This is a genomic window from Rhodoblastus sp. (assembly GCF_052145335.1).
In the GTDB taxonomy this organism is placed as follows: domain Bacteria; phylum Pseudomonadota; class Alphaproteobacteria; order Rhizobiales; family Beijerinckiaceae; genus Rhodoblastus.
This window is the reverse complement of the sequence record NZ_JBKQOU010000094.1, coordinates 1-45,754: the sequence shown is the minus strand read 5'-3', so window position 1 is coordinate 45,754 and position 45,754 is coordinate 1. Positions and strand designations below refer to the sequence as shown.

At 63.8% G+C, this 45,754-nt stretch carries 38 protein-coding genes, 1 tRNA gene and 1 pseudogene; 14 read left to right on the top strand and 26 right to left on the bottom strand.

All coding sequences use genetic code 11. From position 1 onward, the window contains the following. The 11 genes from ACLP2E_RS07215 to ACLP2E_RS07165 all read right to left on the bottom strand — a co-directional run. Positions 1–1,276, bottom strand: a 1,276-nt coding sequence (locus tag ACLP2E_RS07215; protein WP_442465520.1) for a 4Fe-4S binding protein, incomplete at its 3' end; no start/stop codon positions are given. Continuing rightward, the gene (locus tag ACLP2E_RS07210) at positions 1,240–2,073 is read right to left on the bottom strand and encodes an FTR1 family iron permease (RefSeq protein WP_442464377.1); all 834 of its coding nucleotides are present in this window, start codon (positions 2,071–2,073) and stop codon (positions 1,240–1,242) included. The genes ACLP2E_RS07215 and ACLP2E_RS07210, both read right to left, overlap by 37 nt. 9 nt (positions 2,074–2,082) lie before the next feature. Next, entirely contained in the window at positions 2,083–2,421 is a 339-nt protein-coding gene (locus ACLP2E_RS07205) for a cupredoxin domain-containing protein (RefSeq protein ID WP_442464376.1), read from the bottom strand. Between the two features lies 1 nt (position 2,422). After that, positions 2,423–2,986 (bottom strand): iron transporter, encoded by a 564-nt coding sequence (locus ACLP2E_RS07200; RefSeq protein WP_442464375.1) that lies wholly within the window; start codon positions 2,984–2,986, stop codon positions 2,423–2,425. A gap of 78 nt (positions 2,987–3,064) precedes the next feature. Further along, positions 3,065–6,532 (bottom strand): double-strand break repair helicase AddA, encoded by a 3,468-nt coding sequence (gene addA, locus ACLP2E_RS07195; protein ID WP_442465519.1) that lies wholly within the window; start codon positions 6,530–6,532, stop codon positions 3,065–3,067. Beyond that, a complete protein-coding gene (gene addB, locus ACLP2E_RS07190) occupies positions 6,529–9,624 on the bottom strand; it encodes a double-strand break repair protein AddB (RefSeq protein ID WP_442465518.1) in 3,096 nt (1,031 codons plus the stop codon). The genes addA and addB overlap by 4 nt, the downstream gene beginning before the upstream one ends. A 103-nt stretch (positions 9,625–9,727) precedes the next feature. Continuing rightward, on the bottom strand, positions 9,728–10,453 hold the full coding sequence (locus ACLP2E_RS07185) for a nucleotidyltransferase family protein (RefSeq protein WP_442465517.1): 726 nt from the start codon (positions 10,451–10,453) through the stop codon (positions 9,728–9,730). Beyond that, the gene (gene tsaE / locus ACLP2E_RS07180) at positions 10,450–12,000 is read right to left on the bottom strand and encodes a tRNA (adenosine(37)-N6)-threonylcarbamoyltransferase complex ATPase subunit type 1 TsaE (RefSeq protein ID WP_442464371.1); all 1,551 of its coding nucleotides are present in this window, start codon (positions 11,998–12,000) and stop codon (positions 10,450–10,452) included. Before tsaE ends, ACLP2E_RS07185 begins: the two co-directional genes overlap by 4 nt. After that, positions 11,997–14,528: an ATP-binding protein gene (locus tag ACLP2E_RS07175; protein ID WP_442465516.1), complete on the bottom strand. Its 2,532-nt coding sequence runs from the start codon at positions 14,526–14,528 to the stop codon at positions 11,997–11,999. Before ACLP2E_RS07175 ends, tsaE begins: the two co-directional genes overlap by 4 nt. Positions 14,529–14,706: 178 nt before the next feature. Then, entirely contained in the window at positions 14,707–16,119 is a 1,413-nt protein-coding gene (ahcY, locus tag ACLP2E_RS07170) for an adenosylhomocysteinase (RefSeq protein ID WP_442465515.1), read from the bottom strand. 88 nt (positions 16,120–16,207) lie between these two features. Further along, positions 16,208–16,651, bottom strand: coding sequence for a group III truncated hemoglobin (locus tag ACLP2E_RS07165; protein ID WP_442465514.1), 444 nt, complete (start codon positions 16,649–16,651; stop codon positions 16,208–16,210). A gap of 276 nt (positions 16,652–16,927) precedes the next feature. On the opposite strand from ACLP2E_RS07165, the gene ACLP2E_RS07160 reads away from it, so the two are divergent. The 5 genes from ACLP2E_RS07160 to ACLP2E_RS07140 all read left to right on the top strand — a co-directional run bounded on the left by ACLP2E_RS07160 (position 16,928) and on the right by ACLP2E_RS07140 (position 20,342). Next, positions 16,928–17,173: an acyl carrier protein gene (locus ACLP2E_RS07160; RefSeq protein WP_294535058.1), complete on the top strand. Its 246-nt coding sequence runs from the start codon at positions 16,928–16,930 to the stop codon at positions 17,171–17,173. Beyond that, positions 17,170–18,390, top strand: coding sequence for a beta-ketoacyl-[acyl-carrier-protein] synthase family protein (locus ACLP2E_RS07155; RefSeq protein WP_442462976.1), 1,221 nt, complete (start codon positions 17,170–17,172; stop codon positions 18,388–18,390). The genes ACLP2E_RS07160 and ACLP2E_RS07155 overlap by 4 nt, the downstream gene beginning before the upstream one ends. Before the next feature lie 49 nt (positions 18,391–18,439). Then, a complete protein-coding gene (locus tag ACLP2E_RS07150) occupies positions 18,440–18,814 on the top strand; it encodes a hypothetical protein (RefSeq protein WP_442462977.1) in 375 nt (124 codons plus the stop codon). After that, positions 18,811–19,233: a MaoC family dehydratase gene (locus ACLP2E_RS07145; protein WP_442465513.1), complete on the top strand. Its 423-nt coding sequence runs from the start codon at positions 18,811–18,813 to the stop codon at positions 19,231–19,233. Before ACLP2E_RS07150 ends, ACLP2E_RS07145 begins: the two co-directional genes overlap by 4 nt. A gap of 101 nt (positions 19,234–19,334) precedes the next feature. Beyond that, positions 19,335–20,342, top strand: a complete 1,008-nt coding sequence (locus ACLP2E_RS07140) for a complex I NDUFA9 subunit family protein (protein WP_442461318.1) — start codon at positions 19,335–19,337, stop codon at positions 20,340–20,342. Between the two features lie 30 nt (positions 20,343–20,372). On the opposite strand, the gene ACLP2E_RS07135 is transcribed toward ACLP2E_RS07140, so the two are convergent. The 9 genes and pseudogenes from ACLP2E_RS07135 to arfB form a co-directional block, all read right to left on the bottom strand. Then, a complete protein-coding gene (locus tag ACLP2E_RS07135; RefSeq protein WP_442461319.1) occupies positions 20,373–21,074 on the bottom strand; it encodes a sulfate transporter family protein in 702 nt (233 codons plus the stop codon). Positions 21,075–21,096: 22 nt separating this feature from the next. Further along, entirely contained in the window at positions 21,097–21,564 is a 468-nt protein-coding gene (gene ptsN, locus ACLP2E_RS07130; protein ID WP_442461320.1) for a PTS IIA-like nitrogen regulatory protein PtsN, read from the bottom strand. Positions 21,565–21,711: 147 nt separating this feature from the next. Next, positions 21,712–22,308: a ribosome hibernation-promoting factor, HPF/YfiA family gene (gene hpf / locus ACLP2E_RS07125; RefSeq protein ID WP_442461321.1), complete on the bottom strand. Its 597-nt coding sequence runs from the start codon at positions 22,306–22,308 to the stop codon at positions 21,712–21,714. 232 nt (positions 22,309–22,540) lie between these two features. Further along, positions 22,541–24,109, bottom strand: a complete 1,569-nt coding sequence (gene rpoN / locus ACLP2E_RS07120; protein ID WP_442461322.1) for an RNA polymerase factor sigma-54 — start codon at positions 24,107–24,109, stop codon at positions 22,541–22,543. A gap of 265 nt (positions 24,110–24,374) precedes the next feature. Beyond that, positions 24,375–25,082 (bottom strand): annotated as a pseudogene (lptB, locus tag ACLP2E_RS07115) (LPS export ABC transporter ATP-binding protein); the annotation flags it as partial. A gap of 26 nt (positions 25,083–25,108) precedes the next feature. Further along, positions 25,109–25,930 (bottom strand): LptA/OstA family protein, encoded by an 822-nt coding sequence (locus tag ACLP2E_RS07110; RefSeq protein ID WP_442461323.1) that lies wholly within the window; start codon positions 25,928–25,930, stop codon positions 25,109–25,111. Between the two features lie 13 nt (positions 25,931–25,943). After that, positions 25,944–26,684 (bottom strand): LPS export ABC transporter periplasmic protein LptC, encoded by a 741-nt coding sequence (gene lptC / locus ACLP2E_RS07105; RefSeq protein ID WP_442465512.1) that lies wholly within the window; start codon positions 26,682–26,684, stop codon positions 25,944–25,946. 111 nt (positions 26,685–26,795) lie between these two features. Next, positions 26,796–27,410 (bottom strand): ribonuclease D, encoded by a 615-nt coding sequence (locus ACLP2E_RS07100; RefSeq protein ID WP_442461325.1) that lies wholly within the window; start codon positions 27,408–27,410, stop codon positions 26,796–26,798. A 217-nt stretch (positions 27,411–27,627) separates the two neighbouring features. Then, complete coding sequence (arfB, locus tag ACLP2E_RS07095) at positions 27,628–28,050, bottom strand: alternative ribosome rescue aminoacyl-tRNA hydrolase ArfB (protein ID WP_442465521.1); 423 nt, start codon at positions 28,048–28,050, stop codon at positions 27,628–27,630. Positions 28,051–28,201: 151 nt separating this feature from the next. Here arfB and ACLP2E_RS07090 point away from each other — a divergent pair, with 151 nt between their 5' ends. The 3 genes from ACLP2E_RS07090 (at position 28,202) to ACLP2E_RS07080 (ending at position 30,407) form a co-directional block, all read left to right on the top strand. After that, positions 28,202–29,398, top strand: coding sequence for a hypothetical protein (locus ACLP2E_RS07090; protein ID WP_442461326.1), 1,197 nt, complete (start codon positions 28,202–28,204; stop codon positions 29,396–29,398). Between the two features lie 138 nt (positions 29,399–29,536). Next, entirely contained in the window at positions 29,537–29,998 is a 462-nt protein-coding gene (locus ACLP2E_RS07085) for a Spy/CpxP family protein refolding chaperone (protein WP_442464535.1), read from the top strand. A gap of 157 nt (positions 29,999–30,155) precedes the next feature. Then, complete coding sequence (locus tag ACLP2E_RS07080) at positions 30,156–30,407, top strand: hypothetical protein (RefSeq protein WP_442464534.1); 252 nt, start codon at positions 30,156–30,158, stop codon at positions 30,405–30,407. 25 nt (positions 30,408–30,432) lie between these two features. Here ACLP2E_RS07080 and arsC read toward each other — a convergent pair whose 3' ends face one another. The 3 genes from arsC to ACLP2E_RS07065 all read right to left on the bottom strand — a co-directional run bounded on the left by arsC (position 30,433) and on the right by ACLP2E_RS07065 (position 34,556). Next, positions 30,433–30,870 (bottom strand): arsenate reductase (glutaredoxin), encoded by a 438-nt coding sequence (gene arsC / locus ACLP2E_RS07075; protein ID WP_442464533.1) that lies wholly within the window; start codon positions 30,868–30,870, stop codon positions 30,433–30,435. A gap of 171 nt (positions 30,871–31,041) precedes the next feature. Then, positions 31,042–32,658, bottom strand: a complete 1,617-nt coding sequence (locus tag ACLP2E_RS07070) for a long-chain fatty acid--CoA ligase (RefSeq protein WP_442464532.1) — start codon at positions 32,656–32,658, stop codon at positions 31,042–31,044. An 89-nt stretch (positions 32,659–32,747) separates the two neighbouring features. Next, positions 32,748–34,556 (bottom strand): ABC-F family ATP-binding cassette domain-containing protein, encoded by a 1,809-nt coding sequence (locus ACLP2E_RS07065; protein ID WP_442465511.1) that lies wholly within the window; start codon positions 34,554–34,556, stop codon positions 32,748–32,750. Positions 34,557–34,682: 126 nt separating this feature from the next. Here ACLP2E_RS07065 and pgi point away from each other — a divergent pair, with 126 nt between their 5' ends. Then, entirely contained in the window at positions 34,683–36,329 is a 1,647-nt protein-coding gene (gene pgi / locus ACLP2E_RS07060) for a glucose-6-phosphate isomerase (protein WP_442465510.1), read from the top strand. Between the two features lie 68 nt (positions 36,330–36,397). Here pgi and ACLP2E_RS07055 read toward each other — a convergent pair whose 3' ends face one another. Continuing rightward, positions 36,398–39,853 (bottom strand): helicase-related protein, encoded by a 3,456-nt coding sequence (locus ACLP2E_RS07055; RefSeq protein WP_442465509.1) that lies wholly within the window; start codon positions 39,851–39,853, stop codon positions 36,398–36,400. Positions 39,854–40,302: 449 nt separating this feature from the next. Further along, positions 40,303–41,124, bottom strand: a complete 822-nt coding sequence (locus ACLP2E_RS07050; protein WP_442462822.1) for a DUF3108 domain-containing protein — start codon at positions 41,122–41,124, stop codon at positions 40,303–40,305. A 224-nt stretch (positions 41,125–41,348) separates the two neighbouring features. Between ACLP2E_RS07050 and ACLP2E_RS07045 the strand changes: the two genes are divergently transcribed. The 3 genes from ACLP2E_RS07045 to rpmB all read left to right on the top strand — a co-directional run bounded on the left by ACLP2E_RS07045 (position 41,349) and on the right by rpmB (position 43,102). After that, positions 41,349–41,425: transfer RNA gene (locus ACLP2E_RS07045), tRNA-Pro, on the top strand. A 232-nt stretch (positions 41,426–41,657) separates the two neighbouring features. Further along, positions 41,658–42,344, top strand: a complete 687-nt coding sequence (locus ACLP2E_RS07040) for a class I SAM-dependent methyltransferase (protein ID WP_442462821.1) — start codon at positions 41,658–41,660, stop codon at positions 42,342–42,344. 452 nt (positions 42,345–42,796) lie between these two features. Beyond that, complete coding sequence (rpmB, locus tag ACLP2E_RS07035; protein WP_442462820.1) at positions 42,797–43,102, top strand: 50S ribosomal protein L28; 306 nt, start codon at positions 42,797–42,799, stop codon at positions 43,100–43,102. Positions 43,103–43,212: 110 nt separating this feature from the next. Here the strand turns inward: rpmB and ACLP2E_RS07030 are convergent, their stop codons facing one another. Further along, positions 43,213–44,670: a lipopolysaccharide biosynthesis protein gene (locus ACLP2E_RS07030; protein WP_442462819.1), complete on the bottom strand. Its 1,458-nt coding sequence runs from the start codon at positions 44,668–44,670 to the stop codon at positions 43,213–43,215. 267 nt (positions 44,671–44,937) lie between these two features. On the opposite strand from ACLP2E_RS07030, the gene groES reads away from it, so the two are divergent. Both groES and ACLP2E_RS07020 read left to right on the top strand, forming a co-directional pair. Continuing rightward, positions 44,938–45,225, top strand: coding sequence for a co-chaperone GroES (gene groES, locus ACLP2E_RS07025; protein ID WP_442462818.1), 288 nt, complete (start codon positions 44,938–44,940; stop codon positions 45,223–45,225). Between the two features lie 38 nt (positions 45,226–45,263). Further along, the coding region (locus ACLP2E_RS07020) for a TCP-1/cpn60 chaperonin family protein (RefSeq protein ID WP_442465508.1) at positions 45,264–45,754 on the top strand (491 nt) is incomplete at its 3' end.

Here is a 45,754-nt window from a genome sequence, read left to right as displayed (position 1 = left end):
TCGCGCGTAAAACTCCGACGAAGGGGAGGACGATTCCTTCCGCCTTGAGCATGGTGACGGTGAGCGAGGACAGGCCGAGAAAAACGCCGCAGCCCGCGACTGGAATCAAAGCCTGTGCGAGATGATGGAAACGCGGCCAGGACCATTTTCCGCAAACCCGCGCCGCGGCGGCGACGCAGAGGCCGGCCGAAAGCCCGATCAAAGCTGCTACGCCCAGCACGTAAAGCACCAGCACAAAACCGTCGAGCGGCGTCATCGTGTCGTTGAGATCGGGATAATTGGTCAGCATGTACCAAGGCAGCGCCGGCTCCAGCGGCCAGATCAGGCCCCAATCGACCAGTCGGTCCGCCAGGCCCTGACGAATGGCGACATAGAGCGCGGAGCCCGACCAGTGGAAGGCGCCCGCCGCCACGCCGAGCAGGCCGAACAGGATCAGCGCGCTTTGCCATTTGTTCGGCATGTCGCCGGCGACATGAACGATCTCGAAATTGGGAGAGCGCCGCGCCAAAGTCACCGCGCCGCGAAAATCCGCGCAGCGTCCGCACATATGGCAGGCGCCCGCGCCGCGCATGGTGCGCACCGCCACCAGCGGGGCGCAATTAAACGTCTCCAGATGGGTTCCGTGCGGCTTTTTCCACGAAGACCATTGCGGCGGATCGACGCGGAAATGCAAAGGCGACAATTTGGCGAGCAGGTTGAACACGCCCGTCACTGGGCAGAGAAAACGGCACCACACGCGCTTGTTGCGGCCCCACAGATAGCCGACCGCCATGGCCGCGACGGTCGAGCCGCCGAGCACCACCAGAGCGGGGCCGGGATATTGATAGACGCTGGTCAGCTGCCCGTAGATGGTGGTGAGGACGAAGGCGAGGAAAGGCCAGCCCTTCCATTGCAGCCAATGCGGAATGGCGCCGCCGCGCCCGTGCTCGGACATGCGCTCGCTCAAGGCGCCCTCCGGGCAGAGCAGCCCGCACCACAGCCGCCCGACGAGCACCATCGACAGCAGGACGAAAGGCCACCACAGGCCCCAGAACACGAATTGCGCGAACAGGGTGAGATTGGTCCAGATATGCGCCGCGCGCGGCGGCAAGGGCAGCACGGCGGGAAGGACCAGCAGCGCGACATAGGCGACGACCACGCCCCATTGCACGCGGCGGATCGCGCCCTGGTGATCGCGGAGCCAGAGGCCGACGCGCGCCAGGACAGCGTCGATTTTCGGCGCCGCGCCCGGCGCGCGGGTCAGCGCGTATGGGTCGTGGGTCGAAACAACAGCCATGCCATCGCTCCCCAATAGGCAAGAAACACGAAAATCTCGGTGAGGTCCGGCCGCGCCCGCCAGCCGGTCAGCGAAGACAACAGCCCACCCAGCGCGCCGCCGTCCGAGAGCAGGCCGGAGGCGTCCCACAACCGCCCGGAAAGGCGCGGCAGCAGCCCCAGCGCCACCAGATTGTCAGCGGCCGTCAAAAGCAGCGCGCCGGCGAGCAGCAGCAGCAGGATCTCGGTGACGCGGAAGAACAGCCGCCAGGACAGGATCTTGCTCCCCACCTGCAACAGACCGTAAGTGGCGACGGCGAGGCCGAAACCGGCGGCGGCTGCGAGACTGGTCGCGGCAAGGGCGCCGTTGCGCGCGGCGGAAAGCGTGCCGGCGAGGAAGACCACGGTTTCGCAGCCTTCGCGCGCCACGGCGACGGCGGCGAGTGTGAACACGCCCCACCAATTGGCATTGTCGGCGGCGCGTTGCAGCGCGGTTTCGAGATCGCGCTTCAAAGTGCGGCCGTGGCGGCGCATCCACAGCACCATCTGCACGATCAGGCCGGCGGCCAGAACCATCAGAAGGGTCTGGAACATCTGCTGCCTGTCGTCGTCGAGCTGGTCGCCGAAAAAAATCATCGCCGCGCCGAGCAAGGCGGCGGCGACGAGGCCCGTCGCCACGCCCGCCCAGAGATAAACGCGGCCGCGCGAAGCAGCATCGCTTCCCTGCTGGCCGAGCCAGGCCTGCAAGATGCCGATGACCAGCAAAGCCTCGATGCTTTCGCGCCAGACGATGAAGACGACATTGCCATATTGTCCCAAGACCGCCTCCTATTTCGCGACCAGAACGGCCGGCTTGGCGTCGGGATGAAAATCGTCGAAAAAGTCGTATTCGCCCGGATCGAGCGCGCGGATCACCAGGACGGAGGTCGCGCCCGGCGCCAGAACCTTTTCCTTGCGCAATTCGCGGCTTTCGAATTCGGCCGGGCTCTGGCCCTTGTTGACCAGTTCCAGTTCCAGCCGGCGATGGGCCGGCACTTCCAGCCTTTGCGGCGTCACCTGCCCATCGTTGAACTCGATGCGAAAGGCCGCCTCGTCTTCCGCGCCAACGGAACAGGCGAAGAACGCCGCGAAGGTCGCGGCGGCGAGGCGGAATTTTGCGCGCGACATCTCAATAAGCGCCCTTTTTGCCTGTCCCGGCGTAAGTGAATTCGAATTCCGCGTCGAAAGGTTTGAACCATGGCCCGACACCGGTTTCCTTGTCGACATGGCGGCCAAAATGGCTGTGCGGATCGGAGCCCGGCGGCGAAATATGCAGTTTCAGCTTGTAGCGGCCGGGGCCCATCATCTTGACGTTGTCGCCGTAATGCGGCCCGTCATTGGCCACCATGGGCATGAAATCGCCCGAGCGCGTCTCGGCGCCGCCCTCCTTGGTCAAGGCATAGGTGACGACGAGATAGGGAACCCAATCTCCCCTCGCAAAGCCGTTGGGATTGTCCTTGTCGGCTTTGATGTCGGCTTCGAGATGGACATCCGAGTCCTTGGCGTCGCGCATCATGCCGGGCGGCTCCATCTCGATCGGCTGGAGATAGACCGCGCCGATTTCCATGCCGTCGATCGCCAAAGGCTTGCCGACCGGCGTTTCCTTGGCGAAAGCGGGCGCGGTTGCCAAAGCCAGCGCGGCGCCAAACCCGAAAGCGACAAAACAACCCAGTTTTTGCGACGAAAACTTCATTCCATAAGGCTCCTGTTGTCGCCAAAGTCATGCAGGCGGAGCCATGTCGCAAACAAATCCGCGTTGTTTAGATATTTTCTAAATCTGTGGCGCGGGGGCTTTTCGCAACGCCACGGCCAAAGCCGCGTCGAGGCTCAATGCGTCGATTTCCTCAACCACCGGACCCGAGGTGTAAATCAGGAAACAGCGGATGTTCCTGCCGGGATAGAGCAGGGCGACGGCGGCGCGATAAAGCGCCATTTGCGTGACATGAGCTGGCGCCCCGGCTTTCGCCGCGCCGGTCTTGAAATCCGCGATCCAGATCGCGTCGCCCTGTTCGGCCAGTCGGTCGATGGCGCCGGCGATCTCGACAAAGCCGCCGCCCGGCTTTGCAAGCCTCGCCGCGATTCGCGCCTCGGCGATGGAGCTCCCGCCAAACAAGGGCGCCAGACGCGGATCGTCGAGCACGCGCAAAACCTTTCCGGCCAAAGCTTCGGCGCGGACCGGTTCGATTTGCCGCGCGGCTAATTCACGAAAAACCGCCTCGCGGCGGAGAGCCGGCGCAACCTCGGGCAGGAACTCAAACAGCCGATGCATCAGCCGTCCCTCTTCCAGCGCCTGCAAACGGCTCGCGGCGACAGAAGCAGCGGCGGAAGCATCCTCGGCGCCGTCCAACGCGCCGGAGGGACGCAGGGGCGGCGGCGCGGAAAATTCCGCTGGCGCGGGAGCGAAAAGCCAGGCGGGCGGCGTGGCGGGCGCGCTTGAAGCTGCGGGCGCGTCGGCGGCCACGGGCGGCGCCTTGGAGGCCTCCGGGCCAAAGCGCAACACCTTGTCCTCGCCGCCCCAGGGCGCTGGGGTCACATAGCTTTCGGGCGCCAGCGCGTTGGCGATCATCGCGCGCCAGCTGTCCGGCGAAAGCTCTTTCTTGCCGCGATGGCCGGCGATATAGAGCCGCTCCTCGGCGCGGGTCATGGCGACATAGAGCAGGCGGCGATATTCCTGCGCCGCCGCATCGCGCCGCGTCTCCCGCGCCCGCGCTACAATCGCGCAATCGCGGCCCTTGTTCGGCGACCACACCGGAAAAATCCGGCCGTCCGGCGCTTCAACCGGAAACAGCTTGCCGTCATGATTGCCGCCTGGCGCGCCGGAGACGTCGGGGAGGAAAACGATCTTGCCTTCGAGGCCCTTGGCGGCATGGGCGGTCATCACCCGCACGTAGGATTCCGACATGTCCATGTCGCGCTTGATCGACACGTCGAGCGCCGCGACTTCGGCGAGAAAGGCGCCGAGCGACGGCGCGCGGCAGCGCTCGTGCGCCTGGGCGAGATTGAGGAATTCATCGAGCGCGTCGCCAGCCTCCGGCCCCAACCGGGCAAGAAACGCCCGCCTGCCGCCGCGCGGGCCAAGCAGACGGGCGTAAAAGGCGAAGGGCGGCAAAGTGCGGCCCATCTTGCCCAACAGGTCGAGCAAAGCGCAGGCGGCCTGGACCTTGGCGCCCTGCGAAGCCAGCATCGCGTCGTGCAGCGAGCCTTTGCGCTTCGGCGCGAGGGCGATGAGATCGTCGTCGTCAAAGCCGAACAGGGGCGTCTTCAGCGCCGTGGCGAGGGTCAGGTCGTCCTGGGGCAGCAGGCTGGCGCGGCCGATCGCTACGAGATCCATCACCGCTATATGTTCGGCCAGTTGCAGCCGGTCGGCTCCCGCGACGGGCACGTTTTTTTCTTTCAGCGCGCGGATCATCGCCTCGAAAAAGGCGTCGCGCCGGCGCACCAGAATCATGATGTCGCCGGGGCGGATAGGGCGGCATTTTCCGTCTGCGACAACAGCCTCGCTAGAGCCGGGCTCCAGCCAGCGGCGAATGCATTCGGCGATCCTTCGCGCGCTGGCGACCGGCGGATCGGCCTGGTCGGAAAAGTCGAGCGGCAGGCGCCAGTCGCGCCTTTCCGCCTGCTCGGCTTTTGCGATCACGTCCCAGATTTCGACGCGCGAAGGCGCCTCGCGCTTGAGCGCCTGATGCACCGTGAGCTTATTGTCCGCCTGCGCCGAAAGGCCGCGATAATTTTCAGGGATCGAAAAGACCTTGTCCACGGCTTCGAGGACGCCGGGCGCCGAGCGGAAGGACAGGGTCAGTTCAACCGGCTCGAAACGCTTTCGCGCACTCTCGGCGCGGCGCTGGAAATCCAGCTTCTTGCGGGCGAAAAGCTCCGGCGCTGCGCCTTGAAAGGAGAAGATCGACTGCTTTTCGTCACCGACCGCAAAAAAGGTGCGCTCGCGTTGATTCTGTCCAACGCCGGCGAAAAAATCCTCCGAAATGCGGCTGAGGATTTTCCATTGCGCATCGCTGGTGTCCTGCGCTTCGTCGACGAGAATGTGATCGATGCCGGCGTCGAGTTTCTGCAGCACCCAGCGCGCCGAAGAACGCTCGAAAAGTTGGCGCGTGCGGGCGATGAGATCGTCGAAATCGAGGAATTGCCGTTCCGCCTTGAGTTCCTCGTAACGGTCGAGAATGGCGTTGACGATCAGACTCAGCGCCAGCGTGCGCTGCGCCGCTTCCGCCGCCTTCATTTTTTCGCGCAAGGCGACCAGCCGAGCCTGTTCCCCCACCAGTTCGCGCAGGACTTCGGGATGGGCGTCGGCCAGTTTATTGGTCAGAAGTTTCTTGGCAGGCTCGCCTTCCTTGGTGAAATAAATCGCGAAGATTTTTTCCAGCGCATCGTCGAGACGTTTGGCCAGCCAGTGCCCGTAGGCTTCCGAAAACTGCACGCCCTTCTTTGCGTCATTGGCCGTTCCGCCAACCAGACAGGCCGCGAAATCCAGCCAGCGCGCCGGCGCCATGCCGCCCTCCAGCATGTCGCGCAAAACGCTTTCGGGCGTATCGTCCGGACCGAGCCCCAGCGTCAGCCGCAGGGCCCTGTCAGCCCCCAGCGAGGCGGCGGCGCGGAAGTAGGTCCTTTGGCGCAGGGCCTCGTCGAGAAGCTTGGCGAAGACCAGCCCGGCGTCTTCCGCGACCTGTTCCAGCGCCGCCGCCAGTTTCCCGTCGTGCCGCGCCCGCGCGAAAACTTCCTGCTTGGCGCGGGCGATCAATTGCGCTTGCCCGACCTCCTCGATGATCGAAAAACCCGCCGCGACATTGGCCTCGAAAGGCGCCGCGTGCAGCACCCTCTCGCAAAAGGCGTGCAGGGTCTGGATTTTCAATCCTCCCGGCGTTTCCACAGCGCGGGCGAAAAGTTTTCGCGCGAAATCGAGCCGATGTTTTTCGCGTGGCCTTTCTTCGCCGGTGGCCTCGATGGCGTCGGCCAAAGCCTCGTCATCCAGCGTCGACCAGCCGGCCAATTGCCTGAAAACCCGCTCGGCCATATTCGCCGCCGCCGCCTTGGTGAAAGTAAGGCAGAGGATGCGTCCCGGCGCAAAACCCGCCAGCAGCAGGCGGATCACCCTTTGCGCCAGCACATGGGTCTTGCCGGATCCCGCATTTGCCGACACCCAGGCGGAAGCGGCCGGGTCGGAGGCGCGCGCCTGAAGCGCCCGCGTCGATTCCGGAATTGTGCGCGGATTCTTTGGCGTGCTCATCCCTCGTCTCCGCCGGTCGAATCCGCGCCCGAAGCCGACCATTCGCGGGTGCGCGCCAGATGATCGTAGTCGTTGTAGCGCGCGGCGAATTGCGGGAATGGCCGCGCCGGATAGCCGTGCGCGGGATTGCGGAAATGGTTCAACAGGCCGACGAGTTCGTCGAAATGCTCGGCGACCAGATCGGAGAAGGGACCCTTTTTCGGATCGTCGAGATTTTGCGGCTTGGTCTTGTCGCCGCCGAGCGGCAGATAAAACGCCGTCTCGACCTTGCGCGCCGCGACGCCGCGAAAAGCGCCGCGCTCCATTATCGCCGCTTCTAAAGTCAGCTGCGGCGCGAAGCCCGCGCGCACCTCCTTGTTGCTCGGCGGCTTGCCGGTCTTGTAATCGACGATGACCGCGCCGCCGTCTTTCATCAACTCGATGCGGTCGGCCTCGGCGGTGAGCGAGAATTGCGAGCCGTCGTCGAGCGTCAAGGGCAGCTTGCCGCCGGTCTCGACGACAATCGTTTCGATATCCGGGCGCCGCTTCGCCTCGAAGGCGAGATAGGCCTCCAGTCCCCGCACCAGACGCGGCCAGCGAAAACTCTGGAATTCGGCGTCGTCGGCGAAGTTCTTGAGCTTCTCCCTCGCTTGAGCGATGAGTATCTCGCGCGCCTTTTCCGGCAGAGGCCCGCTGGGATGGAGCTGCACGAATTCTTCGAGAACTTCATGCATGGCGTTGCCGATTTCGCGCGGCCCGGGATCATATTCGAGCCCTGGCAGGGGCAGAAGCTCTAAAATGAATTCGGCATAGATCGCGTAGGGATCGCGGCGCAGCATTTCGATGCGTGTCACCGAAAGCCTGTCCGGACGCAATTCCAGCGGCGGACAGGGCGTCGGCCGCGCCAGCGGTTTTTCCGACGGCGCCTCGTCGACCTTTCGCGCGAGGTCGAGCCAAAGGCGGCCGCGCTCTCGCAAGGATGCGAACATGTTGGCGCCGGCCAAAGCCTCCATGCGTTGCAGGAAACGAGATGGCGTGGTCGGCGCGCCGCCGCGTTTTTTCGCGCGCGTGAGGATCACTTCGGCAGCGCCGAAAGCCTGGACGAAATCATGCGCCGTCTGGCCGATGCGCCGGTCGGGCGAAGACAGGCCCAAAGTCGCGCGGAATTGGCGGTTGAGAAAGGAATCCGTTTCTCCGCGCGGCGGCCACACCGTCTCGTCCAGCCCCGCCAGCACCAAACGGTCCGCGCCGATCAGACGGGCCTCCAACAGGCCGAGAATTTTTACGCGGGGATGCGCGCGTGACGGGCCGCGCAAAATCCGCTCGTTGATCAGCGCGTCGAAAAAGGCGGCGTAGCTCTCAGGCCGAAAGGTGAAGACCTCATTGGCGCTGAGGAAAAGTTCATCGAACATTTCCGCCAGCGCCTCGCCATCCTCGCCGCCGGGAAACAGCGTTTCGTCGCCTCCGACGATCAGTGCAATCGCCTTTTTATGGGCGTCCAGCCAAGGTCTCAAACCCGTCTCGCGGCCTTGCGCCAAAGCGCGCAAAGGCGTGAAAGCCGCATCGATTTTTTTCGCGAGAACTTCCAGCGCCGCCCAATCGGAGTCTGAAATCTCCTTTTGTCGCGGATGTGCGTGGCGGTCGCGCGAAGCCGCGCGGGCCGGCGCGACGCAATCGGCGAACGCCGCCGCCTGAAAGCCCGAACGCAGCACGCCGATTTCGAACAGGGCGCAAAGCCGTTCCGCCCCGGTTTCCAGCCCGAGCGAGAAATCGGGATGGGCGATGAGCGCCGCCCAATCGTCGGCGCCGCCGCAGAGCGCGGCGAGGATCAGCCGCGCCAGCACGCCGGCGCGCGAGGCGCCAAGTTGCGAGCCGCCGGAATCGTCGATCTCGACATTCCAGCGCAACAGTTCCGCACGCACGCGCTCGGCCAGTCCGCGATCCGGCGTCACCAGAGCCGCGGTGCGTCCGGGCCGCTCCAAAGCCTCGCGCAGATTGACAGCGATGGCCAGCGCCTCCTCGCGCTCGTCGGCCGCCTCGATCAGGGCGACGCTGGCCAAGGCCACCGCCACTTCGCGCGCATCATGTCGCGTCCGCCAGAGCGGCCAGAGGTCGGTGCTGTCGGCGGGCCGAAAAGCCTCCGAGACGAATTTTTCGCGCGCCGCCATCCGGGGCGGCGCCTCGCCGATGGCCACGACATTTTCGCGGGTCACGCCGATCGTTTCGATCAGCCGCGCGAGAAAAGCCTGAGGATGGGTGGCGCAGGGCTCATCGCCACCCCGGATGGCGGCAAAGGATTTTTCATCGAGATTCTGGTCGAGGCCCGGCAGCACCACGGCGCCGTTTTCAGCATGGGCGATGGCCGCCAGCAATCGTGCGGTGACGACATTCGAGCCGGTCGAGCCGATGGCGATCACCGGAGCGGGGTCGCCCGCGACTTTCTCGATGGCGCGCGCGATCAGCGCCTGCTGGCGTGCGGCCAGATCGACAAGGCCTCGCTCGAGAAGGATTTGCGGCCATGCCTTGATCGCTATGTCGAGGAATTTGAGGGTGATGCGCCAGTAATCGTCGAATTCGCCGCCGAGCGATTCGAGTCCGCGCCATTCGACATTTTCGATGATCATCTCGTCGATCAGCGTCGCAAGTTCGCCGGAAAGGCGCCAGGCGTCGGCGGGATGGGTCGCTACCAGCAGAGTCTCGGAAGCGTGACGCACGGCTCCGTCGGCGTCGACCGAGACAATGGCGCGTTTGAGACTGCGCGCCCAAGTGAGAATGAGTTCGCCGAGAATCATCCGGCGTTCTATTTCTCCCACGGCGCGCGGAATAAGCGGATCGAGCGGGTTGTCGAAACCGGCCTCCCCGTTTTCTCCGTCGAGCGCGCCGAGGGCCAGGATTTTCGGCAGCAGCATGGCGGGCGTTTGCGAGCGCCGGGCCAGTTCCGCCGCCAGGGCCCGGCCGGCGCGCCGCGTCGGCACATAGATTTTCGCCTTGGCGAGAGCGAGGGGGCCGGAGTCCCTGCCGAGGCCTGGGATGATTTTGCCGTCGAGAAAACTTTCCGCGAAAGTCGCCAGGAAAGGCGCGCCCGGAGCAATGGTGAATACGCGCGGCGGCACAGGCTATCCCTCGTCGAGTCAAGAACGCCGAACGATGGCGTTCGCGCCCACTCTCCCCGGGAGGACGGGGAAAGGGGGCGCCACCTACGCCCGAAACCTCGCCTTACACCGTCGCGGCGCTGGCGTATATCTTTTCAGCCTGCTCGATCATTTCCGGCTCGCCGACGTGCAGCCATCGGCCCTCCAGGGTCAGGCCGAACAGGCGTCCCCGTTCCGCCGCCGCGAAGAAAAACGGCGCGAGACGAAAGGGCTCCAGCGGGCGATCGGCAAACAGCGAGCTTTTGATGATCCCGACGCCGGAATAAACGAAAGGCGCCGTCTCGCCCGGTCCCGGCCGCCGCAGCCGCCCCTGCGCGTCGCGACAGAAATCGCCGCGCCAGTCGACGCCGATGCTGGTGCGGGTCTCCGCCAGAAGCAGCAGCACGTCCATTCTTGCGCCGTCCCAGGCGCGCGCCAGCCGCGCGACCTGCGGCTCGCTCTCGCCGACCCACAAGGCGTCGGTATTGCAGATGAAAAACGGCTTGCCGTGGAATTCGTCCAGCACCTTGACGATGCCGCCGCCCTGGTCGAGCAACTCGTCGCGCTCGTCGGAAATTTTGATCCTCGGCGCCGTGCGGTCGCGCAAATGATCCTCGACCTGGTCGGCCAGCCAATGGACATTGACGATGGCCTCCTCGACCCCCGCCTCGTCGAGCCGGTCGAGCATGTGATCGAGCATGGTCCTGCCGCCGACGCGCACCAGCGGCTTCGGCACGGTCAAAGTGATCGGCCGCATCCGCGTGCCGAGCCCGGCTGCGAAGACCAGCGCCTTTTGCGGCCTCGCGCTCATGAGGAGGCTCCTTGGGTCTCATTGGCGAAAATCTGCGGCATGGCGGCGTCGAACCAGTTTTTCAGATCGGCCAAAGCCGGGTGGCCCAGATTTTTCCGCAGGTAATTCTTCACCCGGGGGATATGGGCGAGATAGTGCGGCTTGCCGTCGCGCTTGTCGAGCCGGGCGAAAATCCCCAAAATCTTGCTCGAACGCTGCGCGCCCATCAGGGCATAGGCGGCGGCGAAGGAGGCCATGTCGAATTCCGGCTGCGCTTGTTTGCGCGCCCGCGCGTAATGGCCCAAAAGCTTCAGCTCCAGATCGTCCGGCACGTCCACCCGCGCGTCCTGCAGCAGCGAAACCACGTCATAGGCCGCCGGTCCCAGCACGCAATCCTGGAAATCCAGCAAGCCAACCCGCCGCACGCCCTCGCGTTCCGCCAGCCAGAGCACGTTGGGCGAATGAAAATCGCGCAGGGTCCAGCTTGTCCGCTCGGCAAGCAGCGGCGTCAGCAGGCTGCGCCAGATGTTTTCATATTGCGCCCGCGCGCCGGAGGCGATGAGCCGGCCGCCAAGATGCGGCGCATACCATTCGGGCAGAAGATCGGCCTCGATCATCATGGCGTCGAGATCGTAAGGCGGGATCTTGTAGGTTCCGCCGTCGATCGGCAGCTCTCCCGGCAGCTCCCGGGCGTGCAATTGCGCCAGCAACGCCACCGCTTGCGCGTAGCGCTCGGCGATCGGCCCGTCGGGTCCGACCACGCCTTCCGTTCCGAAATATTCCAGCACCGCGAAGCCGGTTTCGAGATCGGCGGCGTAGATTTCCGGCGCAGACAGGTTTTCCGCGCGCAAGGCCGCGTCCACGGCGACGAAGGGACGGATATTCTCGGCAAGATGGGCGATGGCGCTGTAAGGCCGCCCGCCGCGCACCGGCGGCCCGTCGGGACGCGGCGGCGAAATCATCAATATGGCCTTTTCGCCGCTCGGCTTGGTCAGCAGCTCGTAGACGCGCGAAGAAGCGTCGCCCTGCATGTGCTGGCGCTCGGCCTCCGTCCAGCCCGAGCGCTCCAGCACCGAATGCGCGCCGCGCTTGGAAAGCAGCCTTTGCGCCATGGCGCCGTGACCGGTGATTTCGGCGCGGCGATAGTCCGGACCGCGCCTTGTATCGGTGAAAAGCCTTACGTCGAGCCGGTCGCCGGTAAGGGCCGAGCCGGCGCGCTCCGCCCATTCGACCAGCACCAGCGCGCCCTCGGCCGCCTCGTCCCAGCCAAGCTCCGCCAGTTCGGACGGATCTTTCACCCGGTAGAGATCGGCGTGAACGATCGGAAAGGCCGTGCTGTCGTAAATCTGCATCAGGGTGAAGGTAGGGCTCGGCGCCTCCAGCTCGGGATCGCCAGTCAGGAAGCGGATCAGAGCCCGCGCGAAAGTGGTTTTCCCGGCGCCCAGTTCCCCGGACAGTGTCACCAGATCGTCGGCGCCGACCAGAGCCGCCACCTCGCGCGCCAATCCTTGAGTCGCCGCCTCATTGGGCAATTCGGCGCGCCACACCGGCGCGATGACGGAATTCATGCCTCGTCCCTCGCATCGTCGCTCTCTAGCGGGCGCCGGTACAAGCCGGCGGCAGTCAAAGGAAACTGGCCGGCTTTAACCAATGGGAACAGGCATGTCACCACCGTTCCTTCGCCCGGCGCCGAATCGATCAGCACCTTGCCGCCGTGCCGTTCGACAAAGGCGCGCACGATCGACAGACCGAGGCCGACGCCGCGATGGCGCGACTGCAGCGTATGGCTCTCGAAACGGTCAAACACCTTGTCGAGCAGTTCCGGCGGAATGCCCCGCCCCTGATCGGAGACCTTGAATACGATTTCGCTATCGCGGCGCAAGGCGGCGAGGGTCACCGTCTGGCCCGGCTCGGAAAAGCCGATGGCGTTGGACAGGAGATTGAACAGGATCTGGCGGACGCGCTTGCCATCGGCCTGGAAGGCGCCGATGCCGTCGGTGGTGACAACCGACAATTCGACATGGGACTCGGCCAGCCGGTCCTGCACGCCCGCCGCCGCCTCCTCGATGGTGCGCTCGATATCGACTTCGCCGAGCTGCAACTCCATGGCGTCGCGGTCGATGGTGGCGAGATCGAGAATGTCGTTGATGATCGCCAGCAGCGCCGCCGAGGATTTCATCACATAGCCGGCGTATTCCCGCTGCTTCTCGTTGAGCGGGCCGACGCCTTGGTCGCCGAGCAGCTGGATGAAGCCGATGATATTGGTCAGCGGCGAGCGCAGCTCATATGAGACATGGTGGACGAAATCATTGCGCAATTGCTCGGCGGCGAGCAGGGCCTGGTTGCGTTCGGTCAGCGCGCGCTCGACGTTCACGCCGTCGGTGACGTCGATAAAGGTGAGCAAAGTGCCCCCATCCGGCAGCGGCGCGGCGGCGCAATCGACGATCGAGCCGTCGCTGCGCGCCATCCGCCGCTGAAACCCCATCCGCGCGTCATGCAGGCCCGCCACCACCGAGCGCAAATCGGCCCAGGCGCCTTCGTCCGGCAGAAGCGGCTTGCAGGCCGCCGTCACGGCGTCGATATGCGGCTTGGCGGCGAGTTGCGCCACCGGCAGGCGCCAGATGCGGCCGAACGCCGGATTGAAGAATTTCAGGCGCCCGTCGGCGCCGAAAACGGCAACGCCTTCCTGCAGGGCGTCGAGCGTCTCGCTCTGCACCCGCGCCAGGGCGTTGTATTGCGATTCCAGATTGAAACGCTCGGTGACGTCGTCGAACAGATAGGTGACGCCGCCTTGCGGGTTCGGATCGAAGCCGACGCGAAGCGTCCGCCCGTCCGGAAGGTGCCAGACCTGTGGCGCAGGGTCGAGATTGTGATAGACCTCGAGAAGCGAGCTTTTCCAGGCGCGAAAATCGGCCTGTTCCGGCAGGCGGCGGTCGGCGCGCAACTGGTCGAGAATTTCCGAATCGCTCGGACGCTGGTCGAGAAAGACCTGATCGAGCGACCACAGCTGGCGATAGGCGGCGTTGGCGAACACCAGCTTTTTCGAGTGGTCGAAAATCGCAACCGCTGTGGCGAGCTGGTCGAGCGTCCGGATATGCGACTCCATCTGCCGCGCATGATCGGCGCGTAAATTTTCAAGCTCCGAGAGATCGTCGGCCATGCCGGCGGCGCCAGTCGACAGCGGCGCGTCATAGACGTCCATCAGCCGCCTTTCGCCGGCCACCACGACCGGCAGGCGCTGGCGGAAGATTTCGCCGGATTCGCGGGCGCGCAGGGCCGTCTCGCGGGCGCCCCGGTCGAGCAGTTCGAGATCGCGGTCGATGGCGTCGCGCGGGGTTTTCGCGTCGACGGCGCGGGCGTAAGCCTGATTGACCCAGTTCAGCCGCTGGTCGGCGCCGCGCATCCATGCCGGATGCGGCGACAGGTCGAGCAGCCCGCGAAAAATTTCGAGCTGGGCTTTCTGCTCGGCCTGGTCCTCGCGCAGCCGCACGAGTTCGAGCCGTTCGCCGGAAACGTCGCGCACCCGCATGACGACGCGGCTGCCGATGGCGCGGCCCTCCGCCTCGAGGTAGCGCCCGTTGAGTCCGACCAGATCCTGACAGAAACCCTGGCCGCGTTCGCGCAGCCGTACGACGTTGGCCTCCAGCGCCTGAGCCTCATCAGGCGGCAGCCAGGCGCCGAAGCCAAGCGCCTGGCGCGGCGATGGCGTGTCGATAACCAGGGTCACGTCGCCCTCGATGTCCGGTTCACCGCTTTCGCCGCCCCAGACCACGACGAATTGCGTCTCTGCGGCGAGAAAGGCGCGCGCCCGCTCGGCCGCCTGCCGCGAACGCTCGGCCTCGGCCAGAAGCTCCGCCTCGCGCCGGCTCCAGTTTTTACGACCTGCGAGCAGCAGCAGGGAGGCGCCGGCGGCGAAAACCACCAGGCCGGCGCCGAGCGACAGGCCGATCAGCCCATTGGCGCCGTCGAGATGCGCCAGCGAGGAAAAGGTCTGGGCGCGGGTCCCGGCGGAAAACGCCGCCGGCGAGATGGCGAAAGCCGCCGCGAGACGCAGGCGCGCCCATCGGTGCGCAATCTGGCTGCCTCGCTTTTGCATGGACCAAGGTTTCTCCTGCCTTCGCCGGGCGGTCCCGCGCGAATCACCCTCAATTTAGCCTCTCGATTCATGGTTAAGAAAGGGGAACGAAAGGTAAAACGCCTCCGTGACGAGTCACGGAGGCGCGGCAATTTTTTGGCAGCCATCGGTCAAACGGCGAAACCTGAGCGAAAACCGCTCAGTAGCGGTAGGTTTCGGGCTTGAACGGCCCCTCGACCGGCACCGACAGATAAGCGGACTGGGCCGGGGTCAGCGCGGTCAGCTTCACGCCGATCTTGGCGAGATGCAGCTTGGCGACCTTTTCGTCGAGATGCTTGGGCAAGGTGGTGACGCTTTTGCCGTACTGGCCCTGCTTCGTCCAAAGCTCGATCTGCGCCAGGGTCTGGTTGGTGAAGGAGGCCGACATGACGAAGGACGGATGGCCAGTGGCGTTGCCGAGATTGACCAGGCGGCCTTCCGACAGGAGGATGATGCGCTTGCCGTCGGGGAATTCGACCTCGTCGACCTGTGGCTTCACATTGTGCCATTTGAAGTTCTTGAGGCCCGCGACCTGAATTTCCGAGTCGAAATGGCCGATGTTGCAGACGATGGCGCGATCTTTCATCGCGCGCATGTGGTCGACGGTGATGACGTCGATATTGCCGGTGGTGGTGACGAAAATATCCGCGCGAGAAGCCGCATCCTCCATGGTGGTGACTTCATAGCCTTCCATCGCCGCCTGCAGCGCGCAGATCGGATCGACTTCCGAGACCATGACGCGGCAGCCGGCGTTGCGCAGCGAAGCCGCCGAGCCCTTGCCGACATCGCCGAAGCCCGCGACCATGCCGACCTTGCCGGCCATCATCACGTCGGTGCCGCGGCGGATGCCGTCCACCAGCGACTCACGGCAGCCATAGAGATTGTCGAATTTCGACTTGGTCACTGAATCATTGACGTTGATGGCCGGCCACAGCAGCTTGCCTTCCTTCTCCATGATGTAGAGACGGTGGACGCCAGTGGTGGTCTCCTCGGTCACGCCCTTGATGGCGGCGGCGTTGCGGCCATAGAAACCGGGGTTGCCCTTCAACCGCTTCTTGATCGCGGCGTAGAGCACTTCCTCTTCCTCGTTCGAGGCGGTTTCGAGGAAGGCGATGTCGCCCTGTTCGGCGCGCAGGCCGAGATGGATCAGCAGGGTGGCGTCGCCGCCGTCGTCGAGGATCATGTTCGGCTGGCCGCCGTCGCTCCATTCGAAAATGCGGTGGGTATAGTCCCAGTATTCCTCGAGGCTCTCGCCCTTGATGGCGAAAACCGGCGTGCCGGCGGCGGCGATGGCCGCGGCGGCGTGGTCCTGGGTCGAATAAATGTTGCACGAGGCCCAGCGCACGTCGGCGCCCAGAGCCTTCAGCGTCTCGATCAGCACCGCGGTCTGGATGGTCATGTGCAGCGAACCGGCGACGCGGGCGCCTTTCAGCGGCTGGCTAGGGCCATATTCGGCGCGGGTCGCCATCAGGCCCGGCATTTCCGTTTCGGCGATGGCGATTTCCTTGCGGCCCCAATCGGCCAGGCCGATGTCGGCGATGACAAAATCGTGCGGAATATGGCTGGTGGACATGGCTTACCGATCCTCATGAATTTCGCGTTCTATAGCAGGCAGGCGCGGGACAGGCAATAAAGATATAAGCAACTCTTTATATGACTTCCTAATCCTCGCGACGCCCCTGCAACGCGCGAAAATCCAGCGCCTTGTCGCCGATATTGAGGCCGAGCTGGAAACTTTCGGCGATGCGATGGGCGCGGGCGACGAAAAAAGCCGCTCCAGCGGGCGGCAGCACGTCGCGCGCCGTCGCCTCGAACAGGGCGAGCCAGGCTCCAAAATGCCGGGGTTCGAGACCGAGCGCCATATGGGCGGGCAGGGGCCGGCCGCTGTAGCGGCCTGTGCGCAGGCCGATCTGCGACCAGAAGTCGGTCAGCTTGGCGATATGCTCTTCCCAATGTCCGGCGAGTTTTTCTTCGAAAATCGGGCCAAGCAGCGGGTCTTTGCGGCCGCGGCTATAAAATTCGCGCACCAGATTTTCAATCATCGCCTCGGTCAGGCCGGAGGGCGGTTCGTCGTTCAGGGCGCGGGCGGCAAGCGGATGGGCCATGTTTCCTCCACCGAAGCGGGCCGCGCCTTGCTCGCTCGGCGGCTTGATTTTGCAGCTTATAATCGCCCGGAAAACGAGAAGCAAAAAATTGTCTTGGTCCAGCGACGCCTAACTTGCTACATGGGGGAGCGTCGGCCCGCCTTTCCGCGAGCCTTGCCGACGCTCCCGGCGACCTGGGCGGGCGCGCGCTTGGCGCGACGCTCCGAACGGCGGAGGGAAATCAATACCGCAATCAGGGGTGCGCCAGTGAATTCGGCTACGAACGAAACGCAATCCATGACCAGCGAAATCATCGACGTGATCGCCACCGAGGGCATGATTCCGCGCGAAAAACTCGAAGACGACGCTACGATCGAAAGCCTGGGCTTGAAATCGATCGATATCGTGATGATCCTCACGGCGATCGAGGAAAAATTCGACGTCTACATCCCCATGGACGGCTCCTTCCAGGAAGCGAAGGATCTCAAAGGGCTGGTCGACGCGATCAGCGCCCATATCCTGCGTGAAAAAGCCGCCAAATGAATCATAGACGCGTTGTGGTCACCGGCATGGGCGCGGTGTCGGCCGCCGGCAACGGGGCCGAATTGTTGTGGCGCGCCGCCCGTGACGGCAAGTCCTGCACTGGCCCGGTCGCGGTGCGCCAGCCCTATGGCGGCCGCATCAAGATCAGCGCCCAGGTGCGCGATTTCGACATCGAGGCGCTGCTCGGACCCAAGATCGCGCCCTTCTCCGATCAGTTCACCGCCTATGCCTTGGTCGCCGCCGACGAAGCCGTCGCCCAGGCCGGGCTGGACCCCGAAGCGCGCCAGGGTTCGCGCTGCGCCGCCCTGCTCGGCACCGGGATTGGCGGCATGAACACCGTGGACGACGGCATTTTCAACGTCTATTTCGCCAACAAGCGACCCGAGGCGCTGACCGTCCCCCGCCTCATTCCGAGCGCGGGACCGTCGCAACTCTCCATGCGTTTCGGCGCCACCGGCCCCTGTTTCGCCGTGGCCAGCGCCTGTTCCTCCGGCAGCCAGGCGGTCGGCCTCGCCTTCCAGATGATCCGCGCCGGCATGATCGACCGCGCCATCGTCGGCGGCTCCGAAGCCTGCGTCACCAATGGTTCCATGCGCGCCTGGGAATCCTTGCGCGTCTTGACCCCGGACTTCTGCCGGCCCTTCGCCAAGAATCGCAACGGCATGGTGCTGGGCGAGGGCGCGGCGATGTTCGTGATCGAGGCCGAAGAGATAGCGATGGCGCGAGGCGCCACGCCTCTGGCCGTGCTGGCCGGTTACGGCACCAACAGCGACGCCCTCGATCCGGTGCGTCCCGACGCCGCCAGCGCCAGCGCCTGCATTGACATGGCGCTCGAAGACGCCGGCCTCAGGCCGCAAGACATCGACTATGTCAACGCCCACGGCACCGCCACGGTGATGAACGATGTCACCGAAGCCGACGCGCTGAACCGCACTTTCGGCGCCCATGTCGAAAAGCTGCTGGTCTCCTCGACCAAGCCAGTCCACGGCCATGCGCTCGGCGCCGGTGGGGCGCTGGAGCTTTTGATTTCGATCATGGCTTTGCGCGAAAATATCGCGCCGCCGAACCTGAATGTCGAAATCCAGGATCCGCAATGCGCGATCCGTCTCGTCGGGCCGAAGGCGGTCGAGACGCCGATGCGCGCGGTTTTGTCCAATTCCTTCGCTTTCGGCGGGATCAACGCTTCGCTGATCGTGACGCCCGCCGCCTCGGCCTGATCCGATGGAGAGCGGCGCGCCATTCGTCCAGCGAACCGGACCTTTGCGCGTGACTCCTTCGGCCGATGCGGTGCGGCAGTTTCGCCGCCAGACCGGCTGGGGCGAGGCCGAGGGGCCGCCGCCCGCCAGCTTTCCCGTGGTGTGGATGCGTCTGCCCGAAATCGGCGAACCCATCCGCGCCGCCGCGCAAGAAATCGGCTTGCCTGTGCATGAGGCGCAGCTTTTCGATTATGTCCGGCCGCTGGTGACCGGAGAATATTACGATCTGATGCTCGAATTGCGGCGCGAAGCCGATCCGGCAAGGCTGATCGCCACCGCCGACCTTTTCGATCTTGACGGCGTCTTCGTCGGCCGCTCCATCTCCACGCTGCGGCTGATCGATCCCGAATCCCTTCCCGCGCCCTTACGGATGGCCATGCCATGAGCCTGGATTTGTCCGCGCCGCATCCCGGCGAAAAGCTGCCGCCGCTGGTCGTCGGTCCTTTTCACGCCGCCGATCTTGCCGCTTATGCCGACGCCTCCGGCGACAGCAATCCGCTGCATCTCGACCTGCCTTTCGCGCAAAGCTTCGGCTTCACCTCGCGCCCGGCGCATGGCATGCGGCTGCTGGCGGCTTTCGAGCCGCTTTTGCGCGACTGGCGGCCCGATCTGCTCCTGATTGGCCTGCGCGGCCAGTTTCTGACCCCGGTGCTTGAGGGAGAGACGGCGATTCTGACCGCCCGCGTCGCCAAGATCGATCTTTCGGGCGAGAATTTCGTCGCCATTCTGCGGCTGATGGTCCAGACCCAAAGCGGCGCCCCGGCGCTGGTGGGCGAGGCGCGGATGACGCCGCGCGCAAATTGACCTGTCGTGTGCGCTTGGCGAAGAGTCGGATGGACGCGCGGCTGCGTTTTGACTAATCAGACAAGGCGTGCGCGCGCGGCTCGAATCGAAAGCCCTTATCGATGACCGAAGTTCTGGACCCCACCGATCGCATCATCACCCTTTTCGGCGGCTCCGGCTTTATCGGGCGCCATCTCGTGCGGGCCCTGGCGCGCGACGGCTGGCGCGTCCGCGTCGCCACGCGACGTCCCGATCTCGCCTTCCATCTCCAGCCGCTCGGCCGCGTCGGCCAGATCCATGCGGTCCAGGCCAATGTCCGCTATCCCGACTCGCTCTCGCAAGCGTTGCGCGGCGCAGATGCGGCGGTCAATCTGGTCGGGATTCTCGCCCCCTGGGGTAAGCAGACCTTCGATTCCGTGCAGGCCGAAGGCTCGTCCGCGGTCGCCCGGGCCGCGCAGGCGGCGGGAATCAGCAATTTCCTGCATTTTTCGGCCATCGGCGCCGACGCCGAATCCGCTTCAGCCTATGCGCGCACCAAAGCCGAGGGTGAAAAGGCGGTTCTCGCCGCCATGCCCTCGGCCAGGATCCTGCGTCCCTCGGTCGTCTTCGGCCCGGAAGACCAGTTCTTCAACCGTTTTGCCGCCATGGCGCAAAAAATGCCGGTGCTGCCGCTGATCGGCGGCGGAGAGACCCGGCTGCAGCCGGTTTATGTCGGCGATGTCGCCGAAGCCGGCGCGCGGCTGTTGCGCGGCGCGGGCGCGGCTGGCTCGACCTATGAGCTTGGCGGCCCATCGATCAAGACGATGCGGGAAATCTTCGAATTCGTGCTGGCGACGATCCATCGCCAGCGCCCACTGGCCTCCTTGCCCTTCGGCGTGGCGGGAACCATCGGCGCCATTACCGAAACCCTGAACAAATTGCTGCTCGGTCTGATTCCGGCGGAATTTTCCATCACCCGCGACCAGGTGGAGCTATTGCGCCACGACAATGTGGTTTCGCAGAAAGCCATCGCCGAGGGCCGCACTTTGGCCGGCCTCGGCCTGACCCCGGAATCGGTCGAAGCGGTGGTCCCGGCCTATCTCTACCGCTATCGTGATCGCGGCCAATTCGCCGATGAGCGGGTGGTCTGAGAGGAACCCCGCCTCGGCAATGGCCCGACGTCAGAACGCCTGTCTGACGACGGCCTCTTGAGGCGCCGGAATTAGCGGCGGCGCCAGTCTTTTGTGTAGACGCGCCATCAAGGCGATGCCGAACAAGGGCGTCAGCAGGTTCAAAACCGGCGTGACAACGAACAAAGCGATGATCAGTCCGGCGGCGAACAAAGTCAGCCTGTGACGGCGACGCAATTCGACCACCTCGTCAAGCGGCCGGAATCGCAAAGCCGCCAGCTGAAAATATTCGCGGCTGAACAGATAGGCGTTGGCGACGAAAAACACCACGGCGTTGACCCCAGGCAATAGCCACAGGCAAAAAGCGCAGAAATTCACCGCCAGGGCGACCACCGCGAATTTCGCCGCCAGCCACAGCGAGGTCATTACCGGCGCAGGTGACCCGCGCAAACCGGGCGGATAAATATCGGCTTCGACATGTTCGGCCAGTTCATCGAGGAAATAGCCGGCGACCAGCATGGACACCGCGGGGATGAGAAAGATCAGGCCGATAAAAAGGCCAAGCGCCGCAGTGATCTCGATCAAGGCCTGCAGCCAGGGCGGTCCGCCCGCCGAGACCCAGATGGCGACGCGCTCGAGCATCAGCCCCAGTCCCGCCAGCAAAGCCAAGGTCAGCGCCAGCGATTTGAACAGCACGGCGCGGAAGGGCTTTGAAAAAATCTCGCGAAGGCTTGCAATCGCGTCATCGATCATGGCGCCCTCGCCCAAAAAAGCGTCAGGCCGCGTCGGATGACGACGAAGCTTGCGTCAGCAGGGCGTAAAGCGCCGGCGCCTCGCGAGTAGAGCGAATTTTCGCCACCGTAGCCGGATTGCGCAGTAGCCTAGCGATGATCGCCAAGGCTTTCAGATGATCGGCCCCCGCCGATTCCGGCGCGATCAGGGCGAACAGCAGGTCGACCGGCTGGCCGTCCAGCGCCTCGAAATCGATCGGCCGCTCCAGCCGCGCAAAAATGCCGAAAATGCGTGGCGCGTTGACCAGCTTGCCATGCGGGATGGCGATGCCCTCGCCAAGCCCGGTCGAATTGAGCTTTTCGCGCTGCATCCAGGCGTCGAAAATCTCCCGGGCGGGTAGCCCGGAGACCTCGGCGGCCTTTTCGCTCAATTCCTGTAGAGCCTGTTTTTTGCCGTTCACCCGGAGGGAAGGCAAAATAGCCTCGGGGACGAGAAGATTTTCAAGCGGCATGAGGACCGTTTTCCGTCAAGACGCAACTTGCGGCGCCAGCAATCGCAAAACGCGCGCCGGCGAGCTCGGCGCCCAAAAGCACATCGAACTCTGCGCGTTTCCCCGCAGAGGGCGCGCGCGTCAGTAGAAGCAAAAAACGAGCCGCGCTCACGCGGATCCTTTTTCGCCGCCGGTCGGATCGATCCAGCCGATATTTCCGTCAAGCCGACGATAAATCACATTAACGCGGCCAGAGGAAGCGTGACGGAAGGTGAGAACCGGCGCACCCGTGAGATCCAGCTCCAGAACCGCGGCCGAGACCGAAAGTTGCTGCAGCAGCTTGTCGGATTCGGCGATCACCGCCGGCTTGAATTCATGTTCCGAGGGAGCGTCCTCGACCTCGTCGAGCGCGCCAAGCACGGTATAGCGGATCGGTTCGCCGGGGATGGCGCCATTTTCGCGTTGCGCCGCGCTGCGATCCTTGAGCTTGCGCTTGTAGCGGCGCAGGCGGCTTTCGATGCGCGCCGCCGTCTGGTCGAAACTGGCGTAGACTTCCTGCGCGCGGCCTTCCGCTTGCAGGGTGACGCCGGAGGCGAGATGCAGGGTGCAATCGGTGCGATAGCCGGAGCCTTCCGGCTCGATGGTCACATGGCCGGCGACGGAGCCGTCAAAATATTTGCCGGTCGCCGCATTCAGCCGTTCGGAAACATGGGTGCGCAAAGCCTCGCCGATATTGATGTTCTTGCCTGAGATACGCAGAGCCATATTGGTGTTCCAGAGTTGTAAAGGGTCTTCCAGAGATTGCAGTAAGGTCGCGGACGCGGATGCTCCCTCAGCCGCGGCGGGGTTTTTCCTCCGCTCCTGCGGCCGCCGCGCGGGCGGGCGTTCAAGTTGCGCCTTGAAGCCAACTCAACGGTTAGAAGCCTCCGCGCTTGAAGTCAATGGCGTCCGCGAAGCACGCCCGCCTGACGCACGGAAAGCACCCCAGCGGGGGGCCTTAAGCCAGTCGCGCGGAAGGCGCCTGCTTTTCGCGCCGCCGTTCGACGGATGAAGGAATTTTCAGGCTTTCGCGATATTTCGCCACGGTTCTGCGCGCAATATCGATGTCCTGCGCCTTCAACCTTTCGACAATGGCGTCGTCCGAAAGAATGGCGTCGGGCGCCTCTGCGTCGATCATTTGCTTGATCTTGAAGCGCACCGCCTCCGCCGAATGAGCGTCGCCGCCGCCATGCGCTGCGATCGAAGCGGTGAAGAAATATTTCAGCTCGAACAGGCCGCGCGGCGTCGCCATATATTTGTTGGATGTCACGCGCGAAACCGTCGATTCATGCAGACCGACCGCATCGGCGATGTTCTTGAGATTGAGCGGGCGCAGATGTTCGACGCCTTGGGCGAGAAAAGCGTCCTGACGCCGCACGATTTCGGTGGAAACCTTCAAAATGGTGCGGGCGCGCTGCTCCAGGCTCTTGGTCAGCCAGTTGGCGGTCTGCAGGCATTGCGACATGAAAGTCTTGTCCTCGTCGGCGACGCCCTTGCGCGAAACGGTGGCGGCGTAGGTCTGGTTGACCAGCACGCGAGGGAGAGCCTCGGAATTCAGCTCGATCAGCCAGGAGCCGTCCCGCGCCGCGCGGACAATCACATCGGGGGCGACCGGCTGCACGATGGACCCGCCAAACGCGCGGCCCGGCTTGGGATCGAGTCGGCGGATTTCGGCGAGCATGTCGGACAGGTCCTCGTCATCGACGCCGCAGATTTTGCGCAGGGCCGCGAAATCGCGCCGGGCGACCAAAGGCAGATTGGCGATCATAGCCTGCATGGCCGGATCGTAGCGATCCTGCTCGAGCAATTGCAGCGCCAGGCACTCGGCCAGGTCGCGCGCGCCAATGCCGGTCGGCTCGAACGTCTGCACCAGGGCAATGACTTTCTCCACCCGTTCCGCCGTCGCACCGAGCCGTTCGGCGATATTCTCGGCGCTTTCGCGCAGATAGCCGGCCTCGTCGATGGCGTCGATGATGGCAAGGCCGATCATGCGATCGATCGCATCATTGGTCGCCACCGACAGTTGCGTGGCGAGATGATCGGCGAGCGTCGCCTGTTCGGCGATATAGGCTTCGATATTAGCCGCTTCGCCGGAAGCCTCGCCCCCGCCGGAGCCGGACCAGGCCGTGTCGGACAGCCCAAGCGCCTCCAGCTTGTTCTGCTCGGCGGCGGGATTGAGGTCGCGCTCGCCATCAAAAGCGTTTTCCACTTCCGTGCCGAGGCTTTCGGCCAGCCCCTCCGATGACACCGCCAGTTGCGGCTCGCTCCAGTCGCCCTCGCCGGGATCGCCCGAACCGGGCGGGGAAGCCTCGGCGTTGGCGGCCTCGCTGAGCGCGTCGATGCCGGTCGCCTTGGGGTCCGGGCCCTCCTCGGCGCGCTCCAGCAAGGGGTTGCGCTCCAATTCCTCCTCGACGAAAGCCGCCAGTTCGACGCTGGAATATTGCAGCAGCTTGATCGCCTGCAGCAACTGCGGCGTCATCACCAGGGACTGTCCCTGTCGAAGCAGCATTTTGGCGGACAAGGCCATCAAGAACTCGCTTCAATCTATGGCCCAAGAATACCGACCGGTCGGAAATCCATCGGCCCCCCCGGCGGCGCCCGGTTCGGCCGCCAGCGTTCAAAAGGGAGGACCGCTGGCGTTGCCTTGCAGATCGCCGGCCGACCAAAGTCGGCCTGTTTCTTGCATAACCTTTTTCGAGCTTGCAGCCAAGGAAAAATATTTCCTTCGCGTCTTGCCGGGGAGAAGCGAAACCGGCCGGCAAGCGCTTGTTCGGATTAATCCGTGCGAAAAATTACATGCGGAAATCTTCGCCGAGATAGAAGCGACGAACCTCGGGATTGGCGACGATGGCTTCGGGATCGCCCTCGGTCAGGACATGGCCGGAATGGATGATATAGGCCCGGTCGATCAGCCCCAAAGTCTCGCGGACATTGTGGTCGGTGATCAGCACGCCGATGCCGCGGCTCTTGAGATGGGTGACGAGATTCTGGATGTCGCCGACGGCGATCGGGTCGATGCCGGCGAAGGGCTCGTCGAGCAGCATGAACGAAGGATTGCTTGCCAGAGAACGGGCGATTTCGCAGCGTCGCCTCTCGCCGCCGGACAGGGCGATGGAAGGCGATTTTCGCAAGCGCTTGATGTCAAACTCCTCAAGCAGGGATTCGAGATGCTGGCTTCGGCGGTCGAGGTCCGGCTCGTTGATTTCCAGCACGGCGCGAATGTTGTCTTCGACGCTCAATCCGCGAAAGATCGAGGCTTCCTGAGGCAGATAGCCGATTCCCAGACGGGCGCGGCGATACATCGGCAGGCCGGTCACGTCATGGCCGTCGAGTTCGATCATGCCCTTGTCGGGTTTGACCAGGCCGGTGATCATGTAGAACACGGTGGTCTTCCCCGCGCCATTGGGACCGAGCAGGCCGACGGCCTCGCCGCGCCGCACGTTGAGGCTGACGTCCTCCACCACCCGGCGAGCCTTGTATGATTTTCCCAGATGGTGAACGTTGAGCATGTCTTCGCCTGATCCCGTCAATGGCTGGTTTTATTCGGCGACGCAGCTTGCGGCGCCGGTTGGGCAGCTGTTGGGGTAGCCGGTTGGGGATCTCCCGGCTTGGCGTTCTGGTCGCCAGGTATGATCAGGCTGCGCACCCGCCCGCTCGAGGAAACCACGGCCTGGCCGGTGGTCAGGTCATAAACAAGCTTGTCGCCGCGTGTGACATTCTCGCCCTGCGACAAGGCGACATGGCCGATGAGATAGAATTTGTTTTCGGGCTTGTCGTAGACCAGCGCATCGCCGGTTCCGACCTGGTCCTTGCTGGTGACGGCGACAGGCCCCTGGCCTTCCATGCGTCGCACCTGCGAACCGCCCGAGGCGCCGGCGGGCCCGGAGGGCGCGGGAGCCGGGGCTGCGCCGGAACCCGTAGGCTTCTTGTCCAGAAATATGGTCAAAACCGTGGCGTTGATGCGGGAATCGCCCTGCACCGCTACGACATTGCCGGTGTAGATGAGCTTCTGCTCCTTGTCGAAATAATCGAGCTTGTCAGCGGCGATATTGATCGGCTGATGGTTGTCAGCGCCCGGCAGCAGCGTCGAACTAGCAGCGGCGGCAGGCGCGGCCGTCGCGGCGGGCGCGGTCGCCGGCGCCGGCTTCGAGGGGGCGGCGGCCGTCGGCTTGGGCTTCGGCGCGCTTTTGGCGGGTTTTGGGGCGCTTTTGGCTGGCTGCTGCGGCGCCCCTGTGCCGGGCTGCTGCGCCATGGAGGCGTTGGGGGGCGACGCCAGCAGGGCCAGAGCCGTGCCCAAGAGCGCCAATTGGGGCGCCAATTTGGGCGTCCATTTCGTCAAAGGGGACAAGACGCGCTCCATCTCAATTGTTTTTCCGGTCCGACGGCGCCGGGCCCTGTTCCGGTGTGGAATTGAACATCGAATGGACATTACCGATGAAAATGATCTGCTCGCCATTCGGCGTCATGGTCATGCGGTCCGAACTCACCCAGCCGCCGTCGAAATCCAGCCGCACCGGGTCGTTGGAGCTGAGTGCGTTGGTCTTGAAATTCATGGCGCCGGTTTGCATGGCGAGATCGTAGGTAGCGCCCTTGATATGGACATGGCCGGAAAGATCCAGTGTTTGCGCGGCGGAATCATAGAGGCCGTGTTCACCCAGCACCCGCGTCTCGCCATCGTCGGACAGACGCAGGCGAGCGTCGAGATTGGTCAGGTCAGTGCGGTTGGGATCGCCCGGATGTTGGACGCCGGTGTCTGCCGTCACTTCATAGGGCCGCCCGTCGCGCCTCACACCGGTCATCCGTGGGCGCTCCATCGTCACCTTGTCGCTGCTGATGCCGAAGCTTTCGAGCGAGATATGGGTTTCCGCGACGTCGCGGGTGCGGAACCAAGAATACCAGACCACGCCAATGCTGGTCACGGCCGCGCCCGCGAAGATCAGCCGGCGCAGCCATTTGACCCGCGCGCTATGGCGGGCGGCGGACCTGAAGGCGCGTGTGCGTCCGGAGACGGCGCGCGAGCTCTTGCCGGAAGGACCCGTTCGATCAGCCTGCATGTTGCCGCCTTGCGCCAGGGCTCGGCCCATTCCCGTCATAGCGTCCATTTGCCAAGCTCAAGGCGCTTCCTCATAAGATGTCCCGCATGAATGCCAACTGAACGTCGTCGCCTTGGAAAGTTGAAGAATTTCGCGCGCCCTTCGGAGGGCGCTTCGCCGTCACATATGGGCGAAAATATCGGTTTCGGGCCAGCCCAGCAAATCCAGTTCCGCGCGCGCAGGCAGGAAGTCGAAACATTCCCGCGCAATCTTGTCTCTGTTTTCCCGCGCCAGCATGACATCGAGCTTTTCGCGCAAGGCATGGAGATGCAAAACGTCGGAGGCGGCGTAGGCGAGCTGCGCCTCGGTCAGGTTGTCGGCGCCCCAATCCGAGGATTGCTGCTGTTTGGAGATTTCCACGCCAAGCAGGTCGCGCAGCAGGTCCTTGAGGCCGTGGCGATCGGTATAGGTGCGGGTCATTCTCGAGGCGATCTTGGTGCAGTAGACCGGTCTGGCGCGGAAGCCAAATGTTTTTTGCAAAATGGCAAGGTCGAAGCGGGCGAAATGGAAGATTTTAGTGACCTTCTCGTCCACGAGCAGGCGCGTCAGATTGGGGGCCCGGGTCTGGCCCTTGGCGATCTGCACCAGATGGGCGGAACCGTCGCCGGTCGAAAGCTGAACCAGGCAAAGCCGGTCGCGGTGCGGATTGAGGCCAAGCGTCTCGGTGTCGATAGCGACGCTGTCGCCGGGCCGGAAATCATTGGGCAGGTCGCCCCGGTGCAAAAAGTTGGTCATGATCGATCCTGTGGGTCGCCTTCAGCGATCCAGAGGACCGCCTGAGAGCGCCGGATTCCCTGTTTTTCCGGAGCTTTCGCAGCAAAAGGCGCGCGCCTTTTCGCGCCGCTGCAGCGCGGCAGGCGTACCATTGGCGCGGCGCGGCGGCAAGTTGGCCCTATCTTTCCTCTTGCGAAAGCCTCACATCGAGCGAATGACGTCCGTCGCGGATGGAGCGTCAGTCCTCGCCGGGCTTGCCTCGCATGGATTTGACCGAGCCGCGCTGTTTCTTGCCGTCGAGACGGCGCAATTTCGAAGCGTAGGTGGGACGGGTGGCGCGGCGGGGCGGCTGTGGAGGCCGCGCCGCCTCGCGGATCAGTTCGATCAGCTTTTCCAGGGCGTCGGCGCGATTGCGCTCCTGGGTACGAAAGCGCCGCGCCGCGATTACCAGATCGCCGCTGCCAGCCAGGCGCTTGCCCGCCAGTACGATCAGCCTTTGCCGAACCGGCTCGGGCAGGCTGGGCGACTCCAGGACGTTGAAGCGCAGTTGCACCGCCGATTCGACCTTGTTGACATTCTGGCCGCCGGGACCGGAGGCGCGGATGAATTCCTCGCGCAATTCGGCTTCGTCCAGCGCGATGGTCCGCGTGATCTGAATCATCATCGAACCTCCCAATACCCAAGCTCCAGACGGGCAAAGTTGAAATTTGGCCGCGACTGTTGCCGATTGCGCACAGCCGCGCAACATGGCTTTGTCTAAGATGATGCACGAAGATGCGGAATCCGTTTTTTGACCCCTGAATTTTGAACCGATGGCCAACACCACCACCGATCAAGCCGCCGCCGACGCAGCCAATCTCCTGCTGCGGCTTGGCCTTGTCGTGGCTTTTGTCGTCGCGCCGCTGGCGCTTTTGCTGTCGCAGCGTTCGATCTTCATCCTCACGCCCATCGCCGGCGCGCTGATCCTCGCCGGCGGTATGGTTCTCGCGCCTCGCATGCGGATGCATGAGGTTTTTGCTTTTCTTGTCTCGCCCATCGGCCTCGCCGCGATGTTTCTCGCGATCTGGGCGCTGGCTTCGCTGCTGTGGACGCCATTCCCTGCCGAAGCCGCGCCGCGCCTTTTGAAGATTTTCTCGACTTTCCTGTGCGTCCTGCCCGTCGCAGCCTCGCTGCCGGCGCGCAGCAAGGCCGCCAATCTCTATCTTCTGCCTCTGGGCGTGGCGCTGACCGCGTTCGGCGCGATTTTCCTCAACATGACGTTCTCAAGCGATGGGGGCGAGGGCGAGGACAACGAAACCATGATCCGCGCGGCGGAGGCCATGCTGCTGCTGCTCTGGCCAGCTCTGGCGGCGACCGCCCTGCGCAACCGCCTGACGCTTTCGGTCAGCCTGGGCATTGTCGCGCTGACGGCGGCGATATCGGTCCATGTTCCCGCCGCCCTGGCGGCGACGGGCCTGGCGGCTCTGGTCCTGGCCACTGCCTGGACCGATGCGCCCCGCGCCGGACGCTGGGTCGGCGGCGTTTTCGCAGCCTGTTTCATTTTCGCGCCCGCCTTGCCGCTGCTGCTCGGTCCGTTTTTTGGCGCGGAAGCGCCCGGACCGCTGCAGGGCCTGAAGATCTGGAATGGCATGATCGTCAATGACGGCGTGCGCATGCTCACCGGCCACGGCTTCAATTTCGTCGGCTCCGGTTTCTCGCGCGGCTATCTGCCGGCGCAGGCGTCCCATTCGCTGCTGTTCGAAGCCTGGACCGATCTCGGCCTGATCGGCGCCCTGAGCGGCGGCGCGCTGATCTATTTGTGCTTCAAGACCGCGGCGGCGGAATCGCAGCGGCTTGCGCCTTTCTGGCTCGGCGGCCTGACCTATGTCGCCGCCATGGGCGTTTTCGGCGCAGCCACCCTGCAGCTGTGGTGGATTACCGCCTTGGCCCTGGGCCTCGGCGCTTTCGCCCTCGCCACGCGCGGCGATTACAAGACCGACCGTCCCACCGCGCCGAAGCGGTTGGCCTGATCCATCGCCAAGGCTGTCAGCGGCCCAGGTGCTGGACAAACACAAAGCTTCTGCTTGTGGAAAAAGCAATATCGATGCATTTTCCGCTCCGCATGGCGAGAGTCGCCCGAAAATCCGCTGAAACTGAAGAAGGGTTCCATGAAAAGACATTTCCTCATTGGCGTAACGGCGGCCCTCATGGCATTTCCCGCGATCAGCCAAACCGCGGCGGAACCCGCCGAGCCTTCGTCCCAGGCCCAACAGAGCGAGGAGGACCGCGCCACTCTGATGGAAGCTCGGATCGCCGCCCTGAAGGCGGGGTTGAAATTGACCCCGGCGCAAGTAAAGGACTGGGACAGCCTGGAAAAGGTCTTGCGCGAGGTTTCCAGCGCGCGGGCGACGCGGCGCAAATCGTTCCGGGAACAAGCGATGGTGTTCCACGAGAAGGACGAAGTCATTCAGGGGATGAAGCTTGGCGCCAAGGATCTGATTGCGCGTGGCGAGGAATTGCAAAAAGTCGCCGAGGCGGCGGCGCCGCTGTTCGACAGCATGGACGCCGACCAGAAGCATCGTTTCACCTTGCTGCTGCGCAGTTTCATCGCGCCAGGCGCCCAAAAGTGACCCCGCCCGCACTCTTGAGCCTTTTCCGATCCGATTGAATCGGATCGGGGCTCTAGTTTTGGTTCTGACGCGTTTTCGCTAACGCGGACCTAAAGGTTCTTCACGCGAACCGGTGTCCACTTCTTGAAAACGGCTCTAAGCGTGAAAAGAGGATGACATGGTCAAGATTTTCATGGCGGCCGGCGTAGCCTGTCTTTGCGCCGTTGCAGCATACGAACCGGCTTTTTCCCAGTCGACGCTGACGGTGCATCCCCGCTCGGCCATTCCTTTGCCCGCCAATGTCTTGACCAACGACGACTGGCTCGATCCGGGCGAACCCGCCCCCGTGCACTCGAGCAGCAATTACGCCCGGATGGTCGAGGCCCCTGCCGATGTCCAGGTTGGACCGGATCTGGATCAGAATTGGTGAAACAGGCTCGGCGGCGCCGCTGACTTTAAGCCGAAGCGACGGGACGGCCTTTTTCGTCGACGATGCGCTCGCCATCTTCCTTGAAGAACTCGCCGCGCTGCGGCGGCAGCAGTTCCAGAACCAGTTCGGACGGGCGGCAGAGGCGCACGCCTTTCGGGCTGACGACCAGCGGCCGCTCGATCAGGATCGGGTTTTTAGCAATAGCGGCGAAAATATCGTCGTCGCTCACGGCCGGATTGTCGAGGCCAAGCTCCGCATAGGGCGTGCCTTTCTTGCGCAAAATATCGCGGATTTTTAAGCCGGCGCGGGCGAGGAGGCTTTCCAGCAGCGCCCGGTTCGGCGGGCTTTTCAGATATTCGACGACATGGGGTTCGATCCCGGCGTTGCGGATCAATCCCAGCACGTTGCGCGACGTGCCGCAGGCGGGATTGTGATAGACGATGACGTCGAAAGAGCCGGTCATGCCGCTGGTCTCCATATATTATTTTTCGCTAACCGCGAAAAGTCGCAGTTAGCGAAACCCTCGCATAAGCTCGGCGTCGCGTTCGCTCCTAACCCCTCTTCACAGGTTTCACCCGTGCAGAGGGGTATGTAGCTTTATGGCACAAGATTTCGCCCGGCGCATGGCGTCTTTTCAGGGCTTCTGCGGCCCAGTGTAAAGCTCGCGCAATTTTGATTTCAGGATTTTTCCGGTCGCGCCGTGCGGCAGTTCCTCCGCCACGATCACCCGGTCGGGAATCGACCAGTTCGGCGTCTTGCCCTCGAAGAATTTGCGCACATCCTCGGGCTCCGGCGCGCATCCGGTGCGGGGAACCACGATCAGTAGCGGCCTTTCGCCCCATTTTTCGTCCGGCGTCGCGACGGCCGCCGCCTCCGCCACCTGCGGGTGGCCGACGGCGATATTCTCCAGCGCGATGGAGCTGATCCACTCGCCGCCGGATTTGATGAGATCCTTGGTCCGGTCGGTCAGCTGGACAAAGCCCTGTTCGTCGATCACGCCGACATCGCCGGTCGGGAACCAGCCTTCCTCGCCTACTTGGCTTCCCGGCTGCCGGAAATAGGCGCTGGCCACCCAATGGCCGCGAAACACCAGATTTCCCTGGGTCTTGCCGTCCCACGGGACTTCCGCGCCGGATTCGTTTTCGGCGCGCACGTCGACGCCATAGAGAACGCGCCCCTGCTTCGCCTGCAGGTCGAGAAGCGCCTCCGCGTCAAGTTGCGCCGTCGCCGGTTTGGGGGCGTATAGAGTGACGACCGGGCTGCTCTCGGTCATGCCCCAGCCATGCGAGACGCTCACGCCGAACTTGCCATATTCGGCGATCAGCGCGCGCGGAAAAGCAGCGCCGCCGACCAGGATGCGCTTCAGGGTCTCGAACTTCTCCCCGGTCCTGCGCAGATGATCGATCAGGCCCAGAAAAACGGTTGGAACGCCGACCGATAGATTCGCGCGCTCCGCATTCATCAGGCCGAGCAGATTGACCGCATCGAGATGGCGTCCGGGCATCAACAATGCCGCGCCGACCATGGGCGCCATATAGGGCAGGCCCCAGGCGTTGACATGGAACATCGGCACGACGGCGACCACCCGATCCGTCGCCCGAAGGCCTAATGTGTCGGCAAAATTCAACGTCATGGCGTGAAGGAGCGTGGAGCGGTGCGAATAGAGCACGCCTTTCGGCCGCCCCGTCGTGCCCGATGTGTAGCAGAGCGCGGAAGCCGTATTTTCATCGAAGCTCGGCCATTCCGGTTCGTCACTCGCCTCCGCCAGCAGGGTCTCATAGCAATGGAGCGCGACGCCGGGCGGCAAGGCGCAAGGCTTCATCTCGCCGCGCTCGGCCAGAACGACGACCGCGCGCAAAAAATCGGAGAGGTTCGGCGCGATCGCAGCGATGAGCGGCAGAAAACAGGGGTCGACGAAAAACAGCCCGTCTTCGGCGTGAGCCGCGATATAGGCGATGTCGTCGGGCGACAGGCGCGGATTGACCGTGTTGCAGACAGCGCCCATGCCGGAAATGGCGTAATAAAGCTCGAGATGGCGGTCGCTGTTCATCGCCAGCGTCGCGACGCGGTCGCCGGGTTTGACGCCCAGCGCACGCAACACGCCGACAAGGCGGCGGGCGCGGCGCTCGATCGCCGCATAGGTGGTGCGGACGATCCTGCCATCTTCGCGGCGGGAGACGACTTCGCCGTCGCCATGATGGCGCGCGGCATGGACAATGATGGAGGAAATCAGCAATTCCCGCCGCTGCATCAAGCCTTCCATCTCCCCAGCCCCCATTTTTTTGTAAGGACGGAATGATGCGCGCGGCGCCGGGGCATGGCAATATTGCTGTTCCGGCCTCAGCCGCCGATTTCCTCGCGAAGAATCTCCAGCTCCAGCCATTGATTCTCGGCGGCGGCAAGCTCGCTTTCCGTTTTGGCGAGCAAAGCGCTGGCGTCGCTGAAACGCTGCGGGTCGCGGGCGTAAAGCTCGTGATCGTCGAGAATGGCGTGTAATCTGCCGGCAGTGGCGCGCAGTTTATCGATGGTGGCGGGCAAGTTCTCCAGCGCGTGCTTTTCCTTGAAACTCAGGCGGCGCCTGGCGTCCGGACGCGGCGCCGACGGCGTCTCGGCGGCCGGCTTCTTCTCGGGTGGCTTGGCCTTGACATTAGGCGCCAGCCCGAAACCGCGCTGGCTCAGCATGTCGGTATAGCCACCGGCATATTCGATCCAGCGGCCCTCGCCTTCCGACACCAGCACCGACCCGGCGACGCGGTCGAGGAAATCGCGGTCATGGCTGACCAGCAGGATGGTGCCGGGATAATCGCCGAGCATTTCCTGGAGCAGATCGAGCGTTTCGAGATCGAGATCGTTAGTCGGCTCGTCGAGCACGAGAAAATTCGACGGCAGCGACAAGGCCCGCGCCAGCAAAAGCCGCGCCCGCTCGCCGCCGGAAAGTTTTCCCGTCGGCGTGCGCGCCTGTTCCGGCGGGAACAAAAAATCCTTCATATAGCCGATGACGTGCTTGCGCTCGCCGTTTATCTCGACCCAGTCGGAGCCGCCGCCGGTCAAAGTGTCGGCGAGGGTGGCGTCTGGATCGAGCGCGGCGCGGCGCTGGTCGAGCGTCGCCATCTGCAGGTTGGTTCCAAGCCTGACCGTGCCCATGTCTGGCTCGATCTCGCCGGTCAGCAGATTGATCAAAGTGGTCTTTCCGGCGCCGTTCGGCCCGACCAGCGCCAAACGATCTCCGCGGAGAAGCCGCAGCGACAGGTTCTTGACGATGGTCCGCTCGTTATAGCTTTTCGAGACATTTTCGGCCTCGACCACCAGCCGGCCGGAGACCTTTCCCTCGGCGACGGAGATCTTGACCTCGCCGACCGATTTCTTCGCCTCGCGTCGCTCGGAGCGCAATTGCGCCAGTCCCGCCATGCGGCGGACGTTGCGCTTGCGCCGCGCCGTCACGCCATAGCGCACCCAATGTTCCTCGGCGACGATCCTGCGGTCGAGCTTTTGCGCGTCGCGCTCCTCCTGCTCCAGTTGCGCGTCGCGCCAGGTTTCGAATTCGCCAAAACCGCGATCGAGCCGCCTCGTCACGCCGCGGTCGAGCCAAATGGTGGCGCGCGAAAGATTTTGCAGGAAGCGCCGGTCATGGCTGATCAGCACTAGAGCCGAGCGCAGGCTCTGCAATTCACTTTCCAGCCATTCGATGGCCGGCAGGTCGAGATGGTTGGTCGGCTCGTCGAGCAGCAGAATGTCGGGTTCGGGCGCCAGCACGCGGGCCAGCGCCGCGCGGCGGCTTTCGCCGCCGGAAAGGTTTTCCGGCTTTTCCGAGCCGGTCAGGCCCAGTTGGTCGAGCAGATAGTGTGCTCGGTAATCGTCGTCGCCATGCGCCAAACCGGCCGCGACATAATCGAACACGCTGTCGTAGCCGGCGACGTCGGGCTCCTGCGGCAAATAGCGCACGGTGGCGTCGGGCTGCAGGAAGCGCTGGCCGTGATCGGCCTCGACCTGGCCGGCGGCGATTTTCAGCAGGGTCGATTTGCCGGAGCCGTTGCGCCCGACCAGACACAGCCGGTCGCCGCGCTCGACCGAAAGATCGGCGGATTCGATCAACGGCTTGCCGCCAAGGGTAAGGCCGATGCCTTGCAAAACGAGAATGGGAGGAGCCATGCGCCGTTCAAACGCAAAACCCGACGAACCGCAAGCGCCATCGCCCATTGGCCTCAAAAAGCGGTTGTTTTTGCCGTGACGCGGTCTAACTTGCGCACGGCTAAAGCCAAGATCAGAGGTCTCGCAATGGATCGCACCGCCGTCGCCGCCGCCTTCGCCGCCCTGGAAACGCATCGCGTCGAAATCGCCTCTCACCGCGTCATCGATCTTTTCGCCGCCGATCCCAGCCGTTTCGCCAATTTTTCCGTAAAACTCGACGACCTTGTCTATGATTATTCGAAAAACCGCCTGACCAAGGCTACGCTCGGCCATCTCCTCGACCTTGCCCGCGCCGCCCGTCTGGAAGAGCGCCGCAGCGCCTTGTTCGACGGTGAAAAAGTCAACGCCACGGAAAACCGTCCTGCGCTGCACATGGCCTTGCGCAATTTTTCCGGCCGGCCGATCCTGGTCGACGGTGCCGATGTCATGCCCGCCGTGCTGGCCGAGCGCAAGAAAGTGGCGGCTTTCGCCGACGCGGTGCGCGGAGGAACCATCTGCGGCGCCCGGGGCGATATATTCAACGATATCGTCAATATCGGCATCGGCGGGTCGGATCTCGGGCCGGCGATGGCGGCGCGCGCGCTGTCGCCCTTTGGCAAACCGGATCTCAAACCGCATTTCGTCTCCAACGTCGACGGCGCCGACATTGCCGATGTGCTGGCAGGGCTCGATCCGGCGACCACCCTGTTCATCGTCTCGTCGAAAACCTTCACCACCCAGGAAACCATGACCAATGCCGCCAGCGCCCGCGCCTGGGTCGCCGCCGCCTTGGGGGAGGAAGCTGTCGGCGACCATTTCGCCGCTGTTTCAACGCGTCTCAATAAAGTCGCGGAATTTGGCGTCAAATCCGACCGGGTATTCGGTTTTTGGGACTGGGTCGGCGGGCGCTATTCGATGTGGTCGGCCATCGGCCTCAGCCTGACCATCGCCATCGGCCCGCAAAATTTCGAAGAATTCCTGCGCGGCGGTTACGACGTCGACGAACATTTCCAGCGGACGCCGCTGTCGCACAATATTCCGGTGCTGATGGCGCTGATTGGCGTCTGGCACCGCAATATATGGGGCTATGCCGCGCAGGCGGTGATTCCCTACGACCAGCGCCTCGCCCGTTTCCCGGCCTATCTGCAACAGCTCGACATGGAATCCAACGGCAAAAGCGTGATGCGCGATGGCGCGCCGACGCCGCGCGCCACCGGCGGAATCGTTTTTGGCGAGCCTGGCACGAACAGCCAGCACGCCTTCTTCCAGTTGCTGCACCAGGGAACGGAAATAGCGCCGGTCGATTTCCTCGTCGCCGCGCAGCCGACCGACGCCGACGACCACCATCACACGCTGCTGTTCGCCAATTGCCTCGCGCAGAGCGAAGCGTTTTTACGCGGCCGTCCGGAAAAGGAAGTGCGCGAGATTCTTCAAGCGCAGGGCTTGAGTTCGGCGCAAGTCGACGAATTGGCGCCGCACAAGGTGTTTTCCGGCGACCGTCCGTCCTCGACCTTCCTCTATCGGGCGCTGACGCCGCGCACGCTCGGCCGCATCGTCGCGCTCTACGAGCACAAGGTTTTCGTCCAATCGGTGATCTGGGACATCAACCCCTTCGATCAATGGGGCGTCGAACTGGGCAAGGAATTGTGCAACCGTCTGGTTCCGCTGGTGGCGGATCCCAAGGCCGATGTGAGCGGGCTGGACGGCTCGACAGCGGGGCTGATCGCAGCGCGAAACGCGCTTCTCGGTGCATAAGCTCAGGCCAGCAAACCGGGCGGAGCGAAGCAATCCAGGATTCGTGCCTTGCAATGACGGGCGACGGTTCAGCTCTTCTTGTTCTTGGCTTCCAGCTCGGCCTTGAGCGCCGCCAGTTTGGCGAAGGGCGAATCCGGGTCCGCCACTTTTTCGCGACGCGGCGGCTTTTCGGCGAAGTTGCGCTCGCCGCCGCGCTGATCGTCGCGGCGCTTGTCGCCGCCCCGCTGCTCGCCAGCGCGCTGATCGTCGCGGCGCTTGCCGTCGAATTTGATTTCGAAGATGCGGGGTTCGCGCGGCTTGCCGCCTTCCGGGCGGCGGTCGTCGCGGCGCGGCCGGTCGAATTTTCGTTGTTCCGGCTGCGCGCCCTCGTCCTGCGGCGGCTGCGCCTGTCCTTCAACCACGGGCGCACCTTCGACGGCACGCGGAGCGCCCTGCGGCTGGCGGCGCGAGCCGTGGCGGCGATGCTGCTGATCCTGTCCGCCTCGCTCCTGCCCGCGATCTTGGCGCCCACGGCCATGCTGATGGCGCTGCGGCCTCCAGACTTCGATCATCGCCACTTCGGCCGGCGCGGCTTCCTCGACGGTCTCGCCTTCAGGCGGCGCAGTTTCAGCGACTTCTTCGGCTGGAGCGGCGGCCTCTGCAGCCGAATCCTGCGCCGGCTCGGCTTCTGCGGCGTTTTCGATCTCCGCGCTCTCGACGGCCGCCGATTCCTCAATTGCCGCCGGCGGCTCTTCCGCGGGAGCCTCTTGCGCCGGAGCCTCTTGCGTGGGAGCGGTCTCGGTGTCAGCCGGCGTTTCCGGCGCCTCGGCCTCAGGCGCGACCTCGACCGCCGCTTCTGGCGCGAACGGAGCTTCCGCGATAACGGGCTCGGAAAGAATTCCTGTCACCGGCTCGGCGGCGGCCTCGCTGGTTTCCGCGGCATCCGGCGCTGAAGCTTCCACCTCCGCCGCCTCGGCGACGGGCGCCTCCGCGATCACCGGCTCCGTAATCACAGGCTTGGCCGGCTCCATCGCCGCCTTGGGGATCAGCGCTACGGTGATGGCAGGGCCGGGCCGCTGTTCGCTGGCGTAACCCAGCGACTTCAAAATGCTCGCAAAGCTCTCGCCGGAACAGCCGGCTAGCGAGGTCATGGCGACGGTGACCACAAAACCTTCGCCATCGGCGGCGCCGGGAGGCGCGTCGCCGGCGGTGACCCCGGGGCGATAGGCGATCGCGGGCCGGATCAGGTCGGCAAGACGCTCCAGAATATCAACGCGCACCGCGCGTTCGCCGCAGACGCGGAAACCCGCCGCCCGATACAGGCCGCGATTGACCTGCGGGTCGGCGGCGAAGGAAGTGCGGCCAGAAGAAGCGAGGTGCGCCACTTCGTCAATGCCCTTGACCACTTCCAGCCCGCCGTGTTTCAGCGCCCAGAGCTGCGCCGCCAGCGCGCGCGGGGCGGGCTTGAGCAGCGCGGGCAGATAAAGATGATAGGCGCCGAAACGCACGCCGAGTTTGCGCAGGGCGCCGCGCGCCTCCTGCGGCAGGGTCTTCATTTCGTCGGCGACGCGCGAACGCTCCAGCACGCCAAGGGATTCCCCAATCTGGAAGGCGATGCCGCGAGCCACCCCTTCGAGGCCATCGCCGTTCTCCAACTCGTCCAGCGCGCCGAGCAATTTTTTTACATGCTGGCCCAGCCAGAGATCGACCCGGGTCTGCACCATTTCGAGCAGCGGGCCGGTCAAGGTCTCGTCGGCAATGATCTTGGCGCGAGGTTTCAAAATATGGTCGCCCGCCACGATCCGGCCGACAGGCTCGCCGAGCCAGCGGATCACGCCGTCGTTGGCCAGGACGAAAGCCTCATCCACTGCTTCATGCACGCGCTTGGCCCGCGCCTCGATCTCGCTCGCCAAAGCCTTCTGCGCGGCGGCGTTGAGGGTCTTGGCTTCTTCGCCGGCGGCCTGGGGGTCGTGGGTGAAACAAAATCCGGCAAGGGAGCCGACGTGTTGCCCCTCGACCATGACTTGGCCCGTGGATGTGACTTCGGCTTCCAACATTGTGTTCTCTCTCAGGCGGCGCATCAGCACGCTGGCGCGCCGGTCGACAAATCTTTGGGTCAGGCGCGCGTGCAAAGCGTCGGACAGACTGTCCTCTACCTGACGCGCGACGCCCTGCCAATGCTCCGGATCGATCAACCAGTCGGAACGGTTGGCGATGAAGGTGCAAGTGCGCACCTGATTGATGCGTCCCGACAACGCATCGATGTCCCCATCGGTGCGGTCGAGGCTGGAAATTTGCTGGGCGAACCAGTCGTTGGGAATTCGTCCGGCGCGCACGATAAAATTATACACCGTCAAGACCAGGTCGGCATGGGCGGCGGGAGAAGTCTTGCGATAATCGGGGATCTGGCAAACCTCCCACAGCCTTTCGATATCGGCGCGGGTTTTGGCGTTGCGCCGCACTTTGGCGTCGCGCGAGGCGGTTTCGAGCGCGATCTGGTCCTCGGAGACCGGCGCGCGGGACAAGGCGCGATCCACCGGCGTGACGTCGAGCGACGCGAGAAGATCCTCGATGCTCGAAAAATCCAGCGTTGCGTTGCGCCATTGCAACAGGGTAACGGGCTCGAAAGCGTGCGCCTCGACCATCTGCGCCAGTTCTTCGTCGAAAGGCGGGCAGCGGCCGCTGGTCCCAAAAGTGCCGTCGCGGGTATGGCGCCCGGCGCGGCCGGCGATCTGGCCGAATTCCGCCGGATTGAGGCGACGATGCTGAAAACCGTCGAATTTGCGGTCCGACGCGAAGGCGACGTGATCGACGTCGAGATTGAGCCCCATGCCGATGGCGTCGGTGGCGACGATATAATCGACATCGCCGTTCTGGTAGAGTTCGATCTGGGCGTTGCGGGTGCGCGGGCTCAGAGCCCCAAGGACCACGGCGGCGCCCCCGCGCTGGCGCCTGATCCATTCGGCAATGGCGTAAACATCCTCGACCCGGAAGGCGACGATGGCGCTGCGGCGCGGCAGCCGCGCGATTTTGCGGTCGCCGGCGAAACTCAATTGCGACAGCCGCGGACGGGAGTTTACACGCAAGCCCGGCAGGAGGTTTTCCAGCACATTCTGCATGGTCGCCGCGCCGATCAGCAGGGTTTCCTGCGTCCCGCGCCGGTTGAGAATGCGATCGGTGAAAACGTGTCCGCGGTCGAAGCTGGCGGCGAGCTGGATCTCGTCTATGGCGACGAAGGGAAGGTCGAGATCGCGTGGCATCGCCTCGACGGTCGAAACCCAGTAGCGCGGACGCGCCGGCTTGATCTTCTCCTCGCCGGTGATCAGCGCCACAGAGTCAGCGCCGACTTTCGCCACGACGCGATTATAGACCTCGCGCGCCAGGAGGCGCAGCGGCAGGCCAATCATCCCGGCCGGATAGCTAAGCATCCGCTCGATAGCGAAATGGGTCTTGCCGGTATTGGTCGGACCGAGAATGGCGGAGACGTTTTTTTGCGATTGCGCCGGCGCGGGCAAGCGCGGCGACAGGCCGGACATGAAAGCCATTGCGGGCCAAACTCCCAGAGCGGCGCGCGAAAAAGCCCGAACAGGCCTGTTCGCCAAGACCGCGCCTCCTAGCAATATAGCGCCTGCTGCGTTTCAAGCGAGTCGACGAAGGCGCTGTCGGAAATGAATTAGCTGTCTCGTTTCAACACCGTCCGGCGTCTCCGTTTTCGTTAGCTTCTATTTTTTAATCAATAAAACCAATGATCTGCAGTGTTGTCCGGCCAAGATGAAGACGCGTCTGCGTTAACAAAACGAACCTTGCGCGAACGAATCGCGCCCGAATCGACGACCGGTGAAGAATCCTGCTTTGTTCGCGCCATATATCGTTGGTTGAACGCGCGAAGGCGCCAAAGGTTGAATCGGCCGCGTCAAAATCCAGCCGTTGCGGTGAAACGCCACGGACTCCGGAGCGCTGATTTGTCAACAGGTTCGACGATTCGGGTTCCACGTTAGGGCGCGAAGCGCAGTTCCGACGCCTCGATCACCGCCGTTCCGGCCAGGGTCATCAGAGAGACCCGATAGGGCACGACCACGTGGATATTGGGAACGGGCGCCAGCCAGACTTCCATATCCTTGTTTTCCGCCATGAATTTGGTCGACTTGGCGGTGACCTTGTGACCGGCGATCGGGATGTAGCGGGCCGAGCAGATCGTCACCGGGCCGCTATAGCCGGCGGTCTTGACCTCCCTGACGCCGACATAGGACAGGGTCACGTCGAAGCGCGTATAACCGTCGAACACCGGCACGCGCCGGTTGCAGGCGCCGGGTCCGACCGGGTTGGCGCCTGCCGGAACTGGCAGGATGAAGGCCGAGAGCGGGTCGAGAATATCGCGCTTGTGTTCATCCATCAGCGGCACCCGTTCGGGGCCCTTGTCGCCGTCCCAATAGGGGGAATATTGCACCTGCCGCACGGTGCCGGAGTCCAGGGCCATGCGCAGCGTGCGGGTTTCACGCGAATTGGAGGCTGTGGTCGCGTAGGCGAACGGAGCGATTGCGCCCCCTTCGTAAGTCCCGGACGAGGCCAGCGCCATTTTGAGATTGGACACCAGCGCGGCCAGCCCGGTCAGGCGCACGTTGAGATCGACCTTGTAGTTTTTCTCGACGATCGAACTATTGGCCACGGCGATGCCGATCGGCAGGCCGATCAGCGAGACGCGATAGCTGGCGTGCATGGTTTCCGCACGAGCCGGGCCGGTCACGGCAAAGGCGCCGCCAGCCACGCAGAGTGCGCCCGCCAGAAAAGCGGATGCGCGAGAGGACAAAAATTTCATGCCGTGGCGGCCCTTACGGCGGCCGCGAGGGGACGCGGGCGCGCAATGCGAAGACAAAAGTTCGACCGAACTGATTCGGAGCTATTGATAGACAATATAATGGCGCCCGCGTGACGCGCCAAAAAGTCTTTCGCGCGACCACGCCTTTTCGCTTGCCGCCTCCCTAAGGCGCCGCTATAAGGCGGGCCTCCAGGGCGCGGCGGAAGCAGTTTCGCCGCAAATGTCGGAGTGTAGCGCAGCCTGGTAGCGCACCTCGTTCGGGACGAGGGGGTCGTAGGTTCGAATCCTATCACTCCGACCAATTCGTTTTGCAGCAAGCTGCTTTGAATCAAATTTTTCATGACGCGGCGCGGTCTTGCAATTCGACGCCCGCTTTTTTTGCCGCCCGGTTGTGCGCGCCAGACCCAAAGAACAGATTTGAACAGGCGCCCGTCGGCTCCCCTTTTGTGGGCCGACACCGACGCTCCCGCGGGTTTGCAGAGCGCCCCCAACTCTGGTAGCTGAGGCCAACGCAACGCGAGGAGGCTAATTACATGGCGGAATTCCATTTCGTCGAAGATTACGAACGCGTCATTGCCAATTTGATCGCGACGTATCCTCTGGATGAGGCGATGAGCCTCGCGGTTGGCGGCAATTACGATCTCATCGGCACGATCGAACGCGATCTTTTGCGGCACTGCGGCCTGGCGAACGGAATGTCGATTTTCGATCTTGGATGCGGAAGCGGCAGGCTCGCCAGCGCGTTAAGCCAATCGTTCGACATCAACTATACTGGAACTGACGTCGTTCAATCGTTGCTGGACTATGCCGCGGGAAAATCGCGCCCCAATTACAAATTCATCCTGCACAAGGATTTGAGTTTACCGGCTCCCGACGAATCGCAAAACTTTTTCACCGCATTCAGCGTCTTCACGCATTTGCTTCACAGCGAAAGCTTCATCTACCTTGAGGAAGCGAAGCGTGTTCTGCAACCGGGCGGCAAAGTCGTTTTTTCCTTCATCGAATTCGCCGAGCCCGGGCATTGGCAAATCCTCAAGGATACGGTGGCCGCGACGAAACAACGCACTCAATCGCATTTGAACACATTCATCGAGCGAAATGCGATTGCGCGGTGGGCCGAAGATCTCGGATTTTCAGAACCGGAATTCATCGATGCGGCCTCCGCGCCGTGGGGCGGCTCGCCGCTTGGTCAGTCAACCGCCGTTCTTGTCAAGCGTTGACTTCGGAGATCGCGGCCCGGGCGTAACCGAGTTCCCGCAGAGGTCCGGTTCGATACGACACCCGCGATTATCGTTTCCAACGCGGCCAGTGCAGCAAGAAGCTGCCGCTATCGTGGCGAGGCCCCCGCCGCTCCGGGCGTCAGCCCGCGCGGGCCAACGCGAGCGCGGCGGAGGGCGCCTGAATTCGGTTAACATCCAACATTCGCGGTCGTTCAGGCGGCTTGCGCGCTTGACCTTTCGGCCTTCCTCCATTATGAACGCCGCTCCATGAACCGTCTTACGCGGAACATTCGTTCCTGCGGCGCTTTCGTGTTTCCGGATGGCGGCAAGGCCTCCTGCGACGGCAAGCGAATCGGCGGTTTCACGAATTTCGGCCGCAAGGCCTTTATTTTCCGGCGCGAGCCGGCGCGGGCTTCCATCGCCGGCGTGATCAGGAATCGAAAGGATACCCAATGTCCCGCCGTTGCGAATTGACCGGCAAGGCCGTGCAGTCCGGCAATCTCGTCAGCCATTCCAATCACAAGACCCGTACGCGGTTCCTGCCGAACCTCGTCAATGTCTCGCTGATCTCGGACTCGCTGCAGCGTTCGGTGCGCCTGCGCATCGCCGCCGCCGCCCTGCGCTCGGTCGAGCATCGCGGCGGCCTCGACGCTTTCCTGCTCAAGGCCCGCGACGCCGAACTCTCGGTCGACGCCCTCAAGCTGAAGCGCGAAATCGCCAAAAAGGCGGCCGGTGTGGCGGAAGCCGCCAGCGCCTGATTGCGCGAAACACCTGATTTGCGAAGGCGGGCCGAAAAGCCCGCCTTTTTTCGTCGAATGATTTTTCGGCGCGCCGATAGCGTTTAAAACGGATGTGAAAAACAGCGTCGTCAGCGAGTGTTGAATAGCCAGCCCTTGCGGTCGAGCCACACAAGCGCCGGCCGGCTGGCATCCAGAAAGACGCAGCGCAAGCCGGCGATGTCGAAGATCGCCACCATCGACAGATAAAAGCCGCCGCCGAGCACGATCTGGGCCGCCATCAGCGCCAGCCCGGGAGCGGAGTACCGCAGCGGACCCGCCAAGGCCGCCATGCCGCCGGAGGCCAGCGCCGTCAGGACGAGATCGCGCCCGCGCGGCCACTGCGGCGCATTGGCCTGGGCGAAGCCGATCAGCACGACCAGACCCACCGCAAAGCTGAGGCTTTGGGCCATGGCGAGGCTGGTAGCGTCAGTTCCGCGCGGCAGAACCAGCACGAAAAGCGGATTGGCGAGCACGGCTGCGAGCGCGGCCAGCGCCATCGGCCAGGTTTTGCGCGAAATCTGGAAAACGGCGTTGATCGCGAACTGGCTGACGGCAAGGCAGAACAGCCCCGGCAGCATCAGGCTCAGGAAATGCGCGAAGGGTCCGCGAAAAGCTTCCGGCACGATCAGGGCTTCAACCGAGGGCAGGACGATCCAGACGCCAACGCAGGCCGGGGCCAGAATGGCCAGGACCGCCGCCATGTTCCGCGCGATCTGCTCTTTGCCGTGGTCCTCGCCGTGCGCATCATGCGCCCGCACCGCGATCTGGAACAGCAGGACGTCGAGCGCCGAACCGATCGCCTGAACCGCGCGCTGGCCGAGATCATAGGCCAGGGCGAAGCGGCCGGTTTCGGCGAAGCCGTAAAAGCGCGCCGCCAGGTCGCGGTTGGCGAGCGGGATCAATTGATAGAGTACGATGGCCGCGACGATCGGCAGGGCGTAGCCGGCATATTGCCGGGCGAGTTGCGGATCGGCCTTTTGCCGGCCGGCGCCGCTGTCGGCCATGCCGTTGCGCCAGAGGAAGATCGAGCCGAGCAAGCTCGACATGCCGGCGATCAGCGCGACTTTAGCCGACCCGGTCGCCCAGGCGCCGCCCGCCGTCATCACCACGGCGAGGAGGTTCTTGGTGACGATCAGGCGCACGTAGAGCCCGTCATTGAAGCGCGCCCGCGCCAGAGCCGTTCGATAATCAAACAGGCCATTGGCGATGGCGGCGACGCAAGCCAGGGCGACCAGGTCGCGCGGCAGCGAGATTTTCGGCCCGAAAAAAGCCAGAGCCAGCGCGATAGGCGGAAACAGCAGCGTCAAGGCTAGAAAGGCGGCGTCCAGCGTGGCCCGCACTTGCGGCGCCTCGAGGCGCGTGCGCTCCGAATAGAAGCGGATGCCGCATTGGCGGATCCATTCGAAGGCCAAAGCCTGGCCGAACGTCATGACCGCCACGGCCAGGGCGAATTTGCCATATTCGGCGGGGCCGAGGAATTTGGCGACGATCAAGCCGACGATCAGGTTGAAGATCGTATTGATGAGAAACGTCAGCACGACGCTCATCGGCATTTTCCCGCGCGAAAACAGTGGCCGGCAGTCATGGCGGCAAACTAGCGCGTTGTCGATAAGAAAGTCTTGCGGGCTTTCTCCGCCCGTTCACCGTGACCCGCGCGGAGCAACTCAAAACCTCCCGAAAACCTTGACAGCGCGATGGGCCGATCCTATCTACCGGCCAGCCTGTTAGCACTCTCTTGTCGTGAGTGCTAAAGGGCTCTCATTTACCAGCCACGGCCATTGCGGCCGCACCGGCTCAACCTACAGGACATTCCCATGGCCTTCCGTCCCCTCCATGACCGCGTAGTCGTCAAGCGCGTCGATAGCGAAGAAAAGACCAAAGGCGGCATCATCATCCCCGATACCGCCAAGGAAAAGCCGCAGGAAGGCGAAATCGTCGCCGTCGGCCCCGGCGCCCGCGACGAAGCCGGCAAGCTTGTCCCGCTGGACGTCAAGGCCGGCGACCGCGTGCTGTTCGGCAAATGGTCCGGCACCGAAGTCAAGATCGATGGTCAGGACCTCCTGATCATGAAGGAATCCGACATCCTCGGCATCGTCGGCTGAACCTCCTCAATCCCCTTAATCCATCAGGAGCTTAACTAATGGCTGCCAAAGAAGTCCGTTTCTCCACCGATGCGCGCGATCGTCTGCTGCGCGGCGTCGAAATCCTCGCGAATGCGGTAAAGGTCACACTCGGCCCCAAGGGTCGTAACGTCGTGATCGAAAAGTCGTTCGGCGCCCCGCGCATTACCAAGGACGGCGTTACCGTCGCCAAGGAAATCGAACTTTCCGACCGGTTCGAGAATCTCGGCGCCCAGTTGGTTCGAGAAGTCGCCTCCAAGCAGAACGACATCGCCGGCGACGGCACCACCACGGCGACGGTTCTCGCCGCTTCCATCGTGCGCGAAGGCGCCAAGGCGGTCGCCGCCGGCCTCAACCCGATGGATCTGAAGCGCGGCATCGACTTGGCTGTCGAAGCCATCGTCGCCGACCTCAAGAAGAACTCGAAAAAAGTCACCTCCAACGACGAAATCGCCCAGGTCGGCACGATTTCGGCCAATGGCGACACCTTCATCGGCTCGGAAATCGCCAA

Excerpts from the sequence above, each read along its gene's own strand:
- arfB (WP_442465521.1), bottom strand. The coding sequence starts at position 28,050 with ATGATTCAGATCACGCGGACCATCGCGCTGGACGAAGCCGAATTGCGC.
- ACLP2E_RS07050 (WP_442462822.1), bottom strand. The coding sequence starts at position 41,124 with ATGAAATTTTTGTCCTCTCGCGCATCCGCTTTTCTGGCGGGCGCACTC.
- ACLP2E_RS07080 (WP_442464534.1), top strand. The coding sequence starts at position 30,156 with ATGGTCAAGATTTTCATGGCGGCCGGCGTAGCCTGTCTTTGCGCCGTT.
- tsaE (WP_442464371.1), bottom strand. The coding sequence starts at position 12,000 with ATGAATTCCGTCATCGCGCCGGTGTGGCGCGCCGAATTGCCCAATGAG.
- ACLP2E_RS07205 (WP_442464376.1), bottom strand. The coding sequence starts at position 2,421 with ATGTCGCGCGCAAAATTCCGCCTCGCCGCCGCGACCTTCGCGGCGTTC.
- ACLP2E_RS07145 (WP_442465513.1), top strand. The coding sequence starts at position 18,811 with ATGAGCCTGGATTTGTCCGCGCCGCATCCCGGCGAAAAGCTGCCGCCG.
- ACLP2E_RS07160 (WP_294535058.1), top strand. The coding sequence starts at position 16,928 with ATGACCAGCGAAATCATCGACGTGATCGCCACCGAGGGCATGATTCCG.
- ACLP2E_RS07140 (WP_442461318.1), top strand. The coding sequence starts at position 19,335 with ATGACCGAAGTTCTGGACCCCACCGATCGCATCATCACCCTTTTCGGC.
- hpf (WP_442461321.1), bottom strand. The coding sequence starts at position 22,308 with ATGGCTCTGCGTATCTCAGGCAAGAACATCAATATCGGCGAGGCTTTG.
- rpoN (WP_442461322.1), bottom strand. The coding sequence starts at position 24,109 with ATGGCCTTGTCCGCCAAAATGCTGCTTCGACAGGGACAGTCCCTGGTG.
- ACLP2E_RS07065 (WP_442465511.1), bottom strand. The coding sequence starts at position 34,556 with ATGGCTCCTCCCATTCTCGTTTTGCAAGGCATCGGCCTTACCCTTGGC.
- ACLP2E_RS07165 (WP_442465514.1), bottom strand. The coding sequence starts at position 16,651 with ATGGCCCATCCGCTTGCCGCCCGCGCCCTGAACGACGAACCGCCCTCC.
- ahcY (WP_442465515.1), bottom strand. The coding sequence starts at position 16,119 with ATGTCCACCAGCCATATTCCGCACGATTTTGTCATCGCCGACATCGGC.
- addA (WP_442465519.1), bottom strand. The coding sequence starts at position 6,532 with ATGAGCACGCCAAAGAATCCGCGCACAATTCCGGAATCGACGCGGGCG.
- ACLP2E_RS07040 (WP_442462821.1), top strand. The coding sequence starts at position 41,658 with ATGGCGGAATTCCATTTCGTCGAAGATTACGAACGCGTCATTGCCAAT.
- ACLP2E_RS07070 (WP_442464532.1), bottom strand. The coding sequence starts at position 32,658 with ATGCAGCGGCGGGAATTGCTGATTTCCTCCATCATTGTCCATGCCGCG.
- ACLP2E_RS07030 (WP_442462819.1), bottom strand. The coding sequence starts at position 44,670 with ATGAGCGTCGTGCTGACGTTTCTCATCAATACGATCTTCAACCTGATC.
- ptsN (WP_442461320.1), bottom strand. The coding sequence starts at position 21,564 with ATGCCGCTTGAAAATCTTCTCGTCCCCGAGGCTATTTTGCCTTCCCTC.
- ACLP2E_RS07100 (WP_442461325.1), bottom strand. The coding sequence starts at position 27,410 with ATGACCAACTTTTTGCACCGGGGCGACCTGCCCAATGATTTCCGGCCC.
- ACLP2E_RS07085 (WP_442464535.1), top strand. The coding sequence starts at position 29,537 with ATGAAAAGACATTTCCTCATTGGCGTAACGGCGGCCCTCATGGCATTT.
- arsC (WP_442464533.1), bottom strand. The coding sequence starts at position 30,870 with ATGACCGGCTCTTTCGACGTCATCGTCTATCACAATCCCGCCTGCGGC.
- pgi (WP_442465510.1), top strand. The coding sequence starts at position 34,683 with ATGGATCGCACCGCCGTCGCCGCCGCCTTCGCCGCCCTGGAAACGCAT.
- ACLP2E_RS07200 (WP_442464375.1), bottom strand. The coding sequence starts at position 2,986 with ATGAAGTTTTCGTCGCAAAAACTGGGTTGTTTTGTCGCTTTCGGGTTT.
- ACLP2E_RS07090 (WP_442461326.1), top strand. The coding sequence starts at position 28,202 with ATGGCCAACACCACCACCGATCAAGCCGCCGCCGACGCAGCCAATCTC.
- rpmB (WP_442462820.1), top strand. The coding sequence starts at position 42,797 with ATGTCCCGCCGTTGCGAATTGACCGGCAAGGCCGTGCAGTCCGGCAAT.
- ACLP2E_RS07135 (WP_442461319.1), bottom strand. The coding sequence starts at position 21,074 with ATGATCGATGACGCGATTGCAAGCCTTCGCGAGATTTTTTCAAAGCCC.
- ACLP2E_RS07185 (WP_442465517.1), bottom strand. The coding sequence starts at position 10,453 with ATGAGCGCGAGGCCGCAAAAGGCGCTGGTCTTCGCAGCCGGGCTCGGC.
- lptC (WP_442465512.1), bottom strand. The coding sequence starts at position 26,684 with ATGGACGCTATGACGGGAATGGGCCGAGCCCTGGCGCAAGGCGGCAAC.
- ACLP2E_RS07155 (WP_442462976.1), top strand. The coding sequence starts at position 17,170 with ATGAATCATAGACGCGTTGTGGTCACCGGCATGGGCGCGGTGTCGGCC.
- groES (WP_442462818.1), top strand. The coding sequence starts at position 44,938 with ATGGCCTTCCGTCCCCTCCATGACCGCGTAGTCGTCAAGCGCGTCGAT.
- ACLP2E_RS07175 (WP_442465516.1), bottom strand. The coding sequence starts at position 14,528 with ATGCAAAAGCGAGGCAGCCAGATTGCGCACCGATGGGCGCGCCTGCGT.
- ACLP2E_RS07055 (WP_442465509.1), bottom strand. The coding sequence starts at position 39,853 with ATGGCTTTCATGTCCGGCCTGTCGCCGCGCTTGCCCGCGCCGGCGCAA.